General features: G+C 43.8%; 57 protein-coding genes (1 of these 57 only partly in view). 31 read left to right on the forward strand and 26 right to left on the reverse strand.

The window, feature by feature from the left end; all coding sequences use genetic code 11:
• Nucleotides 1–219: 219 nt before the first annotated feature.
• Entirely contained in the window at nt 220–972 is a 753-nt protein-coding gene (locus FD12_RS01295) for a DUF6612 family protein (RefSeq protein WP_056981247.1), read from the forward strand.
• 130 nt (nt 973–1102) lie between these two features.
• Nucleotides 1103–2407, forward strand: a complete 1305-nt coding sequence (locus tag FD12_RS01300; RefSeq protein ID WP_056981249.1) for a D-serine ammonia-lyase — start codon at nt 1103–1105, stop codon at nt 2405–2407.
• A 39-nt stretch (nt 2408–2446) separates the two neighbouring features.
• On the opposite strand, the gene FD12_RS01305 is transcribed toward FD12_RS01300, so the two are convergent.
• From FD12_RS01305 to FD12_RS01315, 3 genes are all read right to left on the reverse strand, one after another.
• A complete protein-coding gene (locus tag FD12_RS01305; RefSeq protein ID WP_056981251.1) occupies nt 2447–3283 on the reverse strand; it encodes a DUF1129 domain-containing protein in 837 nt (278 codons plus the stop codon).
• Nucleotides 3280–3597 (reverse strand): PadR family transcriptional regulator, encoded by a 318-nt coding sequence (locus FD12_RS01310; RefSeq protein WP_186825941.1) that lies wholly within the window; start codon nt 3595–3597, stop codon nt 3280–3282. The genes FD12_RS01305 and FD12_RS01310 overlap by 4 nt, the downstream gene beginning before the upstream one ends.
• Before the next feature lie 297 nt (nt 3598–3894).
• Complete coding sequence (locus FD12_RS01315) at nt 3895–5067, reverse strand: MFS transporter (protein WP_056981254.1); 1173 nt, start codon at nt 5065–5067, stop codon at nt 3895–3897.
• Nucleotides 5068–5597: 530 nt separating this feature from the next.
• Between FD12_RS01315 and FD12_RS01320 the strand changes: the two genes are divergently transcribed.
• From FD12_RS01320 to FD12_RS01330, 3 genes are read left to right on the forward strand one after another with little or no spacing between them, the layout of a single operon-like run.
• Nucleotides 5598–6392, forward strand: coding sequence for a PfkB family carbohydrate kinase (locus FD12_RS01320; protein WP_056981256.1), 795 nt, complete (start codon nt 5598–5600; stop codon nt 6390–6392).
• Nucleotides 6393–6396: 4 nt separating this feature from the next.
• The gene (locus FD12_RS01325; protein ID WP_054747375.1) at nt 6397–6984 is read left to right on the forward strand and encodes a TIGR01440 family protein; all 588 of its coding nucleotides are present in this window, start codon (nt 6397–6399) and stop codon (nt 6982–6984) included.
• Entirely contained in the window at nt 6984–7496 is a 513-nt protein-coding gene (locus FD12_RS01330) for an ECF transporter S component (protein WP_054747377.1), read from the forward strand. Before FD12_RS01325 ends, FD12_RS01330 begins: the two co-directional genes overlap by 1 nt.
• Nucleotides 7497–7574: 78 nt before the next feature.
• Here the strand turns inward: FD12_RS01330 and FD12_RS01335 are convergent, their stop codons facing one another.
• Both FD12_RS01335 and FD12_RS01340 read right to left on the reverse strand, forming a co-directional pair.
• Nucleotides 7575–7925: a type II toxin-antitoxin system PemK/MazF family toxin gene (locus FD12_RS01335; protein WP_054747379.1), complete on the reverse strand. Its 351-nt coding sequence runs from the start codon at nt 7923–7925 to the stop codon at nt 7575–7577.
• Nucleotides 7915–8202, reverse strand: coding sequence for a type II toxin-antitoxin system RelB/DinJ family antitoxin (locus FD12_RS01340; RefSeq protein ID WP_054747381.1), 288 nt, complete (start codon nt 8200–8202; stop codon nt 7915–7917). The genes FD12_RS01335 and FD12_RS01340 overlap by 11 nt, the downstream gene beginning before the upstream one ends.
• Before the next feature lie 193 nt (nt 8203–8395).
• Here FD12_RS01340 and FD12_RS01345 point away from each other — a divergent pair, with 193 nt between their 5' ends.
• Entirely contained in the window at nt 8396–9724 is a 1329-nt protein-coding gene (locus FD12_RS01345) for a C1 family peptidase (protein WP_056981258.1), read from the forward strand.
• Between the two features lie 195 nt (nt 9725–9919).
• On the forward strand, nt 9920–10969 hold the full coding sequence (gene cobT, locus FD12_RS01350) for a nicotinate-nucleotide--dimethylbenzimidazole phosphoribosyltransferase (protein WP_082622122.1): 1050 nt from the start codon (nt 9920–9922) through the stop codon (nt 10967–10969).
• A gap of 453 nt (nt 10970–11422) precedes the next feature.
• On the opposite strand, the gene FD12_RS01355 is transcribed toward cobT, so the two are convergent.
• The 4 genes from FD12_RS01355 to FD12_RS01370 all read right to left on the reverse strand — a co-directional run bounded on the left by FD12_RS01355 (nt 11423) and on the right by FD12_RS01370 (nt 15249).
• On the reverse strand, nt 11423–11605 hold the full coding sequence (locus tag FD12_RS01355) for a FeoB-associated Cys-rich membrane protein (RefSeq protein WP_054747387.1): 183 nt from the start codon (nt 11603–11605) through the stop codon (nt 11423–11425).
• Nucleotides 11606–11620: 15 nt separating this feature from the next.
• Nucleotides 11621–13738, reverse strand: coding sequence for a ferrous iron transport protein B (gene feoB, locus FD12_RS01360; protein ID WP_056981260.1), 2118 nt, complete (start codon nt 13736–13738; stop codon nt 11621–11623).
• A 3-nt stretch (nt 13739–13741) separates the two neighbouring features.
• A complete protein-coding gene (locus FD12_RS01365; RefSeq protein ID WP_054747388.1) occupies nt 13742–14215 on the reverse strand; it encodes a FeoA family protein in 474 nt (157 codons plus the stop codon).
• Between the two features lie 479 nt (nt 14216–14694).
• On the reverse strand, nt 14695–15249 hold the full coding sequence (locus tag FD12_RS01370; RefSeq protein WP_056981262.1) for a hypothetical protein: 555 nt from the start codon (nt 15247–15249) through the stop codon (nt 14695–14697).
• 144 nt (nt 15250–15393) lie between these two features.
• Here FD12_RS01370 and FD12_RS01375 point away from each other — a divergent pair, with 144 nt between their 5' ends.
• On the forward strand, nt 15394–16353 hold the full coding sequence (locus FD12_RS01375) for a LacI family DNA-binding transcriptional regulator (protein ID WP_056981264.1): 960 nt from the start codon (nt 15394–15396) through the stop codon (nt 16351–16353).
• 23 nt (nt 16354–16376) lie between these two features.
• On the forward strand, nt 16377–17783 hold the full coding sequence (locus tag FD12_RS01380) for an MFS transporter (RefSeq protein ID WP_054747391.1): 1407 nt from the start codon (nt 16377–16379) through the stop codon (nt 17781–17783).
• A gap of 753 nt (nt 17784–18536) precedes the next feature.
• Here the strand turns inward: FD12_RS01380 and FD12_RS01385 are convergent.
• The 6 genes from FD12_RS01385 to scrK all read right to left on the reverse strand — a co-directional run bounded on the left by FD12_RS01385 (nt 18537) and on the right by scrK (nt 23810).
• The gene (locus tag FD12_RS01385) at nt 18537–19166 is read right to left on the reverse strand and encodes a hypothetical protein (protein WP_054747393.1); all 630 of its coding nucleotides are present in this window, start codon (nt 19164–19166) and stop codon (nt 18537–18539) included.
• Nucleotides 19167–19302: 136 nt separating this feature from the next.
• Nucleotides 19303–20190, reverse strand: coding sequence for a hypothetical protein (locus FD12_RS01390; RefSeq protein WP_054747396.1), 888 nt, complete (start codon nt 20188–20190; stop codon nt 19303–19305).
• 365 nt (nt 20191–20555) lie between these two features.
• Nucleotides 20556–20945, reverse strand: coding sequence for a VOC family protein (locus FD12_RS01395; RefSeq protein WP_054747398.1), 390 nt, complete (start codon nt 20943–20945; stop codon nt 20556–20558).
• Between the two features lie 58 nt (nt 20946–21003).
• On the reverse strand, nt 21004–21699 hold the full coding sequence (locus tag FD12_RS01400; RefSeq protein WP_371862794.1) for a DUF6198 family protein: 696 nt from the start codon (nt 21697–21699) through the stop codon (nt 21004–21006).
• A 56-nt stretch (nt 21700–21755) separates the two neighbouring features.
• A complete protein-coding gene (locus tag FD12_RS01405) occupies nt 21756–22760 on the reverse strand; it encodes a zinc-dependent alcohol dehydrogenase family protein (RefSeq protein WP_054747400.1) in 1005 nt (334 codons plus the stop codon).
• Nucleotides 22761–22934: 174 nt separating this feature from the next.
• Nucleotides 22935–23810, reverse strand: coding sequence for a fructokinase ScrK (gene scrK, locus FD12_RS01410; RefSeq protein WP_054747402.1), 876 nt, complete (start codon nt 23808–23810; stop codon nt 22935–22937).
• Between the two features lie 382 nt (nt 23811–24192).
• On the opposite strand from scrK, the gene FD12_RS01415 reads away from it, so the two are divergent.
• The 6 genes from FD12_RS01415 to FD12_RS01440 all read left to right on the forward strand — a co-directional run bounded on the left by FD12_RS01415 (nt 24193) and on the right by FD12_RS01440 (nt 34458).
• Nucleotides 24193–25551, forward strand: a complete 1359-nt coding sequence (locus FD12_RS01415; RefSeq protein ID WP_054747404.1) for an SLC45 family MFS transporter — start codon at nt 24193–24195, stop codon at nt 25549–25551.
• Nucleotides 25552–25568: 17 nt separating this feature from the next.
• Nucleotides 25569–27827 (forward strand): glycoside hydrolase family 65 protein, encoded by a 2259-nt coding sequence (locus tag FD12_RS01420; protein ID WP_056981271.1) that lies wholly within the window; start codon nt 25569–25571, stop codon nt 27825–27827.
• Between the two features lie 917 nt (nt 27828–28744).
• Entirely contained in the window at nt 28745–29395 is a 651-nt protein-coding gene (locus tag FD12_RS01425) for an NAD(P)-dependent oxidoreductase (protein ID WP_056981274.1), read from the forward strand.
• 359 nt (nt 29396–29754) lie between these two features.
• Nucleotides 29755–31587: a S53 family peptidase gene (locus FD12_RS01430; protein ID WP_146985900.1), complete on the forward strand. Its 1833-nt coding sequence runs from the start codon at nt 29755–29757 to the stop codon at nt 31585–31587.
• 117 nt (nt 31588–31704) lie between these two features.
• The gene (locus FD12_RS01435) at nt 31705–32628 is read left to right on the forward strand and encodes a glutathione S-transferase C-terminal domain-containing protein (RefSeq protein WP_054747406.1); all 924 of its coding nucleotides are present in this window, start codon (nt 31705–31707) and stop codon (nt 32626–32628) included.
• Between the two features lie 75 nt (nt 32629–32703).
• Nucleotides 32704–34458, forward strand: a complete 1755-nt coding sequence (locus FD12_RS01440; RefSeq protein ID WP_056981277.1) for a hypothetical protein — start codon at nt 32704–32706, stop codon at nt 34456–34458.
• A 108-nt stretch (nt 34459–34566) separates the two neighbouring features.
• On the opposite strand, the gene FD12_RS01445 is transcribed toward FD12_RS01440, so the two are convergent.
• Nucleotides 34567–35568 carry a helix-turn-helix domain-containing protein gene (locus FD12_RS01445; RefSeq protein ID WP_056981279.1) on the reverse strand — a complete coding sequence of 334 codons (1002 nt, stop codon included), beginning with the start codon at nt 35566–35568 and terminating at the stop codon, nt 34567–34569.
• Between the two features lie 102 nt (nt 35569–35670).
• Between FD12_RS01445 and FD12_RS01450 the strand changes: the two genes are divergently transcribed.
• Nucleotides 35671–36942 (forward strand): MFS transporter, encoded by a 1272-nt coding sequence (locus FD12_RS01450; protein WP_054747412.1) that lies wholly within the window; start codon nt 35671–35673, stop codon nt 36940–36942.
• Nucleotides 36943–36947: 5 nt separating this feature from the next.
• Here FD12_RS01450 and FD12_RS01455 read toward each other — a convergent pair whose 3' ends face one another.
• From FD12_RS01455 to FD12_RS01470, 4 genes are read right to left on the reverse strand one after another with little or no spacing between them, the layout of a single operon-like run.
• The gene (locus tag FD12_RS01455) at nt 36948–37199 is read right to left on the reverse strand and encodes a kinase to dihydroxyacetone kinase (RefSeq protein ID WP_054747414.1); all 252 of its coding nucleotides are present in this window, start codon (nt 37197–37199) and stop codon (nt 36948–36950) included.
• Between the two features lie 22 nt (nt 37200–37221).
• Nucleotides 37222–37860, reverse strand: coding sequence for a glutathione S-transferase family protein (locus FD12_RS01460; RefSeq protein ID WP_054747416.1), 639 nt, complete (start codon nt 37858–37860; stop codon nt 37222–37224).
• Between the two features lie 53 nt (nt 37861–37913).
• Nucleotides 37914–38204: an ArsR/SmtB family transcription factor gene (locus tag FD12_RS01465; RefSeq protein ID WP_054747418.1), complete on the reverse strand. Its 291-nt coding sequence runs from the start codon at nt 38202–38204 to the stop codon at nt 37914–37916.
• A 42-nt stretch (nt 38205–38246) separates the two neighbouring features.
• Nucleotides 38247–39266 (reverse strand): zinc-binding alcohol dehydrogenase family protein, encoded by a 1020-nt coding sequence (locus FD12_RS01470; RefSeq protein WP_054747443.1) that lies wholly within the window; start codon nt 39264–39266, stop codon nt 38247–38249.
• Between the two features lie 425 nt (nt 39267–39691).
• On the opposite strand from FD12_RS01470, the gene FD12_RS01475 reads away from it, so the two are divergent.
• The 3 genes from FD12_RS01475 to FD12_RS01485 all read left to right on the forward strand — a co-directional run bounded on the left by FD12_RS01475 (nt 39692) and on the right by FD12_RS01485 (nt 40975).
• Nucleotides 39692–40042 (forward strand): winged helix-turn-helix transcriptional regulator, encoded by a 351-nt coding sequence (locus FD12_RS01475; RefSeq protein WP_054747420.1) that lies wholly within the window; start codon nt 39692–39694, stop codon nt 40040–40042.
• Nucleotides 40043–40067: 25 nt separating this feature from the next.
• Nucleotides 40068–40385, forward strand: a complete 318-nt coding sequence (locus tag FD12_RS01480; protein WP_054747422.1) for a MazG nucleotide pyrophosphohydrolase domain-containing protein — start codon at nt 40068–40070, stop codon at nt 40383–40385.
• A 305-nt stretch (nt 40386–40690) separates the two neighbouring features.
• Nucleotides 40691–40975 carry a type II toxin-antitoxin system RelB/DinJ family antitoxin gene (locus FD12_RS01485; protein WP_054747424.1) on the forward strand — a complete coding sequence of 95 codons (285 nt, stop codon included), beginning with the start codon at nt 40691–40693 and terminating at the stop codon, nt 40973–40975.
• 172 nt (nt 40976–41147) lie between these two features.
• Here the strand turns inward: FD12_RS01485 and FD12_RS01490 are convergent, their stop codons facing one another.
• The 3 genes from FD12_RS01490 to FD12_RS01500 all read right to left on the reverse strand — a co-directional run bounded on the left by FD12_RS01490 (nt 41148) and on the right by FD12_RS01500 (nt 43734).
• Nucleotides 41148–41429 carry an Mce/MlaD family protein gene (locus FD12_RS01490; RefSeq protein WP_056981282.1) on the reverse strand — a complete coding sequence of 94 codons (282 nt, stop codon included), beginning with the start codon at nt 41427–41429 and terminating at the stop codon, nt 41148–41150.
• A 73-nt stretch (nt 41430–41502) separates the two neighbouring features.
• Complete coding sequence (locus FD12_RS01495; protein ID WP_056981284.1) at nt 41503–42147, reverse strand: CPBP family intramembrane glutamic endopeptidase; 645 nt, start codon at nt 42145–42147, stop codon at nt 41503–41505.
• A gap of 258 nt (nt 42148–42405) precedes the next feature.
• Nucleotides 42406–43734 (reverse strand): MFS transporter, encoded by a 1329-nt coding sequence (locus FD12_RS01500; RefSeq protein ID WP_056981286.1) that lies wholly within the window; start codon nt 43732–43734, stop codon nt 42406–42408.
• A 107-nt stretch (nt 43735–43841) separates the two neighbouring features.
• Here FD12_RS01500 and FD12_RS14275 point away from each other — a divergent pair, with 107 nt between their 5' ends.
• The 4 genes from FD12_RS14275 (at nt 43842) to FD12_RS01515 (ending at nt 47831) form a co-directional block, all read left to right on the forward strand.
• On the forward strand, nt 43842–43967 hold the full coding sequence (locus FD12_RS14275; RefSeq protein ID WP_263862401.1) for a hypothetical protein: 126 nt from the start codon (nt 43842–43844) through the stop codon (nt 43965–43967).
• 308 nt (nt 43968–44275) lie between these two features.
• Nucleotides 44276–44731, forward strand: a complete 456-nt coding sequence (locus FD12_RS01505) for an HIT family protein (protein ID WP_056981288.1) — start codon at nt 44276–44278, stop codon at nt 44729–44731.
• 341 nt (nt 44732–45072) lie between these two features.
• Nucleotides 45073–46701, forward strand: coding sequence for a peptide ABC transporter substrate-binding protein (locus FD12_RS01510; RefSeq protein ID WP_056981290.1), 1629 nt, complete (start codon nt 45073–45075; stop codon nt 46699–46701).
• Between the two features lie 17 nt (nt 46702–46718).
• Complete coding sequence (locus tag FD12_RS01515; protein ID WP_054747435.1) at nt 46719–47831, forward strand: amidohydrolase; 1113 nt, start codon at nt 46719–46721, stop codon at nt 47829–47831.
• Nucleotides 47832–47956: 125 nt separating this feature from the next.
• On the opposite strand, the gene FD12_RS01520 is transcribed toward FD12_RS01515, so the two are convergent.
• The 3 genes from FD12_RS01520 to FD12_RS01530 all read right to left on the reverse strand — a co-directional run bounded on the left by FD12_RS01520 (nt 47957) and on the right by FD12_RS01530 (nt 50142).
• Nucleotides 47957–48175, reverse strand: coding sequence for a helix-turn-helix domain-containing protein (locus FD12_RS01520; protein WP_420843354.1), 219 nt, complete (start codon nt 48173–48175; stop codon nt 47957–47959).
• Nucleotides 48176–48386: 211 nt separating this feature from the next.
• Complete coding sequence (locus tag FD12_RS01525) at nt 48387–49571, reverse strand: RNA-guided endonuclease InsQ/TnpB family protein (protein WP_225427260.1); 1185 nt, start codon at nt 49569–49571, stop codon at nt 48387–48389.
• A complete protein-coding gene (locus FD12_RS01530) occupies nt 49543–50142 on the reverse strand; it encodes an IS607 family transposase (RefSeq protein WP_054747439.1) in 600 nt (199 codons plus the stop codon). Before FD12_RS01530 ends, FD12_RS01525 begins: the two co-directional genes overlap by 29 nt.
• A 542-nt stretch (nt 50143–50684) precedes the next feature.
• Here FD12_RS01530 and FD12_RS01535 point away from each other — a divergent pair.
• The 8 genes from FD12_RS01535 to FD12_RS01570 form a co-directional block, all read left to right on the forward strand.
• Nucleotides 50685–51824 carry a family 20 glycosylhydrolase gene (locus FD12_RS01535; protein ID WP_056981291.1) on the forward strand — a complete coding sequence of 380 codons (1140 nt, stop codon included), beginning with the start codon at nt 50685–50687 and terminating at the stop codon, nt 51822–51824.
• Nucleotides 51825–51969: 145 nt separating this feature from the next.
• On the forward strand, nt 51970–53184 hold the full coding sequence (locus FD12_RS01540) for a glycosyltransferase family 2 protein (RefSeq protein ID WP_056981293.1): 1215 nt from the start codon (nt 51970–51972) through the stop codon (nt 53182–53184).
• A gap of 1 nt (nt 53185) precedes the next feature.
• On the forward strand, nt 53186–53491 hold the full coding sequence (locus FD12_RS01545; protein WP_056981294.1) for a hypothetical protein: 306 nt from the start codon (nt 53186–53188) through the stop codon (nt 53489–53491).
• Nucleotides 53484–54374, forward strand: coding sequence for a polysaccharide deacetylase family protein (locus tag FD12_RS01550; protein WP_056981295.1), 891 nt, complete (start codon nt 53484–53486; stop codon nt 54372–54374). The genes FD12_RS01545 and FD12_RS01550 overlap by 8 nt, the downstream gene beginning before the upstream one ends.
• Nucleotides 54375–54875: 501 nt before the next feature.
• On the forward strand, nt 54876–55940 hold the full coding sequence (locus FD12_RS01555; protein ID WP_056981310.1) for a HoxN/HupN/NixA family nickel/cobalt transporter: 1065 nt from the start codon (nt 54876–54878) through the stop codon (nt 55938–55940).
• Nucleotides 55941–56015: 75 nt separating this feature from the next.
• The gene (locus FD12_RS01560; RefSeq protein WP_056981297.1) at nt 56016–56495 is read left to right on the forward strand and encodes a hypothetical protein; all 480 of its coding nucleotides are present in this window, start codon (nt 56016–56018) and stop codon (nt 56493–56495) included.
• 343 nt (nt 56496–56838) lie between these two features.
• The gene (locus tag FD12_RS01565) at nt 56839–57351 is read left to right on the forward strand and encodes an ECF transporter S component (RefSeq protein WP_054747441.1); all 513 of its coding nucleotides are present in this window, start codon (nt 56839–56841) and stop codon (nt 57349–57351) included.
• Between the two features lie 77 nt (nt 57352–57428).
• A protein-coding gene (locus FD12_RS01570; RefSeq protein ID WP_056981299.1) for an AIR synthase related protein crosses the window boundary here: on the forward strand, nt 57429–57465 show its beginning. 722 nt of this gene lie beyond the right edge of the window; only the first 37 of its 759 coding nucleotides appear in the window; it begins with the start codon at nt 57429–57431; its stop codon lies off the right edge, out of view.

Consider the following 57465-nt stretch of genomic DNA (forward strand, 5'->3'; position numbering starts at 1 on the left):
GTTATGTGCCTGAAAATTATTAAATATTATCTCCAACTATTGGGGTTCACTTCAGTTTTTGGAATGCGTTGCTTTTTTTGCTTAAGTGGCAGGGGTCAGCCATTTGGCGCTCGTACTAACAATTTAGTAAAGAAGCAATGAAAGCCGACTAGCGATGTGTATCGCCTGCTTCTACACTATGCTATCATGAAATAAATAATCATTATTGGGGAGATCCAAATGAAAAAATTCGTTGTTTTAGCGGTTGCTGTCCTCGGCGTCCTGACAGCCGGCTGTAGTTCCAAGAAGTCTAATCATCAACCAAGTGCCACCCAAATTGCTCAAAAGGCGACTAAGGCAGTTAAGACTGTTAAAAGTGGTCGTTCCCGCTTAGTCATCAAAACGATTCATAAGGGTCAGGCGACCACGGGCCTGGTTTCCGGTCAATTTCACTTGAGCCCCATGATCATGAAGGTCACGCTGGGCAACGGTGGCAAGCTGGTTGATCATTACTATTTTGATCAGAACAATATGTACATGAAGTCTGAAAACGTTTGGTACAAAGGCAAGGTTAACCAGAAGAGTGAATTGGTCAAGCAGCTCAAACGCCAATTGACGGCTTCTGGTAACGCAGCCGTCCTGACGCATCTCAAATCAGATTTGAAGCTCAAAGAGAATGACCAGACCTACACGCTTTCATATAAGGGCGTCAATCCAGCCGGGGTGAAAGCAGCTAAACAGATCATTGTTTCTGAGGCTGGCAAGCAGGCCAATAAGACATTGAAAAACGTTCGGATTACCCATTTCGAGTATCAGTACACCCTCAATAAGAAAACGTCACTGCCCACCAAAACGTTTATTTCGATGAAGTATCGAGATAAACTCACCAAAAAATCGGTGACTGAAAAGGTAACTGGCACGTATCATAACATCAACAAGGTCAAAAAATTTACGGTACCACAAGCAATTCAACAGGCGGCCCAAGGCTTTTAGTTGGTAAGGTGATTCACACCGCTTTGGTAGCATGTTTAATAATTAACAAAGTTTAATATAACTCTCACTCAGTTGGAAGCTTTAAGCACTATACTGTTCCTAAAACATTGAACTACAGGGGACGATAGCGATGACAATTGAGCAATCTTTAGTGACAAAGCATCCACAAATTAATCAATTGATTTCACAAGAGCCCATTTTTTGGCAGAATCCAGATTATGGGCAGCGGGCTGAGCTGCCATTTAGCAAGGCCGATATTTTTGACGCGGTAGCCCGTTGGGAGCGGTTTGCACCCTATTTGGAACGGGTATTTCCTGAAACTGCCAGTATGGATGGTGTGATTGAGTCACCGTTAATCGAACTAGATCAAATGAAGGCCCAGTGGAATGCAGATCATCGTCAGTCTTTAGCTGGCAAATTATATCTGAAGGCTGATAACGAACTGCCGATTTCTGGTTCCATCAAATCTCGTGGTGGGATTTATGAGGTTCTTAAGTTTGCTGAAGAAGTTGCGATGGCAAATACGGACTTGGCGTACATGGATGATTATAGCATTCTGGCCACTGACCAGTATAAGCAGCTCTTTGCTCACTATGGAATCGCCGTGGCTTCGACCGGGAATCTGGCGCTCAGTGTCGGCATCATGGCCGCTACTTTTGGCTTCAAGACCACCGTCTATATGTCCCACGATGCCAAACAGTGGAAGAAAGATAAGTTGCGGGCCAATGGGGTGACCGTGATGGAGTATCAAACCAACTTTTCTGAAGTTGTGTCGATTGCCAGGACCGCAGCCCAAAAGGATCCAACCATTCATTTTATTGATGACGAAGGGTCCACTGACCTGTTCTTAGGCTATTCTGTGGCCGCAGTTCGGCTGCAGGAACAGCTTAAGCAGCATCATATCAAAGTTGACCGCACCCATCCCGTTTTGGTTTACCTACCAGCTGGGGTTGGCGGCAGTCCCAGTGGGGTAACGTTTGGCCTGAAGACGATTATTGGTCCATATATTCACGCCGTCTTTTGCGAGCCGACCCACGTACCATCGGTCACATTGGGGATGATGACCGGACTTAATAATAAGATTTCCGTTTATGATATTGGGTTGGATGGCCTCACTGCGGCCGATGGATTGGCAGTTGGCCGACCATCGCGGCTGGCTGGTAAAGTGATGCGGACATTGCTGTTTGGTTGCGCAACTTTCGAAGATCCGACCATCTATCGGTACGTCACCCAGCTCACCGATACGCAGGGAATTACGGTTGAGCCTTCTGCGGCTGCCGGATTCACGGCAATTGAGCCATTGATCGGGCACGTGCCAGCATTTAATTCCGCCAATGCCACCCATATTGTTTGGGCAACTGGTGGCAGTATGATGCCAGAGAGTGAACGTCAAGTGAATTACGCTAAGGGTAAGGCATTGCTTGAAAACGAATAAAAGAAAGAAAAAATGATTTCAACCGTTATCGGGCTGGAATCATTTTTTCTTGTTTTCTCTCGCTAATAAATAATAAGTACCAAAACCACCAATTAGTGCGGCAATGATACATAGTGGAATGATGATCCAAAGTGCCAGTGATTTGGGAAATAGCGGCTTGGAGAGAAACTCACCGATTACCGGCAGGCGAACCCCAATTCCCAATAGCGCATCAATACTAATCACGACGTAGACAATTGTCGACATCACGTCATGATGAAAAATTTTGATATAGATAAATGTTGTTATGGCAAATAAAATGATGATTGCGGCAATTCCCAATAAGTTACTAAAATGGATAATCAGTGGTGTTTTGATGAAGACACTGCCAATGACGATAACCACAAAGGCGATTACTGCTAGCCCGTATCCCAGTCCCCTTTTCCAGCGACTTTTTTGATAGACACCGTTGCTAATGAGCCATAAGACCGAGTTGGCGAAGACTAATGCCAGCAATCCCATTAAGAGTAGCTTGCCCAAATCAACGCCGGCTTGGGGAGCAATAAATAACGGAATGGCAAAAACCAGTACGTAGCAAACCATTAACAATAGCCCAATTTTAAAACTTTCGCTAAAACTGCGGGGTATTGATTCTAGAAGTTCATCGGCTGAGGCTTGCGGATCTTTACCAAAATAATTGCGGGCACTTTGGCCATCTGCTTGAGCAGCGAGAATATCCGTTAGAATATCAAGCAGAATTTGTTCAATATCACTTTCACGTTTAAATAGTGCCTTACCACGAACGTACACCATGAGTTCTTCGTAGTAGGCTTTATTTTCAGGTGTTAATCGCTCGCGAAGTTGATTATTTTCTTCAATAAGTTGTTTTGCGTTCATGGCTGTTCACTTCCTTTTCGGATTAAGTCGTTGACACCCGTTGAGAGGGTTGACCACTGTTGAATGAAATGATCCTTGGCCACCTTACCCGTTGGCGTTAAATAATAGTACTTTCGCTGCGGCCCTTCACTTGATGGCTGCCGTTTGCCTTCAATCAGCTTCTTTTTTTCCATCGTCATCAACAATGGATAGATGGTGCCTTTCGGGACATCAGCAAACCCAAACTTTGATAATTCTTGGCTGATTGAATAACCATAAAATGGCTTTTCGTTAATTAAAATCAATAAACACCCCTGCAAAATCCCTTTGAGCATTTGACTTGATGGATCGGTCCGAACCAAACAATCACTTCCCCACTAGTTTGTATTGCATGATAGTAGGATAGCCTAAAATCAGTAGTTTGTAAAGCAAGATAGTAAAATCAGAGAAATTCAAGGAGATGGGTTTGTGTGGCCTTGTTGGCATTGCTAGCCAGATTCAAAAGATCGTTAATGAGCCGCTAATCCCTGTCACTAAACAAAACGCGCCATCATTCCCAAATCAGAATGATGACGCGATTTTTTTAAAATTAAGCTCCGAGACTACAATATCTAATCTCAATTTTTTAATATTTACTTTGTTCGAAAAGATTTTTGCATCAGCACTAAAATAACCAGCGTGCCCACACCGATTATGCCAAACGCAAATGAAAAGCCTTGGTTTTGGATTAACCAGCCCATAGCCGGGAACATGACAATCATCGCCATCGAGAACAGGACACTCGCGACACTCAATAGCGTGGCCCGCTGTTCAGAGGCAATCATGGTATTGTAGTAATTACTGAAGATGGGGGTGATCAAGGCACCTAATAATTGCGACAGTAAGAATATTCCAACCAAGAGCGGTGTTGAGTTAATCCAGCTCAGCAGCAACAGCACGACCAAACTCAAGCTCAGCAGTAAAATTAACGAGCGCTTGGAAAAATGGGCCTGAATCTGAGGGGTCATTCGAATGCCTGCGATGTTAACCAGCGCTGACAGAATCATCAATGCGGAGATCATCCAACCAGAAAAGGAATCAGTTTCCATTAATGACTGGAAATAATAGTAATAGGTCATACAAATGCTGGCAAAGAAGGCATCGAACAACATCAAGTTTCGCAGCTGATGATTGTGTTTTAAAACCTGCCATGAAGTAATCACAATTGATTTGACGGTTGGTTGGTCGGCAGCTGCTTTTGACTTCGTGATCCGGGGTTCTTTAAACAAGAGAACGGTAATGATCCCGAAGAAACTCGCAAAGATTGAAATAACGTAAGTTAACTCAAAGTGCCAGTGAACTAAGAAGCCCGCAATCACAACGCCGGCTGTGTCGGCAAATTCAATCACAATGTCAACGTTACTGGCGATTTGGGGATACTTGTCGGTCAACTTGGCCGGGATTAGTGAATCGTAGAGCAATGCGTCAATGGTACCCGATTGCAAATTGTACGACAACGCGTTCAGAACAAATCCGCCGGCAAATAGCCAGAAATTTTGACCAAATAACATGATCAGGGCGGAGACAATCGCTGCAACTCGTCCCCAAAATAGATCGAAGCGGTACGAAAAACGGTCGGCTAACACGCCGGATGGGACTTCAAAGATAAAGCTGGCAACGTGAAAGATGCTCTCACATAGGCCGATTTCAACTAGGCTGAGGCCCTTAGTCTGCAGGTACATGACCCACAGACCAGTAATTCCGAACCAGGATAAAAAGCTGTATGTGTAGCCTTTGGCGATGTTCGTTGGATATTTAATTTTCATTTTAATGCACTCCAGTTTATTGAATTAGAAAACGGTCAACTGAAGTGCTTGAATCTCGATTACGCTGTGTTGCAGGCTAATCCAGGCGAGCATGGTATCACTCCGATCATGAAATATGAGAAATATGTTAATAAAAACATACCGCTTAATGTGAAGGAGGGCAAGAGGCAAACCAATTTTGTTGCCCCCAAATTGAGTGAAGTGAAAAGGACTTCGATTCCCTGAAAGTGGCTAACGGCTACTTCTTTTCAAAATAGCTGACTTAAAAAGTAATTTCGTGAAAGTTAACTATCCTCCAAGAAGGTGGATGTTGCTGATTCCACGAGATTTTTGTGGGTTACCTGAAAAGGTATTGGTAACTCCTCCCCAACTTGGTATACTTAACCTACGCTTATGAGAGAATAATGTGTAAACCGTTAATTTTCGCACGCGAATGCGGTACAATTGTTCGTAATAGGTTTCGCTGAAGGAGTGATATTATCTTTGATTCAAAATTGTTGGTCGCTGAGGATTTTTCTGCGGTTGGGAGGATGTCAATAACCGCTGCTATTTCTACATTTGCCGCGTTTGGGATTCAAACGGCGGCCGTGCCAACTGAGATTTTATCGACTCAAAGTGAAGGATTTGGGCAGCCTGCTGTCCTGAATCTGGATGACTGGATGACGAAGGCTTTCAAGCACTGGGATCATTTGGCAGACTTGAACATTGAGTCTGCGGTGATTGGCTATGTAGGCAAGATCCAAACGTGTCGCCAACTGGCTGATCAACTCACTCGACTGAAGTTGAAACGGATTCTGGTTGACCCGGTCATGGGCGACCGTGGTGAAATGTATGCTGGTTTTGGCGAGGATTATCTTGAAGCAATCAAGCAGCTGGTCAAGCTTGCCACCGTGATTACCCCGAATATGACGGAATTAGGGCTTTTAAGCGGAACCAAATTGACGGAACAATCAACCGACGACCAGCTGATCGCCGCAATTCAGGCCTGTGATACCAAGGCCACAGTGATTATCACCGGGGTTAAACGGGATGGTGGAATTGGCAGCTGCTTTTTGCGGGGGGACAAACTCATTTGGATCAGCTCACCGATCCTGCCAGGTCACTTTTATGGAACCGGTGATCTGTTTGCCGCGTTGCTGGGTGGCTACCTAAACTTTGAAATGAACTTCGAATCCGCCGTAAAACGGGCGGTTTTCGGAACTTATGAAGCGGTTGTCCAAACCAATCATCGACCGACAAGTGATCGAAAATACGGACTGGATTTAACCAAAACGTTGTATGATGTTGCCAGATTTACGCTCGGCCAAAATAGGGAAGAAGTGTGACAATATGTTACTCCAAACGATTAAAGATGATTTGGGCACTGTGTTGACTGAATATTTTGATAAGGTGAAGTTCCCAGAAAATGGGGTGTTTGTCGTGGGCTGTAGCACCAGCGAGATTAGTGGTGACTGGAAAGGGACGAATTCTCGGTTAGATGTTGGCAATGCAGTTGTGGACACCTTAAATAAGTTCCTCATTCCCCGCCATATCAACCTTGCCATTCAGGGCTGCGAACATATCAATCGGGCCTTATTAGTTGAGCGGTCAGTTGCCGAAAAGCATGACTTGGAAATTGTGTCCGTGGTTCCGGCCATGCATGCCGGCGGAGGCACGCAAGTAGCGGCGTACGAAAAGATGAGCGATCCAGTTGAAGTTGAACATATCACTGCGTTTGGGGGCATCGATATTGGCGGCACGGAAATTGGGATGCACGTCAAGTACGTTCAGATTCCAATCCGGATGAGTCACCGCCAAGTGGGCGCAGCTAACGTGGTTTGTTTAGCGTCCCGACCAAAATTAATTGGCGGTGAACGCGCAAAGTACGAGTTTACAGCAGCAAATAAAGAAGATTACATATTAGGAGGAATGAATTGATGGATCGAAAAAGTGTGGGTGGCAAAGTTAGTACGGATATTTTTAAGATGGTTTTAACAGCGATGTTCATCGCGGTGACGGTTGCGATCAGTCGCTTCTTTATCATTCCGGTGCCAATGACCCACGGCAATGTCAATTTATGTGATGCCGGAATTTTCATCAGTGCCCTGTTACTTGGGCCAAGAGTTGGTGGGGTTGTCGGTGGTGCCAGTGGCTTTCTACTGGACCTGATTTCCGGGTATGGCCAGTACATGTGGTTCTCACTGATTGTCCATGGTGCAGAAGGGCTGATTGTTGGCCTGATCGCGGGTAAAAATACCGATAAGAAATGGACCAAACTGATCGCGGTTAGCGTTGGAATCGTAATTATGGTCATCGGCTATTTTGTGGCCGACTCAGTTCTGTATACGATGTACGCCGGGTTTGTCGGCATTGGCACCAACTTGATTCAAGGCTTGGTGGGTGCGGTGATTGCTTACTTGGTAACCCCTAAGTTAAGAAAACGAATCTAAGTAGTCTCGTCGTAATGAGAAGCTTTGGAGAGCAAAAAGGATGAAACAAATTATGACAATTTGCTTCATCCTCGGGCTTCACAACTCATCTTTATGAGAGCTTAACTTGAAATTCTTGATAAACGCGTCAAGGTTTAGGATATCTTGATCAGATAAACGACCAATAGTCTTAAAAGTTAACCCGATTTTTGGGAAATTCAAAATTTGACCAATATCAACCCATGACTCCTTGTACAGACCAGCTTGACGCCAGTCATGGATATGAAAATATTGACGCTGAATGTGAGGGGACTTATGGTGATATTTTGTCGTAATTTTGAAGGCTTGAACGTACTTGTCATTGATGGTTCTCACAAGAACAGGCCTTTTCTTGCCACTACCCGTTTCAACAAAGCTGACGTATAAACTGACAATATCATTAGTCTTCATCCGGATTATCCAGCCATTTCTGAACTTCCTTCGCATCTTTAAAGGTATGCATTGGCGTATCTTTGGTATTGTTAAGAATGGATAGGGTCGCTTTTTGGGCGTCAGTCATTTTTAAATCAAACGGCATTCCACCCTCGGCAATCACCTTTTTGTAAAACGCAGTTAGCGCACTGGTTTGATTAAGGCCGATTTCATTAAAAACCTGTTCGGCCTGGTTGGCAATATCTCTGTCAATATTAACCTGAATCTTTTTCTTTGGCTTTTCTTTGATAGTCATGAGCGCCACTTCCTTTTGATGACTCGGTTTATTCTTAGATTGGATACAATGGTATTGTACTATATTTTGAATACTATTAAAATTAATATGTACTTATCTATGACTTCAAATGCATCCTGTCAGCCTGATTGGTAATCAACCTATATCATAATGATAAGTTTCAAAAATACCATATTTAGAAAGGATCATTACAATGGATCAATTAACAAATTCGTTAAATAAACAAGATTTTGATCGCTTACACACAGATTTTAAGCACACCTCTAAAAGCGATTTACTATCCCGAATTGTGACGCAAAACGGGATTAACCAGGCGGCTCAGGATCCGGACGCTGAAGTTCGGTTGGATCCAGTCTTCTCCGTTGACCTGCAGACTGGTTCAGTGACCAATCAGAAACAAAGTGGCCGCTGCTGGCTGTTTTCCCTAGTTAACACGTTGCGGCATCGTTTCGCGAAGAAGTATAAGGTCAGGGACTTCAACCTATCTCAAAAGTATTTGTTCTTCTGGGACAAGATTGAAGAAGCCAACATCTTCTATGATCACATTTTGGCAACGGCCACTCGACCGGCTGATGATCGAGAAGTTGAGTTCTATTTGAGCCTTCCTGGTGGTGATGGCGGCCAATGGGCAATGGCGGCTGCCTTGGTCCAAAAGTACGGGGTGATGCCGGTTAGCCAGTATCCAGAAACCAACAACGTTGAAAATACTGGCGCCTTTGATACAGTGATGAACCGGAAGCTGCGAATTGATGGCATGAAATTGCGGGACATGGTGAACGCCCAGAAATCTGATAAAGAAATTGCAGCTGCCCGTAAACAGATGTTGAGCGAAGTGTATCGGATCACGGCCTATTCATTTGGTGAGCCACCAACAACTGTTGATTTTGAATATCGAGATGATGATAAAAAGTACCACAAGATCTCGGGATTAACGCCTCAGGAATTTTATGACCAATACTTTGGCGTTGACCTAGATGATTACGTGGTTGCCACTAATTCGCCGGATAAGCCGTTGAATAAACTGTATTCAATGCCCAGCGAGGACAACGTGGTTGGTGGCAAGCAGATCGAATTTTTGAACTTACCAATGGACACTTTGAAGCAGTCAGCAATCGCCCAGTTGAAGGATGGTGAGACGGTCTGGTTCGGCAACGATGTCTTGGAACAGATGGATCGTAAGAAAGGTTACTTGGATAGTCACTTGTATCGATACTCAGACTTATTTGAAACTGACTTGGAAATGGACAAGGCCAACCGATTGGCCTATCACCAAGCCGAGGTGTCCCACGCAATGACCTTAGCTGGGGTGGATTTGGACGATGACGGCAAGCCAACCAAGTGGAAGGTTGAAAATTCCTGGGGCGACAAGAATGGCGTCAAGGGTTACTTCACCATGAGCGACGACTGGATGAACGACTATGTTTATGAAGTCGTGGTGCACAAGAAGTATCTGACCCAAGAGCAGCAAGCCTTACTCAAACAAGCACCGGTTGAATTGCCGGCATGGGATTCCTTGGCTTAGTGAAGATAAAATTAATCACGGCATCACTTGAATGATCTTCGGGTGATGTTTTTTTGTGTTTTTCAGCGTAAATGGGCATGAAATAGTACATTATTGTTCATTATTAGCAGCCGAGATTTTTTCGATTGTAATCGGTTTCTGGCCTGGTTAAACTAAGCTTGTATGACTAAATTATTGACGAAGAAGGCAACCAAAATGCAAAAACCATTTGATCAGATTCAACTTCACGCAATTTCTAAGGCGGCTCAAGCCGAGATGCAGGATAAGCTGGATAATTTGTCTAAACCAATTAAGGGACTGGGCCAGCTGGAACGATTGGCTGATAAGTTGGCTGGGATTCAAGAAACCACTGATTTGAAAATTGATCAGCGGATCTGCCTGATATACTGTGCCGATCATGGAATTGTTTCAGAGGCGGTGTCGGCGACGTCAGAACCGCTTTCCAACGTTTTGTCGGCCAACGTCGCGGAAGGTCATGCTTGCGTGAACGCCTTGGCAATGCGGAATCGTTGTGAAGTCAAGGTATTTGATATTGGTCTGGCTGGGAACTATCAGACGACTAAGATGGTGGACGAGAAGATTCAGCGCGGCACCAAGAACATGCTGACAAGTGATGCGATGAGTCGGCAAGACGCTGTTAAGTCAATTCAAACTGGCTATGACAATGCCAAGCAGGCAATCGCTGACGGCAACCAACTGTTGTTGCTAGGCGAAGTTGGTCTCGGCAATACCAGTGCGTCATCGGCGATTGTGTCAACGATGCTTGCACTGCCGGTTGACGACGTGGTGGATAAGGGTTCTGATATTTCCGTTAAGCAATTTGAGCATAAGAAGCAAGTGATCAAAGACATCTTGGCTGCTCGCCAGCCTGATAAGACTGATCCCCTTGGTGTGTTGAGTAAAGTCGGCGGCTTTGAAATTGGCGCAACGGTTGGTACCATGATTGCCGGGGCTGAAGCCGGCGTGCCAGTCATTATGGATGGCTTCATTTCAGATGCCGCTGCGGTATTGGCGAAAGCCTTTTACCCTGATATTACTGATCACCTGATTGCTTCTCATTTGTCCGGTGAAAAAGGTGCGCAACGGGTGCTGGATTATCTTGATTTGAAGCCATTACTGCAATTGGGGATGGCAGTCGGTGAAGGTTCTGGGGCCGTGGTTGCCTTGGCATTGATCGACGACATCCAATCGGTACTGGTTAATATGAATACGTTGCAGGATTTGAATTTTGAGTATGAAAACTAGTTAAACTTGCTTGACACTTGGCCTTTTGTTGGATATTATTCAAGATGACAAGGGAAGTCATAGATACACAAAAAGGGAACCCGGGCAGGGGTTCCTTTTTAACGTATAAGGGATTATAAAATTACCGGACGTGGTACGTTGTTAGACTTTTGTTGAATTGTGTTGTTATCAGTCGCATATAAGAATATAAAAAAGCTAACCGTCAATAACGATTAGCTACCCGCATCATTCTAATTCACGCTTGTAGCTATCGGAATGCAGTCCGATAGCTACTTTTCATATACAATCATATCATAGGGTGATAAAGATAGCAAAACAATCGTACACAGAGCACAACGAGAAGCTAACGACCACCAAAGATGACCTCTTAACTGTGGAGAGGATCTGAAGAAGTGATAGTGTTCAGTTAACAAGACATATTCGATGAACCCAGCAACATCAATTCAAGGCTCATCACGCCCGGGGCTTCTTCACCATCTTGTTCTTACTTTGAACCACCTTTGCCTGGTCAACCAACGGACAGCCAATTTCTGAACATTCGTGGCATGATCCTTTGGCACCTTTTTTCAAAAAGCGGGTGTAAACGGCGTAACCCAGTAACCCAAAAAGGATTACTGCAACAATCAATGTTCCCATCTTGAGGGCTCCCTTCTATGCGTCCAATGTAATTCCTAAATCGGCGTGTTCACGTTTGATGAACAAACCATAAACCATTGTGACTAGTGCGACAGCAGCGATGACCAAGCCGACTGGTGAAAAGTTGGCGGCCATAATCTGCGAACTCTGATAAATAATGACGGCGACCATGTAGGCTACCAAGGTTTGGTACCCAACCGCCCGCCATGTCCAACCGGCGTCACCGAATTCTTTGTACATGGTTCCGATGGCGGCAAAACATGGCGCGCACAACAGGTTGAATGCCAGGAATGCGTAACCGGCCATTGGTGAGTAAGTTGCCCGCAAAGCATTCACAAAATCCGCATTACTGCCGCCAAAGGTGATGTGCAGCGTTCCCACACAATTTTCCTTGGCAATTAAGCCAGCAATGACGGCCACGGTTGCATGCCAGTCACCGAACCCGAGTGGGGCAAAAATTGGTGACAGCAATGTGCCAAGTGCTTGAAGGATACTGTGGTTCTGATCAACCATTTGCAGCCTGAAATTAAAGCTTTGCAAGAACCAAATGGCCACACACGAGATGAAAATAATCGTACCGGCTTTCATGATAAATGCGTGAGCCCGGAACCAAACACTCTGAAGGGTATTACCCAGCTTTGGCCAATGATAGGCTGGCAATTCCATTACAAATGGGGCAGGGGCGCCTTCGAATAATTTGGTCTTCTTCAAGAATACCCCAGAGCCAACGACTGCCAGCATTCCCAGAAAGTAAGCGGAAGGGGCGACCCAAGTGTTATGGGCAAAAAAGGTGCCACTAATCAAGGCAATCACGGTCAGTTTGGCCGAACAAGGCATAAACGTTGTCAGCATAATTGTCATGCGCCGATCTTTATCGCTCTCAATTGTTCTGGTTGCCATGATTCCAGGAACGCCACAGCCAGTCGCAATCAGCATTGGGATGAACGATTTTCCAGAAAGGTTGAAGCGGTGAAAAATTCGATCCATGACAAACGCAATTCGGGCCATATAGCCGCAGTCCTCGAGAATTCCCAGACACAAGAACAACATCATGACTTGGGGGAGAAAGCCGAGGACCGACCCAATTCCACCGATAATCCCGTCGATGATTAACCCTTTTAACCATGCCGCGACCCCGAGACTATTCAAAATAGTTGTGGTGGCGTGAGGAATCCAGGCACCAAAGAGGGTGTCGTTGACCCAATCACTGCCAATCGTCCCGATGGTTTGAATTGACAGGTAGTAAACCAGCCACATGACCAACACAAAAATTGGTAAGGCGAGCCAACGATTGGTGACAATCTGGTCAACGCGATCACTGATGGATAACGAAAAATCGTTCGTGTCGATGACACATATTTTGATGATTCGGGCAATATAATCGTACCTTGCATTTACAACGATGCTATCGCTATTGTCGTCAAAGATTTTTTCGGAAGCTTTGATAGTAGCTTCAATTTCTTGCTGTTGCTGCTCAGTCAAATCAAGAGTGGCGGTGACCGCTTCGTCGCGTTCGAACACTTTGATCGAGTACCACCGCAATTCGTTGTCGGGGATGAGGCCCTTTAGCTGTTCTTGAATCATCGATAGGGCGGACTCCAATCGATAATCGTATTCGGGAAATGCGTAGTGGTGTTCTTCGGCATCCCTGGCTTCAATTTTTTCGGTCAGCTGATCCAAATTTTGCTTCTTGAGGGCACTAATGCTGACAACGGGCACATCTAATATGTAAGATAATTTTTTGAGATTGATTCGGCGATGGTGCTGTTTTTTTAAAATATCCATCATGTTGAGAATCAATAATAGCGGAATCCCAGTTTCCATTAATTGTAATGTTAAATATAAATTGCGTTCCAGGTTGGTCGAATCGACAACGTCCAATGTCTGATCAGGTAACTCGTCCAGAAGATATTTGCGAGTGATCATTTCCTCTGAGCTATAAGGAGAGAGGGAATAAATGCCGGGGAGATCTTGGACAACCATGTTCTTATTATGTTTGAGGACGCCACTTTTCCGTTCCACGGTGACGCCCGGCCAATTGCCGATGTGTTGGTTAGACCCCGTCAAGGCATTGAACAGGGTGGTTTTGCCGCTGTTCGGATTGCCAATCAGGGCAAGTTGGGACATTTCCATGCGCTACACCTCCTCGATTAAAATACAGCTGGCGTCTCGTTTCCTTAGACTTAATTTGTAGCCGCGGACCACGAGTTCGATAGGATCGCCGAGTGGGGCAACTTGATTAATTTTAATCAGCGTGTTGTTCGTGAGCCCCATGTCGAGCAATCGGCGTCTTAACGCCCGATCACCAACCATTTTACGAACCAATCCAGATTCACCCTTTGGCAGGTCTGAAAGTGACCGGAGCTTTTTGCCGGCTTTTTCTTGAACACTTCTAACCACGATCCGTTGGGCAATATCCAAACTGATCGCTAAGCGCTGCCCCTGGAAATAGATCATCATCCCACTGGCATCTTGCGAAGGAGAAATAATGGTCACCTTTTTGCCAGCAATCATGCCCATTTCAGCAAGCCGTCGAGCAACTGATCGTTCGCCCAGAACGTTTAAGATGATATATTGACCACGTTGCCGTGATTCAGCTAATGATTTCATAGGTGTCAGCCATCCTTTCTGGTCTTTAATGGGGTGGATCGACCGGTAGGAATTGGGATACAGTTTTCCGGTCTAATCTCATTTTTCAATCTGACAGTAACATGTGAGTTAATAAAACAATAAAGGCATTTTAGGAAAATGTCAATACGATAAGAAAAATGAGAGAAGCATTAATTGTTGTTGATAATCATTCTAAGTTTGAGTGGTGGTGGGTATATTAAAAAAGCAACGCATTCTGGTTTTTGAATGCGTTGCTTTTTTGCTTAAATGGCGGGGATCAGCCGTTTGTCGCAAGTTTTATCAATATAAAAGCCAAGTTGCTTTTTAAACCACTCAGCAGACAAATGTCGTATTGCTAAAACATGGTCTAAAAAGCAGTTCCTGGCCATATAAGTCAATCAGCCAGACATTCAAGATCAGAATGCCTGGCTGATTAACTTATATTCTGGAAACTAACCGCTTTTTAAACCACTCTCTACCTACTCTGCCGGCGTTACCAACACTTGCTTGGCTGGATCGTCGTCCAAATTGCGGACAACTTGATAGCCGGAAACCTTCAAATTAGCTGCTTTGTACGTTCCAGAAACCTTATCCTTAACAGAAACAGTCTGATCCATTGGGATATCTGAGAGCTTTCCCTTCATATAAATTACTGGTTGATCTTTAGAATCGTTCTTGAAAGAATACTTCAATGTTCCCTGTTTATCCAAATCATTAGCTTTTTTGGCCTGACTGTAGGTCTTGTACATCTTATTAACGCTGTAAATGGTGACGGTGTTGTTCTTCTTATCAAACTTATAGGCATCGATACCTGATTTGCTCTTATAGTTAATCGAGCCGTTCATATACCAAAGATTGTCGTTGGAAACCAACGCTTCCTTGGCTGATTGATGCTTGACGGGATTCTGCATACTGGCCTTATTGCTGTCATTGTTAGATGAACTCTTTTTTGAAGAATTGCCACAACCGGCTAGGAATAGGCTAAATGTTGCGATGACCGTCAAAATAACGGCTAATGATCTGTTCTTTTTCATATTCGTAATCACCTCATATGATGAAATTATCACACAATACTTGCAAAATCTAGTAGTATGGCTGAATATTAATAAAAGATACAAAGTTTTAATACGATCGAAATTTTTGACCCATCAAACTACGAAGATAAGAGGTACAAAGCTATGGCTACGATTCGCGATATTGCTAAAAAACTGGGCTTGTCGGTGTCCACCGTGTCCCGAGCCCTTAATGATAATCAGCGAATTAGTGTCCGCACCCGCCGCCAGGTTAAAGAAATTGCTGAAGACATGGGGTACCAGCCGAATTACAACGCCAGAAATTTGACCAATCAAGAGGCTAATTCCGTCGGCGTGATTTTCCCGGTTAACAATCGGGTGGTCGATAACATTTTTTACGTTGGCCTGCTGCGAGGGATTAATGAACAGTTAAATGCCCGCAACTATGTTCTATCAGTGGCCGTTGGCGAGTCCACTGAACAAGTCCTTGATAACGTGAAGTCAATGATTACCCGTGCCCAAATCAAGCGGTTTATTTTGCTTTATTCTCATGAAAATGACCCGGTGATTGAACTGCTGCAAGCTGAACCGGTGGCATTTGTGACGATTGGAAAACCGGCCGATGGGCAGCGGTGGTTGTACGTTGATAATGATAACGTGGAAGCCGGTGCGGATGGGGTGGATTATTTAATGAAGCGGCTCCATGTCGACAATCCTGTTTTTGCGGAATCGACGAACAATTGGCCATACGAAATTGACCGAAAGGCCGGGTACCTCCGAGAAATGAAGTTGGCTCACAAAACACCCGTCATTTTTCCGGTCCCCGATGACGATGAAGCGGTCGTTAATCGATTTATCGAGGAAAATCCGCAAATGGATGGCGTGGTCGCAATTGATGATTTCACCGGCTTGAAGGTTTATCATCGATTTAAATTGCTTCACCCCGACAGAGAAATCGAAGTGGTAGGGTATAACAACTCTTTGCCGAACGAACTGACTGATCAGCACTTTCATTCAGTGGACCTGAACCCAAATGAAATGGGTCGGTCAGCTGTGAAGTTGCTATTTCAAACGGAGAAGCCCAAGCGACAACACATCATTGTGAGTCATACCATCCCAAAATAATTGTCAGAATAGAAGGTTGACCCATGAAGCAACAGAATCAATGGATTTTACTGATGTCGACATCAATTGTATCCTTCATGTCAACGATCGATGCCAGTATTGTGAACATCGCAATTCCAAAAATGTCACGAGATCTCAATATTTTGAATAACCAGGCCGAATGGATCGTGTCGGTCTATTTGGTATTAATTTGTGTCTTACTGATCTTCTTTGGTAAGCTGTCAGATCAAATTGGCCGGGTTAGAATTTTCCAAACCGGAACGATTATTTTTGTCTTAGGATCACTCTTTTGCGGCCTGAGCGTTAATTTGCCGATGATTCTAGGGGCGAGAGTGATTCAAGCGCTCGGGGCATCAATGACGATGGCAACCAATTTTAGTATTATTACCGACATTTTTCCACCTAACAAGCACGGATTAGCCCTCGGGGTAAACAGTTCATTTGTCCAAATTGGCAATATCGCTGGCCCAGGGGTTGGCGGGCTGATTTTAACCTGGTTTAACTGGCATTTCATTTTCTTTGTCAACGTGCCGATTGGAATTATTGCCTATATCCTGGGACATCATTTCTTCCCTCATGCACCATTGCCTCATAAACGCCTCAAGATTGACTTTCTGGGGTTTACCACCTATGCCGGGATGGTCACCGCGTTTTTCTTGATGATCTTCTGGGGCCAAGTGATTGGTTTTGGCGATTTAAGAATTATGGGCTTATTGACGGTCACGGGAATTTTGCTGATACTTTTTGTAATGGTTGAGCACCGGGTGCCGGAACCACTGATTGATCTGAGGATCTTCCACAACTTGGGCTTCAGCTTTGGAATCTTGTCGGCGATGTTGGTCTATGCCTGCGGTTACTTCAATAATGTCATCATGCCGTTTTATCTGCAGGATCGCCTGCTGCTATCGTCGGCGGTTGCTGGAATTATCCTGATGGCCGTCCCAATTCTTAATATTTTCAGTGCCCCAACCGGTGGCTATATTGCTGATCGGATTGGAGCGGAGAAGGTGTCATTTTACGCACTATTTATTTTTTTGATTCCTGAAGTGATATTTATAATGATTCAGCCTCAGTGGTCGCTTGCTTGGCTGGTGATTGGCCTGGCATTGTTCGGGACTGCAAACGGGGCGTTCCAGAATAATCCGATGATTATGGGAAATGCTGCTCCAGAATTTCAGGGGATTGCTGGTTCCATCGCTGCCCTCGGCCGAAATTTGGGGATGGCAATCGGCTTGGCTCTGGCAACCTCATTGCTGTATTTTGGGATTAGTCTGCAAGGTGGTAAACGGATCACCACCTACCCAGATGCGCATCCGGATTGGTTTGTTGGTGGGATGCATTTTGCGTATCAAATTGCCTTAGGGATGATTCTGGTGGCAATTAGCTTACTGGGGATCGTGCTGTATCACAAACGGAAGAAGACAGCTTGATAAAAAGGCTCTTCAGCAATCATTTCCTAAAATGGGAAGGTTGTTGAGGAGCCTTTGATGTTTAGAGAAACCTGATTTCTAGATTCTTTCGGTTATTTAACCATTCAGTTTCGCATACTAAGCTACGTAGATTAATCATGCTCCGGAAAACTGACGCTTGATCAGGTAAGCCTTTCAACCCAGAAATCCAAACCCGTGATTTTCGGATTGAAAGGCTTAAAAGGCTTATATGAATTCCGCTTTGCTGCACTCACTTATTTTAGGACAGCTCCTCAAAGCAACAATCTGCGTGTAAGCACCTTGAAGAAAAATTCCAAAAATCAGGAATCTTTCTTCAAGGAGACTTACACTCCGATTGTTACCGCTTTGCTGCACTCACTTATTCTAGGACAGCTCCTCAAAGCAACAATCTGCACATAAGCACCACAAACAAAAGTCCAGAACCAGGATTTCCGCTTGTGGAGACTTATGTTTCGGTTATTAACTGCTTTGATCCGCTCACTTATTTTTAGGACAGCTCCTCCAAGCAGGAATCTGCTTGTAAGCACCACCGAGAAAAATTCCAAAATCGGGAATTTCCCTCAGCGGCAACTTACACTCCGATCCCTTACCGCTTTGATCCGCTCACTTGTATTAGGACAGCTGCGCAAAGCAAAAGTCTGCACATAAGCACCGCCAACAAAAATCCCCAAAACCGGGATTTCTGTTGGCGGAGACTTATGCTCCGACTTTTAACCGCTTTGCTGCGCTCACTCATTCCTTGATAAAGTTTTCCAACACCTTACCATCTTCCACTGTCAGTAGAGTCTGCTTCGATGGAATTGGAGCGACAATCCTGAATTGATAGCCAGCTCCAGCGCCCTTTTTGATGACCAGGCTGGTTTTGGTAAAGCCCTTCACGCTGGCAGGCCACTGGACCGTTTTAGATTGATCCGGATTTTTCTTGAGGTAGGTCATTGCCTTGTTGAAGTCTTTATTGGTGATGGTGAGGGTGTAGACTTTGGTCTTTTCGTTGAAATCAACCTTGCCGAGTTTACGGTAACTTCCCTTAAGTGTCTTCAAAACATTGGCTTCGTTTAATTGACGACGGGCGGCTGCCTGCTTCTTTTCGCCGGCATCGAAGACCATGTTTTTGTTATGGCTGGCCATTGATGACATTTGTTTCTGTTTTTCGGTCGGTGGGGTTTCCTTTGTTTCGTTTTGGCTGCGGATAGCCCCTGGCATTAAATAGCCCCCGATGGCAATCATGACAACCGCGATGGCAATGAGAAAGACAATCAGGCCGCGGGTTTGATTTTTGTACATTGCGGTTCTAAGTGAGAAGAATCCAAGTAGAATCATGATCGCGCCGACAACACATAAGAAAACTGATAAATATAACAAGTTACTTTCCCCCGTCGATATAGTGTGGATTTGCAATAATTAATCTGTCGTTTTGATAATACCAAAAGCATATAATATTTTGGATGGGGTGTAAAGATTGACGAATTGGAATTTTGGGGCAGACACTAAGCCCTTACTAAGGCTTATATAGCGCAATCACATATTCTCCGATACGAGGATTTTGTCCATTGGATATTAATAATTCCTTTTGATAGATTGGCTCACTAAACATGCCAATCTGCCACCCCTTATAGTTTGATGGCTTAATGTGCTGTTTAGTTAGATCGTTCAGAACAAACCGTTTAAAAGTTGGGGATCCATTAGCTAAGTTTTGCATTTGCTGATTGGTTAACTGAGCTGATAGTTTAACATACTGAATGTCATTTAACTTATCACCCCATTCGTGTTTAATGACGCTTCCAAATTGACCGTTTGCTTCATCCATTGCAACATCGTCTAGTTTGTCGTTATAAGTGGTCCCTGTAAAAGCTTTAATGACCGGTTGATCTTGATAATAGGTAACTATAAAATCAGGCTCATCTGATGTTGCGTACTTCAATTTATCAAGCTCTGCTTCAGTTGGGTAAGGAATACCAGATGGATTGCCCTTTGTAATCCATTTTGTATTAGCCCCCTTATTCGGATTGTTACTAGTAACAGTGCTATTACTGGAATACGCTCCCCTGGTCAAATACCCTTTCCAAACGTAGCCCTTTGTTTTTCCAGACTGGTTGGTGACATAGTAAAAGGTCCCGGTCTTGGTGCCGTTGGTCATTTTTAAAACTTTGGCGGCGTACCAGGTCGTTTTGGGGTAGTTGGTTAAGTGGTGTTTCTTTTGAGTTAGATTATCATTCCAGAGGTAGGCGTTCGTACTGCCATTCCAGTGAAAAGAGATGTTGTTTGCGGATTTAGATTTAACCGTGTGGTAAACTCCAGCTGCTTTTACAGCTTGCGGAACACTCGTCAAAGCAAGGCCGGCAAAACTGACAAGTAAACCGACGAATAGAATCAGATGTTTTTTCAAATGAATTGCCTCCGTATATGCATCAATCAAAATAATCAGTAATAAAAACGATCAGCCTATTGTCGAAGAACTACAAATGAAAGCAATCAGTTGACCCTGTTAATAGCATATCACATATATCTTATTTGTTAGGGGTAAGTTGATGGAAACACGAACTATCCGGATAATTCATTGCATAGCAAAATTAATGAGTGAGGTGGTATATGTTCCGGAGTCAAACCGGGATTCCGGCAACATAGCAGAAATGCGCTCCGACAGCCCTGACCCCTGCCACATAACACAAAACAACCAACAATGAACAAAAGGCGCGTTCATTATTGGTTGTCCTGTGTTATGCTCTGGGGTCACCCAGGCTTAGTCGCGCTCTACAGAATTTCACAGAACTCGATCGTCTCTTCATTCGGTCCAAGGATATTAAAGAACTTAATCCCGTTGTCCCAGAATGATGGGATTGATTGGATTTCGTCGTTTACTAGTCGTAAGCCCTGAGCCTTGGCGTCGGCGAATGCCTTTTCCACGTCTGGGGTGTTCATTGAGATATGGTTGATTGCGCCAGCCTTCATTGCCGTTGGATCGCCCTCCCATGTTTCAATGGTTAAGTTGCCAAACCGCATGAATGCACAACGGTTCTCGCCGTTATGGAATAAGCCCGCTTGTTCAAAGCCGAGTGATTTGTAGAATTCAATTGTCTTGTCTAAATCGACTGAAGGGATCCCAACGTGTTGGAGTCCGGTAAAATCATCTTTCATTGCCATTGTTTAATTGCCTCTTTTTTAATTTTTTATCCGTGGATAAGCACTTTGTTTTACTCACTTATTTACCGACATCCAAAGCCTGATGCTTCAGGTGTGGAAAGACTGCCTTGTCGGCAATTCCCGTGATGCCACCTTGGAATAAGAACGCGAAGATCGTGCCAATCCCGAAGTTGGTAAATTGATGGGTGATCACTAATGCCAAGATAGCCATCAATGTTGGTGGAATATAAGATGCCCACATCGCCAGATTGGCGTTTCCTTTGAAGTACTTGAAGCGCAAGATCTGCATCAAGTCATCGGCAGGGTGTAACACTAAGTTAACCCGCTGATAAATTGAAATGGCGGTGGCAATCATCGCGACGCCGACGAAGTTTAATAGGATGTAGAAACCAACCATTAACGGCGTCGTGGCATCTGGTAGCCCAGCAAAAATGGGATACTTGCCAAGGAAGAAATCTTCAAAAATTTGAATTAAAGCTGAGAAGGGTACCATGAAAATTAAGTTGCCCAAAGCACGGCCCCACTCCCAGTGACCAACTAAGATCGCGTTTAGGACAGTGGTCAAAATTCCGAGGATTAAGAAAGTCCAAAACAGGTTCCAGCCAAAGGCGACACTCAAGTTGGCTTCTGCGGCCGTCCAGTAAGCGGACCCCAAGAATGAGGGATGAATCTTGGCGCTGGTAACCAACGTCAAAACGTTACCGGCTGAGTTAATGATCAGCGAAATCACAAAGAAAGAAATCGAAGTTGTCATTGAAATGGTTCGGCCAGTTGATACCTGACTACTTGACTGATCTGAATTTGTCAAAATTATTCACCTACTTTAACGACGGCCTTTGAAACTCCCTTGATGTTTCCTTGCAAGAATGATTCAACTTGTTCCAAAGGTAATTCGTGACTGATGATGGCTTCAACGTCCAACTTGCCGCTTTGAAGCAATGCAATTGAGTCTTCAAAGGCGTTGGGGTTGATGAATGAACCTTGGATGGTTAATTGTTTTTGGTAAACTTCATAAGTGTTCATTGAGAAATGAGCGTCAGGAGCGCCAACACCGAACATCAAGACTTGGCCGCCCTTGCGAGTTGCTTCAATTGCTTGTTCCTGAGTCTTTGGTGAACCAACGGCCTCGATCACGATATCGTAATAGTCAGTTGGCATCTCAACGTTGTTGGTGTTGTAAGTGTTGGTAACGCCTAATTTCTCACGGTTAAGATCCAACTTCTTGTCTGAATGGCCAGTCAAATCAACTTGGTGAATCCCATAAGCTTGTAAGATTTGAGCGAACAATTGACCTTCGAATCCGTCACCAATAACCAAGGCACGTTGATAAGGGGTCACGTTTAATAATTGAACCCCATGAACGGCACATGAAATTGGTTCGATAGTTGCGGCTGCCTTGAACGAAATGTCGTCAGGAATTGGGTAAACAACGGATGCTGGGGCAGTAAAGTATTGTTCCAAGCCACCGTTTCTGGTAACACCAACGGCTGACAAGTTTTCACAGAGTTCTGGACGGTCAGTATGGCAATAGAAGCATTGACCACAGTAGATGTTAGGGTCAACCGTTACCCGGTCGCCGACTTTAAGGTTTGTGACTTCTGAACCAATTTCAGCAACCACTCCTGAGTTTTCGTGGCCCAAGACAATAGGTGGAACAGCGTCGGCAGAACCTGGTAGGCCGTTGTAGAGGGCGTGGTCAGTTCCACATACGCCTGCATACTTGGTTTCAACTAATACTTCGTTTGGTTGAACCTTAGGCTTGTCGATGTCCTGAATTTCCATTTTCTTTGTAGCGGTTAATACTAATGCTTTCATTGTTTATCTCCTTAAATAGTAGTGAGCGAAGCAAAGCGGTTAGAAAGCGGAGTGTAAGTCTCCTTTGCGGAAAATTCCCGAACTTGGGATTTTCCGCAAAGGTGCTTACGCGTAGCTTTCTGCCTTGCGTAACTTATTTTCCACAAAAAGTGTGGATTTCCTAAAATCACTAAATTATTTGTTAAATTCCTTTAAAGCGAGTGCAAAGTTGCCGACGGTTGCTGAACCATTGTTCTTAACCAGTGGCATGACGATGTATTTGTCCAAGTCACCAACGTCAACATAGTGATTCATCAAGTCATCGAATTGTGCGCGCACCTTTTCCAAGAAGGTTTCGCTGACGACCCCGCCACCGAAAACGATCTTAGCTGGCCGCAACATCAACGTGACTTGAATAGCCGCCTGCGCGACGTAGTAGGCCATGATGTCCCAGACGTGATCGGTCAAAGGAACATCTTTGCCACTTTTACCGAGCCGAGCCTGGAAAGTCGGTCCTGAGACCAATCCTTCCAAACAATCGCCGTGATATGGGCAGATGCCCTTGAAGTCAAGATCATCCGGATGACGCTTTAGCCGGACATGCCCCATTTCTGGATGGCCAATATCGCCGATGAAGTCACCGTCCACAATGGCGCCAGCGCCTACGCCAGTTCCAATTGTGTAATAGACCAGCGAGTTAATCTTTTCATTAAATAGGGTTGCCATAACATATTCGCCATACGCAGATCCGTTAACATCAGTTGTCCAATGAATTGGCAAATCGAAATCTTGTTTGAGCCTGCCGACAAAATCGGTATTTGCCCAGCCAACTTTTGGTGTGTTGGTGATATAACCAAATTTCGGTGAGTTCTGTCTGAGTTCAATTGGCCCGAACGATGAAACTGAGATTGCCTGAAGATCCTTAAACTGTTTGAAGTAATCGACCGTCTTTTTGAGCGTTTCCTCTGGTGTAGTCGTGGGGGAATTCGTGATATCCAAAATTCGATAATCCTCGTTCCCTACTGCACAAACAAATTTTGTTCCGCCCGCTTCTACGCTACCTAACAACATTTAAATGTCACCACCTTAAGATTTATTCCGCAACAACAAGTTGTGAATTCTTGTACAATATACCACGTTTAAAAAATAATGCACTGTAAAAGCTTATGTCAAACGTATGACATCTTTTCAAAAGCAAAAGATGTCTAGACCGCAAAAAGAGTTCAAGATGAAAATAAGCAGTCAAAATTTTTTTAATTATTTTTTTGATGGGGTATTATTTAGGAGAATCATGTATGACACATTGGTTGATGATTTAATGCAATCCTGATTATAGCCCTAGCTAACTTGAAGTTTGATTTTTAGGAAGGCTGTGCAACCGGTTGCATTATTTTTAAATTGATGTCATAATACAAAATGTAAACGTTATTATTTTGAATTGGAGGATCGAAATATGGATGAGAAAAGCAGTGCTGCCGCAACGAAGAAGTCGGGGTTACCAAAGTTGCCTGCCAGCACAATTTGGATGATTAATTTTGGCTTCTTGGGGGTCCAAATGGCCTTCACCTTGCAAAGCTCACAGATGAGTCGAATTTTTCAAACGATTGGGGCCGATCCAAACAAATTAGGGTGGTTTTTCATTTTGCCACCATTGGCCGGATTGATCGTCCAACCAATCATTGGTTATTATTCAGATCGAACTTGGGCACCTAAATTGGGTGGCAGGCGATTGCCATACCTTGCCCTGGGAACGTTAATTGCAATTATTGTGATGTGTTTATTGCCGAACTCTGGTAGTTTTGGTTTCGGGTATGCCTCAATTACTGCACTGTTGTTTGGTGCTGTGACCGTTGCCTTACTGGATGTTTCATCAAATATTGCCATGCAGCCATTTAAGATGATGGTTGGGGACATGGTGAATGATGATCAGAAGAGTTACGCCTATGGCATTCAAAGCTTCTTATCAAATGGTGGTGCGGTGATCGCAGCCATCTTCCCATTCTTATTTACGGCATTTGGGGTTGCCAATACCGCTAAGAAAGGGGTTGTTCCGCAATCCGTTGTCATTTCATTCTATGTTGGGGCAATCATTTTGCTGGTTACCAGTTTATTCACTATTTTTAAAGTGCATGAATATGACCCAGCCACATACGCCAAGTATCATGGCATTACTGAAGAGGCCAACTCAACTGGTGGTAACTGGTGGACTTTATTGAAGAAAGCACCAAAAGTCTTTTGGACGGTTACCTTGGTTCAATTCTTCTGTTGGGTTGCTTTCCAGTATCTCTGGACTTATTCAGCCGGGGCCATTGCCAACAACGTTTGGAATACAACCAACGCTGCTTCATCGGGCTATCAAGCTGCCGGTAACTGGTACGGGGTTCTAGCCGCTGTTCAATCAGTCGCTGCCGTTGTGTGGTCATACGTGTTAGCTAAATTGCCTAATAATCATCACAAGTTAGGCTATTCACTGAGTTTAGCTCTCGGTGCAATCGGGATGGTGTCAGTATTCTTCGTTCACACTCAGTACATGCTGATCATTTCATTCACATTAGTTGGGATGGCTTGGGCTTCAATGAATACCTACCCATTAACAATGGTTACCAACGCCTTGTCAGGTGAACACATGGGGACTTATCTTGGCCTGTTTAACGGTTCAATTTGTTTACCACAAATTGTGGCATCTCTTGCCAGCTTTGCCTTGTTCCCAATGTTAGGCAACGCTCAACCAAACATGTTCCTGCTTGCAGGAATTGTGATGGGCCTTGGTGCCTTGTCAGTTGGATTAATTAAAGAGACATATAAAGCATAGGAAAGGACATCTAAAATATGAAAAGAACTTTTGACGTACAACCCTGGAATATTGTGACCCATGACTTTAAGCCTGAAGACAAACGCCTGCAGGAGTCGATGACCAGCATTGGAAATGGCTACATGGGCATGCGCGGTTTCTTCGAAGAGGATTATAGCGGTGACAGTCTTTCCGGTCTGTATCTGGGTGGCGTTTGGTATCCGGACAAGACTCGGGTTGGCTGGTGGAAAAACGGCTACCCAGAATATTTTGGCAAGGTAGTCAACGCGGTTAATTTCATCAAGATGAACATTAAGATCAACGGTGAAAAGATTGATCTGGCCAAAGACACTTTCAGTGACTTTAACTTAGACCTTGATATGAAGAAGTCGTTATTAACCCGTTCATTTACTGTAACAAAAGGTGAGGCAAAAGTTGCCGTGACCTTTGAACGGTTCGTCAGTGTTGCTCAACAGGAATTGTCCGTTCAACGGCTGACACTAAAAAACGTGGGTTCGAGTAAAGTCGCAATCGTCGTTGATTCAGCGATCGACGCTGACGTTAAGAATGAAGATGCCAACTACGATGAACGTTTCTGGGAAGTTGTTTCAACCGATCAGCAAGCGGATCGTGGTAGTGTGATGGCTGAAACGACGCCTAACCCATTTGGGACGCCACGGTTCACTTCTGCCATGGGAATGCGCCACGTTACTGATTTAAAGAACGTAAAAGTTGATCAACCCAGCGATAAAGAAGTTGTGAACGAGTTTGCTGGCGAATTAGGGCCTAATGAATCGACTCAACTTGAAAAGCGTGTGATTGTGGTAACCTCACGGGATTACGATTCTAATGAAGCATTAACCAAAGCAATGGATACGTTGAGCGATCAAGTCGCTGCTCAAAGCTATGATCAATTATTTGACGCTCACGCCAAAATTTGGGAAGACCGCTGGAACAAGTCTGATATCCAAATTGATGGTGATATTGAAGCTCAACAAGGGATTCGTTTTAACCTCTTCCAGTTGTTCTCAACGTATTATGGAGAAGATTCGCGTCTTAACATCGGCCCTAAAGGCTTTACTGGCGAGAAGTACGGTGGTGCAACCTACTGGGACACCGAAGCCTTTGCGGTTCCAGTGTACTTGGGCATTACCGATCCAAAAGTCACCCGTAACTTGTTGATGTATCGTTACAAGCAGTTGGATGGCGCCTATCATAACGCCAAGCAACAGGGCTTGAAGGGTGCCTTGTTCCCAATGGTGACTTTCGATGGGATCGAGTGTCATAACGAATGGGAAATCACTTTTGAAGAAATTCATCGAAATGGTGATATTGCCTTTGCCATTTATAATTACACCCGCTATACCGGCGACGACTCATACGTCTTGCATGAAGGCTCAAAAGTCTTAACCGAAATTTCCCGCTTCTGGGCAGATCGGGTTCACTTTAGCCAACGCAAGCAACAATACATGATCCATGGGGTCACCGGTCCTGATGAATATGAGAACAACGTCGATAATAACTGGTACACGAACATTTTGGCCCAGTGGACATTGAAGTATACCCTGGCAATTCTCAAGCAAGTTTCCCCAGAGCAGGCTAAGAAGTTAAATGTAAGTGATGATGAGAAGAAACAGTGGCAGGATATCGTTGACAGAATGTATCTGCCATATGATAAGGACTTGAATATTTTCGTTCAGCACGATGGCTTCTTGGATAAAGACCTCAAGCCAGTTTCAGAGATTCCGGCTGACCAGTTGCCGATTAATCAGCATTGGTCCTGGGATAAAATTCTGCGTTCGCCTTATATTAAGCAAGGTGATGTGCTCCAAGGCATCTGGGACTTTATCGATGACTTCACGCCGGAACAGAAGAAATCAAACTTTGATTTCTACGAAAAGTTCACGGTTCACGAATCCAGTTTGTCACCAGCGATTTACTCAGTGTTGGCGGCCGATCTCGGTTACGAAGAAAAAGCGGTTGAATTGTACGAACGGACCGCTCGACTGGATTTGGATAACTACAACAACGACACCGTTGACGGTTTGCACATTACAGCCATGACTGGCGGCTGGATTGCCGTTGTTCAAGGCTTTGCCGGCATGCGGGTTCGCGATGGCAAGTTGCACTATGCGCCATTCTTACCAAAGAAATGGGATCACTACTCATTTAGACAAGTCTTCCGTGATCACTTGATTGAGGTTGACGTTGATAAAGATGGTGCCCACTTCAAGCTGGTAAGTGGCGAACCAATTACCATTGATGTAGCGGGTAAGGATGTTAAATTAGCAAAATAATGCAGGATGTTACTCTGCAACCTAGATGGTAAACGTCTAGGGTATTACTCAAAAGGATCGGGCTGATTGCTGAATCCTTTTTTGAGTACAAAGAAAGCTGTCAACCTGTGGGGTGACAGCTTCTTTATGATATGAAGATCTTCATGGATTGGGATTGAATACTTAGTTAAGCATAAGGAGTTGAAATATTATTCAGCAAATTCACTTATAAACGCAAGTTAGCCCCATTTTTATATTGATAAAACTCGGGACAAACGACTGATTTCAAAATTACATTCCTTTTCATTCTCATCTCTTGCTATAATGATTAAGCTGGTTAATTACTTTCCGGGGCTTACGAGGGGTCATGTGCCGGAAAGGAAGTGATTCTTTTGCATTTTATCCTAGCAGATCTGATCTTTCCGATTATTGTCGGATTGATTATTACTTGGTTTGCGTATAAGCTAAACAAACACTAATGTACTCGTTCATTAGCCAATAACCAGCGATTCACGGAGTAGCTTCTAGCAGGGCTACTCCTTTTTGGCCACAAAAAAAGCTGCTTATTCTAGCAGTAATAAGCAGCTGGTGATTCTCTTGCACTTCATCCTGTTTTAGTGTAACACATCCACTGAAGCGTGTTCAAAAATATCGTGGAATTATTCGGAAAAAATTCATCGGACGTTTCTCTAGGCCGCTACTTTAAACGACAAAAGAGTCACCAATTCATTGAGATTATAAGTGCCGATCAATAGTCAAATATCCGATTATTTTGGATGTTAATGTGAGTTTTGGTAGTTATTTAAATTTAGTCCCATTTTTGGACAACTTATGATCGCCGAGGGGGCTAAATCATTGCTTATCATTATTAAATATCAGATACTAAAAGTAATTAAATAGCTATAGTTGAAGACCTGTTAATGATGGGAGGAATTATTTTGACATTATCAATTGGAATTATCGGCGCAACTGGCCGAGCTGGTAGCGAAATTGCCAAAGAAGCGATTAGCAGAGGGATGCAAGTCACGGCGTTTGTGAGAAGTGCGGACAAAGCTAAAGAAATGCTCGGAGATAAAGTCACTCCGATCCAAAAGGATGCCTTTGAAATTCAGAAAAAAGACATTGAGCATTTGGATGTTGTGGTGGATGCCTTCGCTACTCGGGATACGGGAAAAGCCTATCAGCACGTTGACCTGGCTGCCAAATTAATTGAATTGGTCCAGGGTCAAGCTGAGCCAAGGCTGTTCTTTATTTTAGGTGCGGGCAGTTTGGAAACGGGGGACGGCCACCACTTGATTGACCGACTCGAAAAGATGCCAAATAATGAATCGTTCATTTCAATCCCCCGAGAACAATTTAAAGAATATCAGCTCCTCATGAATACAAAAAATGTGAACTGGGTGGCAATTTCCCCGAGTGCAAATTTTGTCCCGGGAGAGCAAAGGGATTATGAAATTGGCGGCAATGAACTCATGAAGAACGCTGCGGGTAAGTCGGAAGTAACGACGGGAACGGTCGCAAAGGTGATCATTGACGAGATTGTCGAACCAAAGCACCGGAATGAGAGATTTACGGTGGTAAACAAGTAGTGTGCGGAGCCAAGCGGGAATAACCGAAACATAAGTCGCCCCAACCACAACTCCCCGATTTTGGGAGTTGTGGTTGGGGTGCTTATGTGCAGGTTATTGCTTGGCGGAGCAGTCCTAATCCATGCAGTCCAACCCAAAATATTGCATTTGTCATATTTCCGTAACGGCATTGACATAATCCATTAAAGAGTGTACCCTCACACTAGTTTGGGTCCATTGATTTATAATGGAGTTACATATCTCAGATAAGTTTTAATGAGGGGATTTGAATCACTATCGGGGTCAATTCAAATTAAGGGAAGAAGTTGTTAATTTTGAGAAACGTGAAGAAATGGCTAGTAGGTGTCGCAAGCTTTGCAATGATTCTTGCGTTAACGCCGAACGCTCAAGCCGCTAGTAAGAAGAAGGCAGCCGGCAGTGATCCATATGGGATTAACAAGATTTTAAAACAGTTAACCCAGAAGAAGAAAGTATCGCCGAATAAGTACGTCTATCTAGATGTTGTTCTTAAGCCGAGAAATGAAAGCCAACTCAGTGATCAGATTTACGCCGTGAATACACCAGGCAATTCTGAGTTTAAGCAATTTTATACGCCGGACAAGTTTCGGGCAGAATTTGGCCAACCGGCTTCCGTTGTTGGTCAGTACAAACCATTCTTTAATAAGTATCATTTGAAGTCCGAGTCTTTCAGCAATGGGCTCATTATCAAAGTTTCCGGTAAAGTGAAGAATGTTAACAAGGCTTTTTCAACCGATATTCAAAGTGCCAAGTATCATTCAAACCCGGTTCAATTTTCGAAGAAGAAGCCCGTGATGCCTGCCAAACTGGCCGACAATGTGCTGACCGTTTTGGGGATCACAACGGTTAAGCAGGGCTTAGGGTCGCTTGCTAAAAAGCAGAGTGATTCCTCAAAAGTGAAGTCCGAATATGCGCCAAGTAAGTTCGCAAAACAATACCAACTCCAGCCATTGTATGATAAAGGCTACCAAGGACAGGGACAAACGCTTGGAATTATCACATTCGCCAATGTCAGAAAAAGTGATGCCCAGCATTTCTGGAACGCTGAAAAGATTGCGACTAAGCCAAATCGAATCAGCGTCAAAAAGATTAGTAGCCCGTCATCGTTGACGACCAACGACGCATTGGGCCAAACGGAAACCGACTTGGATATTGAACAATCTGGGGCAATTGCACCTCAGGCCAACATTCGGGTGTACCAAGCCAACTTTAGTGATGTTGGCCTGGTGAACGCTTACTCGACGGCTTTTGAAGAGAATCAGGCAAGTTCGTTATCAATGAGTTGGGGATTGAGTGAATACCTTACCCACTATCTCAAGGCACAACGCTTATTGACACCCGTTTATGGTCAAGTGTTAAATACCGTGATGGCTCAAGGGGCGCTTCAAGGCGTGTCAACCTTTGTTTCCTCGGGAGACACCGGTGCTTACAATCGCGGCATTGGCGGAAAGATCGGGCCAATTTCGTTGCCAAACTACAGTACTTATGGCACCTTCCCAGCTGATAACCCTTGGGTCACCGCAACCGGTGGAACCACCTTACCGTTCAGTAAGAAGTTAGGTAAGGGAATCGATATTTCGGTTGATAAAGAGCGTGCTTGGGGTGGCGATTATCTGTTCAAAGCATACGCTCAAAATCGGAAATTATTCTTAACTAATCCAACCGCCTATCAAGCAATGCTTGCTGGCGGCGGGGGTGGTATCAGCCATCTGTATGACACCCCGGAATATCAGCAGGACGTTCCCGGTGTTAACACCTTTAACGCTCGGCAGTATCTGTCGAATCTTTTGCAGCCGCGAATGAATCCCGTTTTAATTAGTGGGACTGACTATGGCCGTAACTTCCCTGATGTGTCAGCTGACGCAGATCCAATGACCGGCTACCAGATTTACTCAGCGGGCAAATGGCAAGTAATGGGCGGTACGAGTGCAGTTGCCCCACAATTTAACGGTGCGACGGCGGTTATCAATAGTGGCAAGGGAACCCGAATGGGCTTCTGGAATCCACAGATTTATAAGCTGGCCCAAGATAAAGACAAAACGCCGTTCACAGTGTTGGACAGTGATAGTAATAATTCCAACCTGTATTACGTTGGCCAACCTGGCAAGGTATACAATCAAGCAACTGGATTGGGAACGGTTAATTTCGAGAAACTTTACGATGCTTATCAATAAAATTTGATTAAAGGGCCTAACTGGAAGAAAATTGTTTCAGTTAGGCCTTTTAACTATCAAATGGCTGACAAACTTTGTAAACTAGAATTAAAATTTTACCCATTAGGAGTGATTGATATGAGTGATCAAGTTAAACCAAATGATGCTTGCAGCTGGCAACCCAAAAAGACAACTGATTCGCCATTTTCAAAGAAGTTTTCAACTGGGGAACTGCCGATTGAAACCAACCGTTATCGGCTGATTTGGGGCAGGTTCTGTCCGTGGGCAACCCCAATTGCCACGATGATTGATTACACTGGCTTGGATCAAGTGATCTCTAAGGGGGCCATTTATTCGTTGCGCCACGCTGGGGTCAACGATAATTGGTTCTTTGGTAAAGGTGATCAAAAGGATCCGGTCTTACAAACGACCAGTCTGCGGGAAAACTTTGAAAAGGTCGATCCCAGCTTCACCGATCGCCCGACGGTACCGGCTTTGGTTGATGTTAAGACTGGCAAAGTGGTTAACAATTCTTCCCAAGAGATCATGAATGAACTGGCTTCTTCCTGGCAGCCGTATTTTAAGGAAGGCGTGGCCGATGTTCTGCCAGCGTCAGAACGAACGCCAATTCTAACGCTGACCAGCCAGATCATTACCGACATTACGTCAATTCCCGGCCAAATTGCTGCGGTTAAATCTCAATCTGAATACAAAAAGTTAGCCAACCAGTATTTTGATCGCTTGCAGTGGCTGGATGACCGTTTGGCTCAACGCCAATTTTTGATGGGCGACAACCTCACAGTTCCCGATTTTTGGCTTGTTGTGAGTCTTATTCGGTTTGACACTGTCTTTTACTTCCAGAGCAAATTAAACCAGAAGCAGTTAACGGATTTTCCCAATTTGTGGCGGTATGCCAAGACCTGTTACCAGATTCCTGCGTTCAAGCAGGACACGGATTTTCAAGCGATTAAAGAACATTTCTATCAGGTGAGTGATGATCCAGTGGACTCACTTAGTCGGATCATTCCGCTCGGGCCAGATGAAAGTAAGTGGGATGAATGAATCACGAGAAAATGAGTATGCTAAAATGGAACCTGTAGATTTTCTCAATAATAAAGATTGCGAGGCAAAGGTTTCATGGCAGATGAGGGGCATTCACAAAATACAAAATCACTCAATGCACGTTTGGGGAGTTTCATTAAGAGGTATTGGTTAACGGCAATTGCCTTTCTCGTCTTCAGCGTGGTCAATGTCATTTTATTGTTCCGGTACAACTGGTTATTTGGTGGTCAAGATCTTCAATTCCACCTTCAACGGATCGACGAAATGTACAACAATTTAATTCGGGGCAATTTGAATCCCTATATTGCGACATTTAATCTGAATCAACTGGGGTCAGCAGTTATGAGTCTTTACCCCAAGCTGCCGCTGTATTTATTTGCTGCTATTCGATTGGTCATTGGCAACCCAATCACCAGTTTTTATATCGGCACGATTTTGACCACCTTCTTGTGCCTTTGGATTAGTTATGCAGCCTATCATTCCGTAAGGCCAACCGACACGGTGGGAGCTTATGTCTTTGCAATTGCTTATGCCCTGTCCGGGTTGAATGTGACCTATAATTTCTTGATGGTCGATATTGGGATTAGTTTCACGATCATTGTGTTGCCCCTGGTCTTTGCCGGGTATTACCACTGGATAACAGCCGGTCGATACAAGATGTTGACGATTGGCATGACGATCATCTGTTTGAGCCATGTGTTAAACATCTTGATTACCCTGCTGGCACTAGTGATTTTCTTGATAATCGATATCAGAAAAGTCACTCGGCAAAAGTTAGTCAGCCTTGCCAAAGCGGTTGGCATCACGGCCTTATTAAGCAGCAGTTTCTGGATTCCCGCCCTTCATTTTGGGACCAGTCTTGAGATGACCAAACCATATACCTTTCAACTCAATGGGATTAGCCTACTGAAATATACGACCGCGGCTTTGAGCAATAGTATTGCTTATGGCTACACGATTGTGGCGCTCATTGGGTTTGTGCTGGCGATTATCATGTACCGCCATTTGACCCGCTTTAGTAAGGAAATTTTTTGGGTGGGCATCGGTTTTGTGATTTTGAGCAGTAGCCTGTTTCCCTGGCACTTATTTCAAAACACGTCGATTGTCCTGCTCCAATTCCCGTGGCGATTTTTAATCTTGCCACAACTGGGATTCACCTATTTGTTTAGTGTGCTTGGGTCAGAGCTATTGGCCAAGGTACCGCAACGCGCATATAAGCTTGGGATTGTTGGGGTGTTCACCTTATTGGTATTAGGCTTATCACTTAATTCTCAGTCTGGCCGGGTGAATTTCGAACTCAAGTCACCGGAAATTAAAGCGGACCTCTATCCCAACAGTAACCAGATTCCTTTTGTACAGGGGATGGTCTGGTACCGAGTCACTAATTTGAGCCAATACAAACATTTGATGACCTATATTGATACGGGTGACTACCTGCCAAAAATGAGCGATGACACGTTTCATACGTTATCGATGCAGCGGGCCATTCAGGATAATAATCCGGCGGTTAACATTCCCGTGGAAGCGAAAAGTCAGCCTGCCGGTAAACAAATGACAGTTGAAGTTGGAACACCGACTAAATCATTAGCTTTGCCGTTTGTGATTTATGATCAGCATTATACCGTTAAGGTCGACGGCAAGAAATACCCACTGAAATCCAACCGAGATCACGTCTTAACGGTTAACAACCTGGCAGTTGGCAAGCATACGATTCAGGTTCATTATCATAATGGCTTGATGACAGCAATGATTAGTTTGCTGACGATAGTGGGGCTGGTGGCGATTTTGTGGCCGAAGGAATGGGTTAAAACGAAAGATCAGACCAACTAAATAATAGTCAAAATTTTGGTTCTCTAAATTGGTGTTAGCAAACCGTTTAGGGAGCTTTTTTAATTGAAATAATGTCAATTTGGGATTGTGACGGTCCCACTGATCAACTTACATGATAAACAGCATCGATTTGCCCGGCGTCTTTTGGTTTTGTTTGATAAGTTTGACAAACTGAACCAGCATTGCGGCCATCTTTGGTTCATGAAGAATATGTAAAATATCAATTGCGTCCTGCATTTTGTCAATTCCTTGTTTGCCATCAGAATTAATGTATTCGAACCAACCCTGATAGAATCTTAGCAAAATTGCATAGTTGCTGTCTTCTCTTTGAGCAACCAATTCTTGAAGGTGATGGAGAGTTTGGCGTGCCCAATCAAGCTTGCGAAAGTTGATGTAGGTGCTAAATAAGCCAAATAGTAGGCCTCCTTGAACGAGTGGCATGATTGGAAAAGTCTCGTTGATCGATGTGCGTTTAATGGCGATTCTTTCAAGCTGGTGAACGGTTGCCAATGGCATTGCGTAGTGGCTGATGCCAAATAACAGTAGCTCAAATGAACTCCAATTTTCGATGTTATATAAATAAGAAATAATGGGTCGCATCATGATCCGTACCTGGCTAAACCTTTTATCCGTCATCTGGGGTTGATTAGTGTCGATGTCGTTCTTTAATAATTCTGCTTGAACTTGGTACAAAATTGCTAGCAGATGATGCCAGTCGGCTGTACCAGAATTTTCCAGTTCCAGAATTTTTTGATTGAAGTACATCATTGTTTTGGCAGGATTCTTTTCATATCGTTGTCTTGATGAGTCCAGATCTCGCATGAGGGTGACCAATGGCGTCATGAAGTTAGCCGATAGAAATATCGGATTACCAATTAAAAAGGAAGATTTCGTTGCCAGAGTTGAATCTTTCCCCAGTAAGTACAAGAATTCTTCGGCGGAAAAATTAATTTTTCCCAGTAAGTGAATTAAGCGGGTAAAACCAATGTGTGAATCACCATTTTCAAACTTACTTATAAATGAAATGCTGTTATGTTCATCTGCCACCTGTTGAAGCGTTAGATGCCGGTCCTGCCGGAGCTTTCGGAAGAGCTTTCCTGGTTCATTCATCAAATCCCTCCAATTAAATTATCATATAGTGGAATTTTACCATTTCTAGTCTAGTTCTTGGATACAGTGAAAACAATAACTAGAGAAAAGAAGTGGTTGAGGATGAATTCGTACTATCGGAGCAAGGGATTTCGAGCGTTGATTAATGCGGCAGTTTTTAATGGGATTGGAAATAGCCTGTTTAATATTGTTTTCATTATCTATGCAAGTAGCTTGCCATTTAAGACATTAGCGGTCAGCCTGGCCTCATTTGTTACCTATCTACCCCAAATTCTAAACGTGGTGATTGGTTATTATGCGGATGGGACTCATCATAAATATTCGGCAATGATAGCTGCCCGAATTGGTCAGTTTGGCTTGTTTATGGGATTGTCGGTGCTCATGCTGGGATCAACTACATTTTGGATTTTCATTGGTTTGCTTGCTATTAATGTTGTCAGCGATTGCCTGGGACAATTTGCCAATGGGCTTGAGCTTCCTTACTTTAGGCACCTCGTTTCCAATAACGAGTTGAATGCGGCTATGGGGCTTGAAGTTGCCACTCAGACCACGTTACAGATGATTTTCCAAGGGATTGGTGCAGTTGGGATTGTTTGGCTAAATTATCATTATAGTTTGTTTGGGATTATTAATGCCGTTACTTTTCTGGCGGCAGCGGGGATGATTTGGCTGAATAAATCAATCTTTGTTGGCATTGATCCTCTATTGGCAGTTAATCAGGTAGCGAAAGAATTACAAAAAAAGCCATCCATGAAGGACAGCTTAATGATGACTGGAAAACTATTGTGGTCATACCGGTCATTGGTGTTTGTGATTGGATTCGCTTTTCTTGTTAATACGGTTGCCTGTGCATTAGATGGCTTGATCAATTTGGCGATTCTTCATAATCACGTGCTTTGGCTAGGAAACTATGGCAATAGTGTTGCGCTGGTCAATGTTTGTCTCTCAGCGGGAACGGTGTTGGGAGCCCTCATTCAGCATGACTTGTTTGCCAAGACGAACTTTTTGCGGTTAAACGGTTATGTCTGTTTATCGCTGGTCGGGTTGGCGGCAAGTTATACTCTTAGCAACTCCCTCATGCTCATTACGATTGTGAGTGGTCTAAGCGGATATCTAATTGGAAAAGTCAATCCCCGCGTTTCAGCAGCATTCATTAAATTGATTCCAGATGATCAACTGGGTCGCTCAATGGGGTTTGTAAACATGATTGCCTTGGCGGGCGCCTCACTAGGTAGTGGACTGTTTTTAGCGATCGCCAATCTTGGCAGGGACGGTCTGCATACTAGCTGGTTGATATTTGGTGGTGCTTCTTTGTTAATCGCGTTGGCTTCTTGGATTTGCGACTTTTTGAATCGAACCCAGCCAGCCAAGTAACCAAGTTATCCTTTCAATCCTCGCGCTTGCCTGTCCATATCTTCAACGACAATATCAAAAATTTCGCCGAGGGAGGCGCAGTATTCTAAAATCTTCCAGGGGTAATTGGTGTGAAAGTGAATTTTCATCAGGGTTTCATCGCCAACGGCCAGCAATGAATCGCCGTCAAACCTGGCAAGAATTTCGTCGTTTAAATCATCTTCGCTAAGTGGGCAACCTTCAATTAAAAGTTGGGTATCATATTTATATTTAATCATTGGTAAGTTCCTTTCTGAACTGCTAGTGGTCTGATTTCTCAGTTAATGAATGAGGGGCACCTTCAATTTGAAGCACCGCTTTGACACTGGGGACTTGGCGCATCCTCGTATCAAATTGCACTAAATTATGAAACCTTTCCAGTGGATAATCAAGTCGTTGCATCCAGTTGGTCATCACAAATAAGTAAGGATCTGCAACCGTGAATTTGTTTCCCATCAGCCAGGGACCTGCAAAATGACTTTCCACAAATTGCAGCCGGGGCGCAACCCGTTGCCAGACCAGCCGTTTTGAATCAGCGGTATTAGGCAGCCAATTGCCTTTACGAAACGGTGAGATGAAGTTCTTATGGAGTTCACTGGCGATATAATTCATCCAAATTCTGAGTTGCCAGTAATTGCTCGAGTTCTGAGCGAACGAATATCGGTGATCAGCTTGGCGATCAATATACGCCAAAATCACCGCGCACTCCGTTAGATATGTATTCGCTTGAGTCTGAAGAGTTGGCACATAGGACTTTTCGTTGATCTGGTTGTAGTCGCCCTGTTGCCAAGTCTTTGTGTCCAGATTGACTTTTTCCACTGAAAAATTTAAGCCGCTGTCTTCTAGTAAAATATGCGGTGCCATGGCGCTGGTTCCTGATGCGTAAAACAAATTCAGCATATGAAGATCTCCTTGTTCGATTGTTATCGAAATACAAAGTGAAAAAGAAAAGACTATAAGGATTCCAGAAACGAGGGCAGGTATTCCTTAAAAGTCTTCTCGTTAATTGACAAGTATTTGGTTTGCGCAGCTTGGCGGGTGTTGGTTAACCCAGCGTGACGCAGTGCCTTAAAGTGATACGAAACGGTCGATTTACTGATATTGAGCTGTTCACTAACTTCCGAACAGGTCAGCTCCCGATCAGAATGATCCAGGATCCGTAAAATCCGAATGCGGTTTGGCTCACTCAAGGTCTTGAAAATTTCTGCCAACTGATTGTCTTTATTACTTTGTTCGATATTCATAGAACTAACATACGACTAGAATATAGAATTGTCAAACTCGATTCATTCATTTGAAATAGCCACTTTGCCGATTTCGTGATTGGTTTCGACCAACGCATGGGCTCGTTTAAGGTTGGCAACGTTAATCGGCCGCAATACTTTCGTAACGGTTGAGTGAATGTCACCATTGTCCAAAAGGCGGGCAACTTCATCCAAAATCTGATGCTGGGTGATCATGTCGTCAGTGTGATAATACGATTTGGTGTACATCCATTCCCAGTTAAAGGAAGCAGCTTTCTTGGTCAACTTTTGCAAATCAATCCCGCGCTTGTTTTCGGTAATTGCGCAAACCGCACCCTCTGGTTTGATAAGCTCAGCAATCTCGTTCCAATGCCCATCGAGGTCATTTAAATTGAGAATAGTGTCAACATAATGGAAACCCAGTTTGCGAACTTCGGTAACCAAGTTCGCACGATGGTTCACGGTATAATCGGCACCATTTTGCTTGACCCACTTGATTGTCTCAGGACGAGAGGCACTGGCAATTACTTTGAGACCGGCTAAGTGGGCGAGCTGGGTCGCAATTGAACCGACGCCACCGGAACCGTTAATGATGAGGATGGTCTGTCGTGCGTTCTGTTCGCGCGCCTTTCGGTCAATCCGTAATCGTTCAAACAACGCTTCCCATGCGGTTAAGCTGGTAAGCGGCATGGCACCAATTTCAGCGGCGGTTAATTTGGTCGGTGCGTGACCGACAATCCGCTCGTCAACCAATTGGTACTGACTATCCGATCCGGAACGGATAAAGGAACCAGCATAGAAAACCTTGTCGCCCGGCTTAAACAGCGATACGTCATCACCGATCTTCTCGACGATTCCGTAAGCGTCCCAGCCAATGACTTTGGGTTGCTTTAGGGTTCCCCGGCCATGCCCGCGGACACCCACATCGACGGGATTAACCGAAGTGGCGATTACTTTAACAAGCAGGTCGTGACCCGCTGGGGTGGGGACCTCCTCTGTAAATTCTTCAAGACTATCTGGATCATTAATTGGTAAATGTTTCGTAAAGCCAATTGCTTTCATTGTTGTCATTTAAGTTCTCTCCTCTCAACTAGTGAGCAAATCCAAGCGGTTAGGAGTCGGAGCGTAAGTCTCCACAGAGGAAAATTCCTGGTTTTGGAATTTCCCTCTGTGGTGCTTACGTGCAGATTCCTGCTTGGAGGAGCTGTCCTAAAATCAGTGAGCAGATCCAAGCGGTTAACAATCGGAGTGTAAGTCTCCAACGAGGGGAATTCCCGATTCTGGAATTTTCCTCGATGGTGCTTACATGCAAATCCTGCTTGGAGCAGCTGACCTAATTACAGTTCCAGTGTAAAACGCTGAAATTTCTTTTCAAGAAGTGAATTTTAATTAACTAAGTTACAAATTCTTCACCTAGGGAAATCGTTGAAACGTTGATTTGAATGACTTATGATGGAGAAAATGAAGGCCAAAGAGGATTGATATACATGAAACGTCACATTTATGATTGTCAAAAGGGTTGTCCGGTTGAAAGCACCTTGCAAATCATTGCTGGAAAATGGAAGAGTGTCATTATTTATCATTTAATGACTGGTACTGAACGCTTCAATGATCTGCAAAAACAAATGCCAGACTGTTCACGGCGAATGTTAGCCTTGCAGCTTCACGAACTTCAAGCAGATGGCGTGATCCAAAAGAAAGTTTATCCGGTCATTCCCGTTAAAACTGAATATTCACTGACTGACTTTGGCCAAACCCTGCGCCCAGTGATTACCGCGATGGAAACTTGGGGTAACTTGTATAATCAACGGGCAACCCGCCAAGCAGCTACTAACTGATTTTAAATGAAATGGAGAATGAGGAATGACTTTAAAACAGCATCAAGATTGGCTGGTCGATTTTTATAAATCCCGTGACTGGTATCAATACTCATCTTTTATTCGGCTTAACTTTTTGAACGAAGAAGTGGGGGAACTTTCCCGAGCCATTCGGGCGATTGAAATTGGCCGGGATCATCCAGGTGAAAACACTTCAGCCAAGGACCGCAATTATAACCTTCACGAGGAATTAGCCGACGTGATGGATCAAGTGTTGATTTTATGTAGCCAGTATGACGTGGATCCGGACAGCTTGATGGGCTTTAGCGAGCGAAAGTTGGAAAAGCGGTTTGAGGATGAGTAAAGTCAAAAGCTTATAGGGCAACTCACGAATTCTCAAAACTATTTTTTGTGGAAGCGAATCAACAAATTAATTGTCGGAAATGGTACTATTCCCTGTGAGGAGAGCGTGCCAATGACAAAGCAAATACATTTTAGAATGGATAATACATGTATCCATTAGATTTATACAAACGTTCAGTTAACTATTTGGATACATAAAATGGCTCATTCAAAATATCAAGGTCCGAAGATAATCGTTGACATTTAATGAAAATTTGGTATTCTAAAGTTGAATTGTGTTACACTCGTCATACAAGAGGTGATAAGATGGTAAAGACTGATTTAAAACCAGCGACAGTGTCTGTTCGAATTAATCCGGATGTAAAGAAGCGCGCAATTGAAAAGTTAGCAAAATCTGGACTGTCATTATCGGATTATACGCGAATTGCAATCACGAGCGTCGCCAATGATGGGTTGCCGAAGTACTTTGGGATCCCCAATTCAGAAGTTTTAGGTGCTGTTAACGAAATGATTGATGATGCTACTGGAAAAACGCACATGCCCGAAACTCATAGTCTGAAGGAATTAAAGGAACGGTTGAATGATGACTAATATTACCAAATATTCCTCAAAGTTCAAACGCCACTACAAGCGCGTTTTGAAAGATCCACAGAGATTGCCAGCATAACTATAATACTTGAAAGAGGATCCTCATCGTTAGCCATTAAGGCTTAGTGATGAGGATCCTCTTTAATAATGGTCATTTACAAGATCCAACGATTGGTTAACTGCCCCCTTTAGCCTTTAATTCCAACTCGATTTTTTCCAGGTCGGCGAGGGTGCCAATCGTACATTCGTTGATTTGGGCGCTCTTTTTGATGTGTGCCATCAAAGTGAACAAGTCGCCGGGAATCTCCCAGTGCTGCTGGGTATGGTCAGCGTATACCGTTACCGCGCCATTTCGGTTTTCCACCCGGTAGCTAATTTGATGTTGCTTTTTGGTTACCTGGTTATAGTCTTCAAAGGCGGCCCGCAGTTGTTGCATTAATTCATTGTGATCGATCATGTGTCACCAACCTTTCTTCTAAATTCATTGTAGTCGGTGAGTTGAACATTTTACAAGTTTGGCGAAGAAGGCATTAAAGATTAAACAAACCGTGGAGAATCATGCTACTGTAAATGCTCTTGGTTCGCAGATACACAACTCCGAGGATGATGCCTAGAGCGATACGACCAAAGACGCCGATCAGTTCCGGAGGTGTAAATAAGGAAGTCCGGGTGAAATCCCAGTGAGCCAAGCCGAATAATATACTCGAGCCGATAACAGCCCAGGTTGGGGAATTATAAAACGTAAACAAAACTTGAATTAAGCTTTTGCGAAATGTTAATTCCTCTAAAATTGGGGCAAGAATTGAAAGGTAGATAACCATGAGAAACGGGTGCACCGCTCGAATGCTATCGATTGACTGTTCATTAACGTTTGGATGCGGATAGAAGTGAATTATTAAAATTGCAACAATCATCATTGCAATAAAGCCGGTTATAATTGTCAGCCAAAGTTGTCGTTTGTGGTTAGCTCGAAACGGTTTGAGATCTGTTTTCAAATCCTGCCGCAGGAGAAAAATGGCGATTAAAACATCAACCGACTCCATAACCAGATTTAGGAAAAGAGCTGTGTTAATGGTTAACTTGGCATGGCCGATAAAAAGGGCCGTTGAGTAATGAGTTAAAATGAAAACAAGAATGACCAGCCAGTATTTTGTTAAATTCCTACTTTCGCTCATGGACATCACCTGGAATCCCGTTTTGGGTTCATTCTAGAGCTCCTTTTCCCTAATTGCGAGCAAAGATATTGCGATGCAAGTGATAAGAATGATGCCACCAATTAGGATGTAAGGGCTAAACTGTGAGGCCGTTAAATTTCCAAGGATGATTTCATTACTGGCCCCCAAAAAAAGTAAGGCATTCCAAAATCAAAATGCATTACTTTTTTACTTAGATTCTGGGATCAAATCGCTGTTTGCCTCAGTTTCACACATCCATTACTTCGTGTAATCAATTGACTTGGTTTCTTTGGTTGTTAACAAAGCGACCAGTGAGACCACAGCCATTAAAGCTAAATAGTAGCCAACAGAGTGAATGCCCCACTTATCAACCAAGAAAGACGCAATGGTTGGCGCAAATGCGGCACCGATGATGGCGGCTAAGTTGTAGGCAATTCCAGAACCGGAGTACCGGGTGCTGGTTGGGAACAACTCTGGCAATAAAGCGCCGACTGGTCCGTAGATGATACCGTAGATGAAGAAGCCAACGAAGATGAAGAACAGACCGCCGGCAAGGTTGTGCTGTCCCTGGAAGAAGAATGGGAATACCAATGCAAACGCAATGATCATGAGGGTTCCAGTTACCAGAACCCGTTTGCGGCCAATTCGGTCTGCAAAGAGTGAGGCGACCACAATCATGACCCCAAAGAGGACGACGCCCATCATCAATAATAAGAGCCATTCGCGGTTATCGAAACTCATGGCGGTCGTCACGTAACTGAGAGACCAAGTTGTTAACAGATAGAAGAAGGTGTAAGCAACTCCCATGATAAATGTCCCTTTGAGGATTTGAGCCCAGTTTTTCTTGAAGACTTCTGCTAATGGTGATTTTTGAACTTTAGATTGGTTCATTGCCAAACGGAACAGGGGCGTTTCCTGCATCTTTTCCCGAACCAACAACCCAACGACCACGAGGACCGCTGAGACTAGGAATGGGATTCGCCAACCAAAAGCCTGCATTTGGGCTGGGGTCAGTGTGGATTCAAGAATGAAGTAAAGGCCGTTACTTAAGAAAAAGCCAATTGGGGCACCGAGTTCAGGGAAGGCGCCATATAGGGCCCGTCGGTTTGCTGGCGCATTTTCGGTAGCGACGAGGACCGCTCCGGACCACTCACCACCAAGGCCAATTCCTTGAATGAAGCGAGCTAAACATAATAAGACGACCGCGAAAATGCCTAAGGTTGCGTAGCCGGGGAGAACGCCTATCACCACTGTGGCGGTTCCCATGGTTAGTAATGAAACGACCAACGTTTTCTTGCGGCCTAACTTATCGCCAAAGTGACCAAAGACTAATGATCCGAGTGGTCTGGCAACGAAGGCAACCCCGAAGGTTAACAGACTTAAGATAAAGGCAATCGCTGGGGTTAATTTAGGGAAAAAGACGTGGGGAAAATATGTAGCGGCTGCAGTTCCATATGCATAAAAATCAAAAAATTCAATGGCGGTCCCAATCATTGACGCCAAAATGACTGTCTTCACGGGATCTCTTTGTAACGTTTCTGACGCGGGTTCTACTGAATTTAGGGTTGTTTCTGGTGTATCTTCCATAAAACTGTCACTTCCATTTCTATATATTTGTTGGTTACATCAAGACGTTAGGAACAAAAATCAAATGTGGATCTCAAATAGTTAATCACCTCCCTGGGGATAAAAAAATGCCAAGAACTGAATTGACAGTCCTTGGCGAATGCACCAACTCTGCCCGCAACTTGCGGGCACTCAAATTAGCCCGCAGTATTAATAATGATAATAATGCCGGCAATAATTGGGTGAAGTTGTAAGTTTGAGTTGGTCATATTTTTCATCTCGCTTTTTTGAATTGATGTTATCTTATCAAAGCATAAATTAGATGTAAATAAGAAAGATGAAAATAATTCAAATAATTTTTGACCTTTTGACCAATCGGGCTGATATAGCAACGTTTACGATCGAAAATTCTCATTTTATTCTAATTTAAGGACGATTTGTTCCTTATAAACGAAATGATTGTTTGCTTGAATATTAAAGTATCTCATCTGGCAATGAGGTTGTGTTTATATTTTTCAGATCTATAATTGGATTTTAAATGAGTGCTGAGAGGAGATTAAGAATGGTTAATTGGCAAGATGACCGCATTGGTTCTGCGATTAATGGGACTAATCCGATGGTAATGAGCGAATTGCCGGGTGGGTTCGCAGTATTTGGCGACACCCAATTTTTACCTGGTTATTCAGTTTTGATGCCTAAGCGGGAAGTGGCCTCATTGAACGACCTGACGATTCCTGAGCGGACGCTATTTTTGACAGACATGAGTCTCCTAGGCGATGCGGTTCTGCAGGCAACTGGAGCCCTTCGAATTAACTATGATATTTTAGGAAATACCGATAACTTCTTACACGCTCACGTATTTCCTCGATATCAAACTGAACTGCCTGAACGATTAAAAAAGCCGGTGTGGTTATATAGTCCCGATCATTGGTTTGATGAGCGGTATGCTTATGACCCTGATCGGGATGGACAGTTGCGGAGGCAAATTACCGAATTGTTAAAATCAGCGATAAAGTAACTTGACAATTCTCCTTAAACACGATAGATTATAGCCACATTAAAAAAGCAGGGATTAGTCTAAGTAGTTTCTAATATACAGAGATCATTCATTTGGCTGAAAGAATGAACAGAGAAACGAACCACAGCTAATCGCAGGCAAGCGGAACGACTCACGTCTAGTAGGTTTGCACGGGTCATTCCGTTATGATGATAAGTTATTGAACTTACTGAGGCAATAGTTGTGAAGCTATTGCGAATCAGAGGTGGAACAGCGGATTTGTCGCCCTCTCAAAGCATTGTGCTTTGGGAGGCATTTTTTTGTTCAGAGAAATTGTGATGACAATTAAGGGGTAAATTCAGATGAAATTACAATTAGCATTAACAGAAATCGTGATTGGATTATTAGGGCTGGGATTAGCAGGCTGCTCAAATGGTACCGCTAAAGAGACACCAAAAGTTGCGACCATTATGGAGCAGGCAGACATTTCGTCACTTGATTCGTCGATGATTACCGACGTTGGCGCGCTCGAGACGGTCAACAATTCTCAAGAAGGCTTGTACCGGATGAAGGACAGTACCCACGTGGAACCAGGATTAGCTGAAAAAGTGGTTCAACCGACAAACGGTGGAACAGTTTATACGTTTAAGTTGCGAAAGAACTTGAAGTGGAGCAATGGCGACCCGATCACCGCAAACGACTTCGTTTATTCTTGGCGGCGGACGGTAAATCCAACCACCAAGGCAGCCGATTCCTACATGTTCCTGCCAATCAAGAATGCCAAACAGATTGAAAACGGGAAGTTGGCTGTGAACAAATTGGGCGTCAAGGCATTGAATAAAACAACCTTTCAAGTAACCTTGGCAGAGCCAACACCTTATTTCAAATATCTATGCGCACTGGTTCCATTTCTTCCCCAAAACCCCAAAACGGTTCAAAAGTATGGCAAAGCATATGGAACAACCTCTACCAAGATGGTGTATGATGGTCCATTTATTGTGACTGGTTGGTCTGCTTCAAAGGGGAATTGGACTCTCAAAAAGAATTCCAATTATTGGGACAAGCAAGCCGTTAAGCTGGATCAGGTTAAGTTTGTGACTACCAAGAATGCGCAAACCGCACTATCACTTTATCAGTCAGGTAAGCTTGATAATATCACGTTGGCCGGTCAGCAAGCTGCTCACGAAAAGAACAACAAAGGTTATCTGAGCTATCCAAGTGGCGAAACAGATTACATTGCCTATAACTTTAAAACAAGGGCAATGCGCAATTTGAATATCCGCAAAGCCATTTCACTCACCATTAACCGCAAAGCTTTAGTCAATGATGTCCTCAAAAATGGTGCCAAAGCGCCATTGGGATTAGCGCCGGAAGAAATTTCAAAGAATCCAAAAACGGGTAAGGATTTTGCTACGGATTCCGAAGTGGCCCAGAGTGTTGGCTATAATCCAAAGCTTGCCAAAAAATATTGGCAAAAAGGATTGACTCAGCTGGGGGTCAAAAAACTGAATTTGAGTCTCGTGTGTTACGACGTTGATTCATTCAGAAATTCTGCTGAATTTGTTCAATCTTCCGCGGAGAAGAACCTCAAAGGCCTCTCAATCAGTATTAACGTTCAACCAAAGGTCCAGGCGATCACTACGATGCAGCGAAAGACGGGTTACGATTTAGGGTTCGCCAACTGGATTGCTTCTTATCCAGACCTGAACGAATTTTTCCAATTATTGAACACAAATAATGCCAATAATGCCGGCAACTATAGCAATAAACGATACGATTACTATTACAACAAAGCCAATGGGGTGGATTCTCGAAACGCCGAAAAGCGCTACACGGATTTCCAGAAGGCGCAACGGATCGCCATGAACGATCAAGCCATTTTGGCGGTTAACCAGGGTCAAATTGCCCGCTTGAATAACCCCAAGCTTAAGGGTGTGACTTACGCCGCTGCTCAAGGAATCACGTTGAAGAATGCTTATAAAGTGAAATAGATAGGAGAACCGAGAAAATGCAAAAGACAATTACCTTAGATGACCCACAAATTTTTCGAGATTTCGATTGGTTACACGACCACGGTGAGACCGCCTTTAATGAAACTAAGACGACAGCCTATTTAGCCAAGCGGCTGGATGAGATGGGCGTGCCATATGAGCGGTTCGATGGCATGACCGGGCTGATCGCGACTTTGGGAAGTGGGTCGCCAATCATCGGCATGCGAACGGATATTGACGCCTTGAAGCAAACGTATCAAGGAAAAGAAGGGGTCTTCCACTCTTGTGGCCATGATTCTCACATGGCAATTGTGTTGGCGGTGGCCCAATATTACGTTAAAAATCCCCAAGAGCTGACGGGGACTCTCAAATTAATTTTTCAACCGGCCGAAGAAACAGTGACTGGCGCAGAAAAAGTGATTAAGAGTGGCAAGTTACCACATCTGAACTATTTATATGGATTGCACGTTTGTCCTGAATCGGAGGTCAAAGCCAAGCAGGCTGAACCCATCATCCCAGACGCAGCGACTCGGACTTATTGGGTGACCATTAAAGGCAAAACCTCCCATGCTGGGAAGCCTGAATTAGGGGCCAACGTGATTGATGCGTTCAGTGAGTTGAACGAAAAGTTCCGCCGGATCAAGTTAGAAACAGATCTGCCCTATTCTGTGACTTCAACCATGTTTCATGCCGGTAAATCATCCAACATCATTCCTGATTATGGAACCTTTGCGGTTGACTTGCGGGCACGGACCAACGGCTTGATGGATGAATTGCAGAGGCAAGCATTTGCGGCGATGGATAGTGTCCAACAAGGGGACATTCAAATCAATTTGGATGGTAATGACTTTTCGCCAGCTGCGATTCCCAGTGAAAAAGCAATCAATGTCATGAAGACTGCCATTACCAGTGTCTTGGGCCAAGCAGGCTTGATTGAGCCGGTCGTGACGCCTGGCGGGGATGATTTCCACTTCTATGCCTATGATGGGATTGCGGATGAAACGACGATGCTGGGATTGGGCTGTAATTTGAACCCAGGCTTGCACATCCCCGGAATGACGTTTGACCGCGATTCAATTTTGGATGGCGCCCGAATGATGATTGAAGCAGTGAGATTGACAACTGAGTAATTGTCTTAAATGGTATCAAAAAAATGTTCTGAAACCGATGGAAAAGTTTCAGAACATTTTTTGTATGATGATTAAGTTAGTCATGCCATAGACCAACTACGTTCGATAATTGCGGATGATTTGCTTTATTTATTTTTTAATCCCTTGACCAGTGATAAGCCGATTTCAAATCCAAGGCCATGGGCATATCGCTCGATGGTCGTTAGGGAGGGGGTTGCAACTAAACGTTCGATTCTCGCCAACTGGGGTTGCTTCATGCCAATCTGGTCGGCAAGGTCTGTTTGGGAGATGCCTCGTTTGATTCGTTCCGAACGAAGCGTTGTCAAGATTTCGGCAACTTTCATTTCAGTAGTGGGTAGGGGTTGAACATTGGGGTTCGTTTGATTTAACGTCGGCATTCGATTCCTTCTGCTACTGAAAATATACCTGAATGTATATCCAGATTTTTCTTGCTTCATCCTATCCCACCTCGACACAAGCTCTCTACTATGGTTGATATGATAGTCCACAAGCGTAAATTCCCGGCTAGCCACCGGTACATTCTTCGTCGCCTGGTTAGTAGGCTAAAACAAAGTTGTCAGTATCTCTAATATTCAACGCAGCATTAATATCGCGATCGGTCACGTTGCCACAATTAGGGCATCTATAAATGCGTTCACTCAATGATAAATCAACTTTTTTGTATCCACATTGGTGACATATCTTTGATGTGGGCTCAAAGCGATTCACGAGATGGACCGCAATTCCCAATTGTTGGCACTTGTTAATCAGCTTAGTTCTGAAATTATAGAACCCTTGTTGGTTAACTATTTTGGCTAAATGGCGATTTTTGATCATGCCTTTAACATTCAAATCCTCAATTGACACCCAATTCGGTTTGGTTCTCACCAAGTTAGCGACAATTTGATTTTGATAATCGGCTTGAATGTTGTGTAGTCGTTGATACAGACGTTGCACTTTCCGCTCTGTTTTGGCTAGGTTAAGATCAGTAGCAGATCTTCCTTCTTTCATTTTGCGAGCTTTATATGCAATATACTGACGGGATAATTTTCGTTGTGTGCGTCTTAATCGTTTTCGAATTTGTTTAACTTGACGATCCTTGTTCCGGTTGCGATAAATAGTGCCATCATCGATAACGGCAAATTCTTTAACCCCGAGATCAATCCCAATTGGATCACCTAACAAGAGTTCATGGAGTTGTTCTGGTTGTTCAACCAGACACGTAAGATAATAACGTCCCGCTTGTTCTTTAATCCGACCGGATTTAACCACATAATGCTCAAAGTCCGTTGGTAAATAACCATATTCTTTGAATCGCACCCAACCGAGCTTTGGGAGTTTAATGCGGTGACGTTCAGAAACGATCGTTTGCTTGGAACTATTTTTAACAAAGTAATACGATCCTTGATGACGTTTATAGGAACGCCATTTGGGGTAGCCACTTTGGTGCTTAAAAAACCGCTTCATCGCCGTATCAGCGTCGATAAACGCCTGTTTAGTTGATTTAGCGTAATAGTCTTTGATCCATAAATCGTCTGGATTGGTAAGTAAATATTCATTATTGAACCATTTTGCGAACTCGTAAGCTCCCATATACCAATAGCCATCTTGGTAGCGTTGGTGATTCATTTCTAAGAAAAAGTTGTACGCCCAGCGACTGACGCCAATGTGACGATCAATAAGATAGGCTTGTTCCTTGGTCGGTTTAATTTCAATTTTGTAAGTGATTAACGTCATCATCGTCACTCACTTTCTTTTTGTACTTTCGTAGTCCGTATACCCGGCTGGAAAACACATGAATAATTGAAATTAAGTCTTGAACAATTTCCGCTTCTGGAGAAAGTTGCTCATTATTGACCACCACGATTTCCGTGCCAAACTTTGCACAAAAATGTTGAAACCAGTCAAAGCCAAATCTGATAAATCGATCTGGATAGGCGATATAGATATGATCAACTTTTGATTGCATCACTTCATCAAGCAATTGGTTCCACTTTTTGCGCTTATAATTTAGGCCACTCCCGACGTCAGTGATTACTTGATCAACGATGATCCCTTTTGCATTAACATATTGTCGCAGGAATTCGACTTGATCCTGTAAATCATCTTTTTGGGCGGCAGTTGATACTCGGGCATAAATAACATTTTGGCGGTTGGCTGTGGGTTTGCCAATTGCTTTTAAATAATCGGCCTCAGTATAATAACGACGGTTCGTGACGGTGCGTTTAGCGGGGAGTTTTCCTTGACGATCCCATTTTTGCAAGGTCTTAACCGATACCCCTAAACGTTCAGCCAATTCTTTTGGTTTCATGTATACTCACCTCGTATACATTATATCACATTAGACAACTTTCAAGTATATTACTAATAATAGTTTTCAGACTCCTTTGGTAAATGATATCCATTAATCATTTTAGCAGTTTTTCGGCCCAAGCACGGTTAATCATCCAGAAAAGTTGAGATTTTGTCTTTTTGCCAGTGCCAATCCCGTCAGCTAAGGCAATAGGACTTTGAATAAGTGGTTAACATTGGCTGAGCCTCTAATTGTTAAATACGCAGAAATGGCCGACTGGTTTTTGGATAATTGATCGTTGTCATCTGCATCAACAACTTACTTAATTGAGATAGCTTATTGTTAGTAGAACCCCCGATATTAAGGAATTGTATATCATTATTTGAAGTGGTTCTTTAACACTTTTGTCATAATCGATCGGAGTTTCTTAAGACATTCTAACAATTCTTATAATTGAGTGCTGGTTGATTCCATTGAGATTGTTTTTTGTTACGATAGGTTTGCTTCAACGTATTACAGAAATATTTCAATCATGTGACAGATACATAGGGGGCTTTTAGATGCGATTTAAACGGTGGTTAATTTTAGTTCCTTTACTCGTGTTATTGATGGGGTGTAGTTCCGCGGGAAAGTCGAGTCAGGATAAGGCTCAAAGCAATAATGGCAAATTTAACGGGTTAACTTTGGACGTTTCCCGGCGGCACTATCACCTTTCGACCTTAGTTAAATTTATCAATTTGGTGGCCGCGAACCATGGTAATTTCGTTCAACTTCACCTGACTGATGATCGAGATTTTGCCATCGAAAATCAAACGGTTGGCCAGACCTTGGATCACGCGACCAAAAAAGATGGCATTTGGCGCAATAACCAGACGAAGCAAGCTTTCTACAGCAAAGCCCAGATTCGCTATTTAGTTAATATCGCTAAGAAGCGTGGCGTAACGTTGATTCCAGAAGTTGATACTCCAGCTCACGTCAACGGGTTGGTTGACACGATGAAAGCTAATGGCAAGTCGAAACTCGCCCGGCAACTCAGCTGGTATTCAAAGAGCTATGGTGATGAGTTGCATTTGAATCAGGCCAGCATTGATTTTGTTGAAAATGTTGATAACGAAGTTGGGACGGAATTTGATAATCAAAACAACGCCCGGTTCCATTTGGGTGGGGATGAATTTACTGATAAGCTCACCAAAAATCCGGCTTACGTTAAATATTTGAACGCAACCAGCACCAACGTTGAAAAACTCGGCTTTATTCCTGAGGCTTGGAATGATGGGTTCCTGAACAGCGAGCTGGGTGATCTCAATAAGCATATTCAAGTCACCTATTGGAATTGGACGGCAGATCAGTCAGGCAGCCTGGGAGCCCGACGAAAAAAAGCCTGGGCCTCGATGCCGAAATTGATCAGTCACCATTTCAAAGTTTTTAATTACAACGATTATTATTTGTATTTCAACATTACTAAAGCTAACCTGGCACCTAAAAATGTCGCCTATATGACTAAGGATATGAAGCAATACTGGAAGCCGACACTCTGGCATTCCGACCACGCCACCAAGCTTAAATCACTCAACGGGATTGTTGGCAGCAGTGCCTCAATTTGGGGAGATTCGGTCGCCACAATTTCAGATAAAAAAGTTTATCAGGCCGGTTACCAATTTATCAAAGAATTTCTGGTTCTGGCCCGAAAGCCGGCTTGAATGAAGGGGATAGGACAGCTGCGTAAAGCAGAAGTCTGCATGTAAGCACCAGTGAGAAAAATTCCAGAACCGGGAATTTCCCTCACTGGAGACTTTCCGACTTCCAAGTGCTTTACTCCGCTCACTTATAGTTAGGGGGAAGATCATGAACACGCTTAGTTCATTTGTGATTTTATATCCAGTGATTGTTTCGACCGTTTGGATTATTGGTTCAGTATTCTTTTCGATTCAGCAGCGACGAGTGCCACTCATAAATTTGCAAGCCGGTCAACCTGATGATTTGGTTTCGGTGTTGATCCCGGCTCATAACGAGGCTGACACTCTGAAAAAAGTTGTCGAATCTGTCGCCAATATCACGTATTCCAAATTAGAACTCATTTTAATCAACGATGGCAGTGACGACGACACCCTCGCTGTCATGCATGAGTTGGCAGAGGAATATACGAAGCGATTTCCGGTTAAGATCATTAATATTGAAAAGAATCAGGGGAAAGCCAACGCCTTAAATAATGGTGCCAAGTTAGCTGAGGGCGAGTTCCTCCTGTGTTTGGATGCAGATTGTTACGTTGACAAGAATGTCTTGAAACCAATGCTCGCCCAATTTTACAACGATCCCCATGTTGGCGCCGTTGCTGGCAAGCCGATTGTTCGCAATCGAACCAGTATATTGGGTCGCCTGGAGTTGCTAGAGTACGTTGGCGTTATCGACATTATCAAACGGGGCCAGGCATTTGTGACCGGCCACATTACGACCGTTTCTGGAGTCGTTGTAGCTTATCGAAAAGTGGCATTGGCAGATGCCGGTTGGTGGAATGCCGATGCGATTACCGAAGATATTGATGTGACTTGGCGTTTATATCACCACAAGTGGCAAGTCGTTTATTGTCCCCAATCGGTAGCTTGGATTCTGGTTCCCGAGCACATCAAAGATCTGGTCCACCAGCGAAGACGCTGGGCACGGGGCGGCTTTGAAGTCTTATTTCGTAACCGGGGGATGTTTGTGACCGGGCGTTTGAGTGAGCAATGGCTGCTCATGGATATGATTTTAAGCGACTTATGGGCCATCAGCTGCTCGTTTGTCACGTTATTTTATTTAATCACGGTTTTATTTACCGGTGATCTCATTATGGATGGCGTGATCTTATTTCTATTATTATTCATTAGCCTGGTCCAATTCTTAATTGGCTATGCAGATTCAAGAAAATCTGATTTTATTAATTGGCATGACTTGCTATTATTACCGCTCTACGTCATCTTTTATTGGTTTATCAACTTGGTGAGCTGTTTAACTGCCCTGGGTTCCTTCTTCTTGGATCCACGCCACGTTGGAAGTTGGCGCAGCCCAGATAGGGGGCTTTAAGATGAAATCAAACAAACGAACTTCAGGCTTGATCATTCGCAAACAGTCATCCTTTTTAACAAATATCAGGCGGGCACTGATTTTAATTGGTTTGTGGCTCATTACCGGCTATATCGTTTATATCAACGTTTGTTTTCTTTTGAACGCTTATTCAGATGCCCTGGTTTCTGATTATCTTGTGCTCAACCTTTCCTTTAGGGCATACGCTTCGTTTGCATTACTGGTTTTCATTGTCGCAATTTTAATGATTGGGTTTGGCTGGTGGCGAATTCGACGATTGGAACGGAGGGCGAAAAACCATGACTAAAACACAACGGAAGTGGGTCTTAACCGGATTTATTGTGTTGTTTTTGAGCTTATTGGCTTACAGCACCCATCGAAACATCGAATATGAGCTGGGTAATCGCCCCAGTTATGCCATTTCGACTCACGACCAACGGATTAAAAATGGCGTGATGGTCTTTTGTTATCACCGCATCCTGAATAATACCCGAATGGTTAAGTTTGATGAAGATGTGTCACCTAATAGCCAGTTTCACGACTTTAACGTGAACTTACCTGAATTCAAGCAGCAGATGAATTATCTCCAAGCCCATCACATTAAAGTGATCTCCATGCCTGAGCTGATCAGAAAGATTGATCGGCATGAGCCACTTCGGGGAAAGATGGTGACAATTACCTTCGATGATATTGACCGAACGATGATTGGCAACGCGCTGCCGGTATTATTGAAGCACCATTATCCATTCACTGATTCAATTATTACTGGAAATACCGGGTGGTATAAGCAAGGCACCAAGTTGGCGACCTGGCCGGCAATTTTACGTATGAAAAAACGTGCTGGTAACTTGGTTACATTTGGTGTTCATACCAATCGAATGCATTATTTAGTGGACAACGGCACGCCAGTGTTCAATCTGCCGCGCAACTATACCCGCTTTAAGCACGATTACGCCACCAGCCAAGATGTGCTGAAAGAAAAGATTGGCTACCGTTCACCGATCTTCACGTATCCATACGGCAGCGGCACCCCGCAAATCCAAAAGTTTTTGGATGAACAACGCCGGTTAAAGGTGGTTCTCACCTTAAATGATGGCATTGTGACTGGTCGAAGTAATCTGAAACAAACGCCCAGAGTGATTATTAATTCTAGTAGTTGGCCAAGTGTTGAGAAGTGGATAAGAAGTTAACTACTCCGGTTGTTAACTGCTTGGTTTCGCGCTCTGATTAAACGTGCTCAGCCAAGCAACAACCTGCACATAAGCAACCTTTTCAAAAATTCCAAGCCCCGGAATTTCCGAAAAGGTCGACTTATGTTTCGGTTGTTAACCGCTTGGCTTCGCACTCTGATTGAAATGTGCTCAGCCAAGCAATAATCTGCATGTAAGCACCTCGAGAAAAAATTCCAAGCCCGGGAATTTCTTCCCAAGGCGACTTACACTCCGATTATTAACCGCTTGGCTTCGCACTCTTAAAATAGTCACATTTTTCCGGTCCCTTCAGCCAACTTAGCGAAAATTTGTTAATAAATGCGCTTTCTTTGGTGCTATACTTTGTGCGCTTGTAAAAGTATACACAATCACCATGAACGATCAAAACCGTTTCTGACCATAATCGACAGATTGTTTATCCTGATTGAATATCGCAGTCATCAGGGAGGAATCGCTTTGGAAAGTTCAACAAATGGGCCAATGGTGCATTACGCACTTAAGCCGGACATTGCAAAGTTTGGTGGATATGTTTTAACAATTTTTGTTGTTGGTTGGGTACTGGTATTTTCTTATCTGAATCGATACCCTGCGTTATTGGGGATGGCGTTTTTATCATTTACATTTGGCCTTCAGCACGCTTTCGATGTCGATCACATTTCTGCAATTGACAACATGACCCGAAAGCTGGTTAATGACGGTAAAAATACCCATGGAGTCGGTTTTTACTTTTCGCTTGGTCATTCGCTAGTGGTCATCATCATGGCCCTTATCACGATTTTCTTTGTCGAGTGGTCAAAGACAAAGCTGCCTGCCCTGCAAAACGTTGGCGGCATCTTCGGCACGTTATTTGCCGGGTTTATGTTAATTCTGCTGGGGACCATTAACCTCGTGATTTTAGTCGGAATTTGGAAGTCGTTCAAAGCCATCAATAATGGCAACGTTGAGCGAGCAAATCAATCGACTGATACTAAGATTTTTAGATTTTTCAAAAAGAGTATTAATTTGATCAATCACAACTGGCAGGTTATCTGCGTTGGTTTCCTGTTTGGGTTGGGATTTGACACAGCCACGCAAATTGCCGTTTTGGCAACTTCAGCGGTCGCAACCAGCAAAGGAATTCCGTGGTTTGCTGTCTTCTCATTCCCATTGTTGTTTACGGCGGGGATGTGCTTAATGGATTCCAGCGATGGCTTATTCATGAGCACTGCTTACAGTTGGGTGTTCTCTTCACCCTATCGAAAGGTGTATTATAATTTAGCGCTCACCGGCCTGTCAGTCACTGCAGCGTTCTTCGTCGGCATCGTTGATGTTTTACAGGCCTTTGGATCGGATATTCACTCTCATTTCTTTATTATCAAATGGGCACAGGCATTGAACTTCAATATCCTTGGCATTATGCTCGTTGGCCTGTTTATCATCACTTGGAGTGTGGCCCTCATTTGCTGGCGAGTCTTTAACCTCAATGAAAAAGATGAAGAATTAAAGGAAAAGGATGAAGCTTTGCAAAAAGCGGACTTTTTACAAAATGATCAGCATCGTCAATAGAATAAATTTTGCATGAATCGCGTATTTCTGTTAGACTACTTCCAATTGTTTTGTTGTAAAGGAAAGGATAGATTAATGCAAATTTCTAAGACACTCACCATTCTTGGAGTAACGGCCGGCTTGGCGGCAATTGTTCCTGCTGCTCAGTCTGCTCACGCAAAGACGACGGCTAATCCAGTTCCGCATGCGCTTCAGGGAACTTGGTACGGCAAATATTCAGATGGCACAACTGGCAAGAGCGCGGTAAAATATCGACTGACAAAGTACACGTTCAAGCAGGGAGCTGCCAAGGCCACAAGCCAAAATTATCAAGCAATTACTTTCTACGATAACGTTGATAAATACGCGAATACCAAGGATAGCAATTATTTATTTAAAGTCGCTAACAAAGTCAACAAGCACGGCTACTGGAAATTAACGCTCATCAACGTCAACAGCCCACTTTATTTCAAGAAGGTTCAGCACAACGGTAAGACGGCGTTGAAAATGTGCTCTTATCTGAACTCGGATAGCAAAAAAGCACAAATTAACTATTATTATCAAAAATCAGAATAAATGGTATATTTTGATCAAGAGATAGGGAAAGGCGTTTTGATCCCAGAATTTAAGTGAAAAAAGTAATGCATTCGGGTCTTGGAATGCATTATTTTTTTGCTTAAATGGCCGGAATCAGCCGTTTGGCGCAAGTTTTATCAACATAAGAAGGGAAAGCTTAAGTTGCATTTATAAACACTTTGCCAACTAATGGATCAGCCTCTTTTTAATTCCTGCTACCTCACTTTTGTTCAATGCGTACAACAATCTTGACCGATCTAGTTGGTCATGTTGAACGGTTCACAATTAATGTTATGATTTTCTTGGACTAGAAATTATTTCGTGATGATAGGAAGCGGATTTTATGAATCGTTCAAATAGTTTAAAGCGGATGGTCTTGGCGGCCATGTTGCTGGCATTATGTGTCATTGGTGCCAACATTAAGATCATGGGGTCGGTGGCATTTGACTCTGCACCGGCATTTTTGGGTGCTATTTTATTGGGACCCATATTTGGCGGATTCCTTGGCATATTTGGCCACTTGGTGTCTGCTGCATTGGCGGGGTTCCCACTCACCTTGCCGATTCATTTGATCATTGGCGTTTCAATGGGGATCTGTATGGTTGTCTTTGGCTGGTTGCGGCAACGGCTTGGCAAAGAAGCCATCAAAGGGGTGGTGATTGCTGACATCGTTGGTTATGCCATCAATGTCCCAATTGAATTAGTGTTGATGTATCCCTTGTTAAAACAGGCGGTCTATGTGTACTTTGTGCCGTTGACAATTGCGACAATCCTCAATTTGATTGTGTGTGAAGTGATTTATGCTGCCTTGCCAAAACGGGTGAAGGAAGCACCATTTTTGCAGCTTCATAGCTAATTTGACTTTAGTGTTATTAATAGGTGCACCCCGCAACAAGCGGTCAGCACCGACTTTTGTGAAAAGAGGGACACCAAATGGATGGCGATGGCGGACAATTTCGAGATCTTTCCC

The sequence above is a fragment of the Lentilactobacillus rapi DSM 19907 = JCM 15042 genome (genome assembly GCF_001436255.1).
Lineage (GTDB): Bacteria > Bacillota > Bacilli > Lactobacillales > Lactobacillaceae > Lentilactobacillus > Lentilactobacillus rapi.

Excerpts from the sequence above, each read along its gene's own strand:
- FD12_RS01545 (WP_056981294.1), top strand. The coding sequence starts at position 53,186 with ATGAAATCAAACAAACGAACTTCAGGCTTGATCATTCGCAAACAGTCA.
- FD12_RS01330 (WP_054747377.1), top strand. The coding sequence starts at position 6,984 with ATGGATCGAAAAAGTGTGGGTGGCAAAGTTAGTACGGATATTTTTAAG.
- FD12_RS01450 (WP_054747412.1), top strand. The coding sequence starts at position 35,671 with ATGAATTCGTACTATCGGAGCAAGGGATTTCGAGCGTTGATTAATGCG.
- FD12_RS01485 (WP_054747424.1), top strand. The coding sequence starts at position 40,691 with ATGGTAAAGACTGATTTAAAACCAGCGACAGTGTCTGTTCGAATTAAT.
- FD12_RS01540 (WP_056981293.1), top strand. The coding sequence starts at position 51,970 with ATGAACACGCTTAGTTCATTTGTGATTTTATATCCAGTGATTGTTTCG.
- FD12_RS01500 (WP_056981286.1), bottom strand. The coding sequence starts at position 43,734 with ATGGAAGATACACCAGAAACAACCCTAAATTCAGTAGAACCCGCGTCA.
- FD12_RS01345 (WP_056981258.1), top strand. The coding sequence starts at position 8,396 with ATGGATCAATTAACAAATTCGTTAAATAAACAAGATTTTGATCGCTTA.
- FD12_RS01320 (WP_056981256.1), top strand. The coding sequence starts at position 5,598 with ATGTCAATAACCGCTGCTATTTCTACATTTGCCGCGTTTGGGATTCAA.
- FD12_RS01470 (WP_054747443.1), bottom strand. The coding sequence starts at position 39,266 with ATGAAAGCAATTGGCTTTACGAAACATTTACCAATTAATGATCCAGAT.
- FD12_RS01435 (WP_054747406.1), top strand. The coding sequence starts at position 31,705 with ATGAGTGATCAAGTTAAACCAAATGATGCTTGCAGCTGGCAACCCAAA.
- FD12_RS01565 (WP_054747441.1), top strand. The coding sequence starts at position 56,839 with ATGAATCGTTCAAATAGTTTAAAGCGGATGGTCTTGGCGGCCATGTTG.
- FD12_RS01480 (WP_054747422.1), top strand. The coding sequence starts at position 40,068 with ATGACTTTAAAACAGCATCAAGATTGGCTGGTCGATTTTTATAAATCC.
- FD12_RS01405 (WP_054747400.1), bottom strand. The coding sequence starts at position 22,760 with ATGAAAGCATTAGTATTAACCGCTACAAAGAAAATGGAAATTCAGGAC.
- FD12_RS01445 (WP_056981279.1), bottom strand. The coding sequence starts at position 35,568 with ATGAATGAACCAGGAAAGCTCTTCCGAAAGCTCCGGCAGGACCGGCAT.
- FD12_RS01415 (WP_054747404.1), top strand. The coding sequence starts at position 24,193 with ATGGATGAGAAAAGCAGTGCTGCCGCAACGAAGAAGTCGGGGTTACCA.
- FD12_RS01370 (WP_056981262.1), bottom strand. The coding sequence starts at position 15,249 with ATGAAAAAGAACAGATCATTAGCCGTTATTTTGACGGTCATCGCAACA.
- FD12_RS01460 (WP_054747416.1), bottom strand. The coding sequence starts at position 37,860 with ATGCTGAATTTGTTTTACGCATCAGGAACCAGCGCCATGGCACCGCAT.
- FD12_RS01440 (WP_056981277.1), top strand. The coding sequence starts at position 32,704 with ATGGCAGATGAGGGGCATTCACAAAATACAAAATCACTCAATGCACGT.
- FD12_RS01510 (WP_056981290.1), top strand. The coding sequence starts at position 45,073 with ATGAAATTACAATTAGCATTAACAGAAATCGTGATTGGATTATTAGGG.
- FD12_RS01315 (WP_056981254.1), bottom strand. The coding sequence starts at position 5,067 with ATGAAAATTAAATATCCAACGAACATCGCCAAAGGCTACACATACAGC.
- FD12_RS01380 (WP_054747391.1), top strand. The coding sequence starts at position 16,377 with ATGAAGCAACAGAATCAATGGATTTTACTGATGTCGACATCAATTGTA.
- FD12_RS01475 (WP_054747420.1), top strand. The coding sequence starts at position 39,692 with ATGAAACGTCACATTTATGATTGTCAAAAGGGTTGTCCGGTTGAAAGC.
- FD12_RS01555 (WP_056981310.1), top strand. The coding sequence starts at position 54,876 with ATGGTGCATTACGCACTTAAGCCGGACATTGCAAAGTTTGGTGGATAT.
- FD12_RS01395 (WP_054747398.1), bottom strand. The coding sequence starts at position 20,945 with ATGGCAATGAAAGATGATTTTACCGGACTCCAACACGTTGGGATCCCT.
- FD12_RS01365 (WP_054747388.1), bottom strand. The coding sequence starts at position 14,215 with ATGAAATCATTAGCTGAATCACGGCAACGTGGTCAATATATCATCTTA.
- FD12_RS01515 (WP_054747435.1), top strand. The coding sequence starts at position 46,719 with ATGCAAAAGACAATTACCTTAGATGACCCACAAATTTTTCGAGATTTC.
- FD12_RS01375 (WP_056981264.1), top strand. The coding sequence starts at position 15,394 with ATGGCTACGATTCGCGATATTGCTAAAAAACTGGGCTTGTCGGTGTCC.
- FD12_RS01300 (WP_056981249.1), top strand. The coding sequence starts at position 1,103 with ATGACAATTGAGCAATCTTTAGTGACAAAGCATCCACAAATTAATCAA.
- FD12_RS01400 (WP_371862794.1), bottom strand. The coding sequence starts at position 21,699 with ATGACAACTTCGATTTCTTTCTTTGTGATTTCGCTGATCATTAACTCA.
- FD12_RS01305 (WP_056981251.1), bottom strand. The coding sequence starts at position 3,283 with ATGAACGCAAAACAACTTATTGAAGAAAATAATCAACTTCGCGAGCGA.
- cobT (WP_082622122.1), top strand. The coding sequence starts at position 9,920 with ATGCAAAAACCATTTGATCAGATTCAACTTCACGCAATTTCTAAGGCG.
- FD12_RS14275 (WP_263862401.1), top strand. The coding sequence starts at position 43,842 with ATGCCAAGAACTGAATTGACAGTCCTTGGCGAATGCACCAACTCTGCC.
- FD12_RS01520 (WP_420843354.1), bottom strand. The coding sequence starts at position 48,175 with ATGAAAGTTGCCGAAATCTTGACAACGCTTCGTTCGGAACGAATCAAA.
- FD12_RS01340 (WP_054747381.1), bottom strand. The coding sequence starts at position 8,202 with ATGACTATCAAAGAAAAGCCAAAGAAAAAGATTCAGGTTAATATTGAC.
- FD12_RS01535 (WP_056981291.1), top strand. The coding sequence starts at position 50,685 with ATGCGATTTAAACGGTGGTTAATTTTAGTTCCTTTACTCGTGTTATTG.
- FD12_RS01560 (WP_056981297.1), top strand. The coding sequence starts at position 56,016 with ATGCAAATTTCTAAGACACTCACCATTCTTGGAGTAACGGCCGGCTTG.
- FD12_RS01430 (WP_146985900.1), top strand. The coding sequence starts at position 29,755 with ATGATTCTTGCGTTAACGCCGAACGCTCAAGCCGCTAGTAAGAAGAAG.
- FD12_RS01355 (WP_054747387.1), bottom strand. The coding sequence starts at position 11,605 with ATGGGAACATTGATTGTTGCAGTAATCCTTTTTGGGTTACTGGGTTAC.
- FD12_RS01530 (WP_054747439.1), bottom strand. The coding sequence starts at position 50,142 with ATGAAACCAAAAGAATTGGCTGAACGTTTAGGGGTATCGGTTAAGACC.
- FD12_RS01295 (WP_056981247.1), top strand. The coding sequence starts at position 220 with ATGAAAAAATTCGTTGTTTTAGCGGTTGCTGTCCTCGGCGTCCTGACA.
- FD12_RS01335 (WP_054747379.1), bottom strand. The coding sequence starts at position 7,925 with ATGAAGACTAATGATATTGTCAGTTTATACGTCAGCTTTGTTGAAACG.
- FD12_RS01325 (WP_054747375.1), top strand. The coding sequence starts at position 6,397 with ATGTTACTCCAAACGATTAAAGATGATTTGGGCACTGTGTTGACTGAA.
- FD12_RS01505 (WP_056981288.1), top strand. The coding sequence starts at position 44,276 with ATGGTTAATTGGCAAGATGACCGCATTGGTTCTGCGATTAATGGGACT.
- FD12_RS01420 (WP_056981271.1), top strand. The coding sequence starts at position 25,569 with ATGAAAAGAACTTTTGACGTACAACCCTGGAATATTGTGACCCATGAC.
- FD12_RS01495 (WP_056981284.1), bottom strand. The coding sequence starts at position 42,147 with ATGAGCGAAAGTAGGAATTTAACAAAATACTGGCTGGTCATTCTTGTT.
- FD12_RS01455 (WP_054747414.1), bottom strand. The coding sequence starts at position 37,199 with ATGATTAAATATAAATATGATACCCAACTTTTAATTGAAGGTTGCCCA.
- FD12_RS01525 (WP_225427260.1), bottom strand. The coding sequence starts at position 49,571 with ATGATGACGTTAATCACTTACAAAATTGAAATTAAACCGACCAAGGAA.
- FD12_RS01310 (WP_186825941.1), bottom strand. The coding sequence starts at position 3,597 with ATGCTCAAAGGGATTTTGCAGGGGTGTTTATTGATTTTAATTAACGAA.
- FD12_RS01490 (WP_056981282.1), bottom strand. The coding sequence starts at position 41,429 with ATGATCGATCACAATGAATTAATGCAACAACTGCGGGCCGCCTTTGAA.
- feoB (WP_056981260.1), bottom strand. The coding sequence starts at position 13,738 with ATGGAAATGTCCCAACTTGCCCTGATTGGCAATCCGAACAGCGGCAAA.
- FD12_RS01465 (WP_054747418.1), bottom strand. The coding sequence starts at position 38,204 with ATGAATATCGAACAAAGTAATAAAGACAATCAGTTGGCAGAAATTTTC.
- FD12_RS01550 (WP_056981295.1), top strand. The coding sequence starts at position 53,484 with ATGACTAAAACACAACGGAAGTGGGTCTTAACCGGATTTATTGTGTTG.
- scrK (WP_054747402.1), bottom strand. The coding sequence starts at position 23,810 with ATGTTGTTAGGTAGCGTAGAAGCGGGCGGAACAAAATTTGTTTGTGCA.